The organism is Jiangella sp. DSM 45060 (genome assembly GCF_900105175.1).
GTDB lineage: Bacteria > Actinomycetota > Actinomycetes > Jiangellales > Jiangellaceae > Jiangella.
In genome coordinates, this window is sequence record NZ_LT629771.1 from 1,759,298 (window position 1) to 1,815,972 (window position 56,675).

The 56,675-nt window shown below is 72.3% G+C and carries 52 protein-coding genes and 2 pseudogenes (2 of these 54 running past the window's edge); 37 read left to right on the forward strand and 17 right to left on the reverse strand.

The window, feature by feature from the left end; translation table 11 throughout:
* The 8 genes from lepB to BLU82_RS07980 all read left to right on the forward strand — a co-directional run.
* Window positions 1-133: the 3' portion of a signal peptidase I gene (lepB, locus tag BLU82_RS07945; RefSeq protein ID WP_157740708.1), read on the forward strand. It extends 605 nt beyond the left edge of the window; the window shows 133 of its 738 coding nt (coding positions 606-738); its start codon lies off the left edge, out of view; it ends in the stop codon at window positions 131-133.
* Between the two features lie 6 nt (window positions 134-139).
* Window positions 140-829, forward strand: a complete 690-nt coding sequence (locus BLU82_RS07950; RefSeq protein WP_092618121.1) for a ribonuclease HII — start codon at window positions 140-142, stop codon at window positions 827-829.
* A complete protein-coding gene (locus BLU82_RS07955; protein WP_069113938.1) occupies window positions 826-1,134 on the forward strand; it encodes a DUF2469 domain-containing protein in 309 nt (102 codons plus the stop codon). Before BLU82_RS07950 ends, BLU82_RS07955 begins: the two co-directional genes overlap by 4 nt.
* Window positions 1,135-1,298: 164 nt before the next feature.
* Entirely contained in the window at window positions 1,299-1,655 is a 357-nt protein-coding gene (locus tag BLU82_RS07960; RefSeq protein ID WP_092618124.1) for a YraN family protein, read from the forward strand.
* The gene (locus tag BLU82_RS07965) at window positions 1,652-3,187 is read left to right on the forward strand and encodes a YifB family Mg chelatase-like AAA ATPase (RefSeq protein WP_092618127.1); all 1,536 of its coding nucleotides are present in this window, start codon (window positions 1,652-1,654) and stop codon (window positions 3,185-3,187) included. The genes BLU82_RS07960 and BLU82_RS07965 overlap by 4 nt, the downstream gene beginning before the upstream one ends.
* Window positions 3,184-4,359, forward strand: coding sequence for a DNA-processing protein DprA (gene dprA, locus BLU82_RS07970; protein WP_092618130.1), 1,176 nt, complete (start codon window positions 3,184-3,186; stop codon window positions 4,357-4,359). The genes BLU82_RS07965 and dprA overlap by 4 nt, the downstream gene beginning before the upstream one ends.
* A gap of 78 nt (window positions 4,360-4,437) precedes the next feature.
* Window positions 4,438-4,644 (forward strand): dodecin family protein, encoded by a 207-nt coding sequence (locus BLU82_RS07975; RefSeq protein WP_053206820.1) that lies wholly within the window; start codon window positions 4,438-4,440, stop codon window positions 4,642-4,644.
* Window positions 4,645-5,213: 569 nt separating this feature from the next.
* Window positions 5,214-6,143, forward strand: coding sequence for a tyrosine recombinase XerC (locus BLU82_RS07980; RefSeq protein ID WP_092618132.1), 930 nt, complete (start codon window positions 5,214-5,216; stop codon window positions 6,141-6,143).
* A 236-nt stretch (window positions 6,144-6,379) separates the two neighbouring features.
* On the opposite strand, the gene BLU82_RS07985 is transcribed toward BLU82_RS07980, so the two are convergent.
* From BLU82_RS07985 to BLU82_RS36280, 4 genes and pseudogenes are all read right to left on the reverse strand, one after another.
* Window positions 6,380-6,652 carry a hypothetical protein gene (locus BLU82_RS07985; RefSeq protein ID WP_092625585.1) on the reverse strand — a complete coding sequence of 91 codons (273 nt, stop codon included), beginning with the start codon at window positions 6,650-6,652 and terminating at the stop codon, window positions 6,380-6,382.
* A 5-nt stretch (window positions 6,653-6,657) separates the two neighbouring features.
* Window positions 6,658-6,828 carry a hypothetical protein gene (locus BLU82_RS34680; RefSeq protein WP_172885557.1) on the reverse strand — a complete coding sequence of 57 codons (171 nt, stop codon included), beginning with the start codon at window positions 6,826-6,828 and terminating at the stop codon, window positions 6,658-6,660.
* 53 nt (window positions 6,829-6,881) lie between these two features.
* The gene (locus BLU82_RS35560; protein ID WP_197682800.1) at window positions 6,882-7,412 is read right to left on the reverse strand and encodes a M23 family metallopeptidase; all 531 of its coding nucleotides are present in this window, start codon (window positions 7,410-7,412) and stop codon (window positions 6,882-6,884) included.
* A 36-nt stretch (window positions 7,413-7,448) separates the two neighbouring features.
* Window positions 7,449-7,706, reverse strand: a pseudogene (locus BLU82_RS36280) (peptidoglycan DD-metalloendopeptidase family protein); the annotation flags it as partial.
* An 820-nt stretch (window positions 7,707-8,526) separates the two neighbouring features.
* Here BLU82_RS36280 and BLU82_RS07995 point away from each other — a divergent pair.
* The 5 genes from BLU82_RS07995 to BLU82_RS08015 are packed head-to-tail and all read left to right on the forward strand — an operon-like array spanning window position 8,527 to window position 13,877.
* Window positions 8,527-10,113, forward strand: a complete 1,587-nt coding sequence (locus BLU82_RS07995; RefSeq protein ID WP_092618135.1) for an ABC transporter substrate-binding protein — start codon at window positions 8,527-8,529, stop codon at window positions 10,111-10,113.
* Complete coding sequence (locus tag BLU82_RS08000; RefSeq protein ID WP_092618138.1) at window positions 10,110-11,063, forward strand: ABC transporter permease; 954 nt, start codon at window positions 10,110-10,112, stop codon at window positions 11,061-11,063. The genes BLU82_RS07995 and BLU82_RS08000 overlap by 4 nt, the downstream gene beginning before the upstream one ends.
* Window positions 11,060-11,923 carry an ABC transporter permease gene (locus tag BLU82_RS08005; protein WP_069113929.1) on the forward strand — a complete coding sequence of 288 codons (864 nt, stop codon included), beginning with the start codon at window positions 11,060-11,062 and terminating at the stop codon, window positions 11,921-11,923. The genes BLU82_RS08000 and BLU82_RS08005 overlap by 4 nt, the downstream gene beginning before the upstream one ends.
* Complete coding sequence (locus BLU82_RS08010; protein ID WP_092618141.1) at window positions 11,920-12,924, forward strand: ABC transporter ATP-binding protein; 1,005 nt, start codon at window positions 11,920-11,922, stop codon at window positions 12,922-12,924. Before BLU82_RS08005 ends, BLU82_RS08010 begins: the two co-directional genes overlap by 4 nt.
* Window positions 12,921-13,877 (forward strand): ABC transporter ATP-binding protein, encoded by a 957-nt coding sequence (locus tag BLU82_RS08015; RefSeq protein ID WP_092618144.1) that lies wholly within the window; start codon window positions 12,921-12,923, stop codon window positions 13,875-13,877. The genes BLU82_RS08010 and BLU82_RS08015 overlap by 4 nt, the downstream gene beginning before the upstream one ends.
* Here the strand turns inward: BLU82_RS08015 and BLU82_RS08020 are convergent.
* Window positions 13,864-14,454 carry a hypothetical protein gene (locus BLU82_RS08020; RefSeq protein ID WP_092618148.1) on the reverse strand — a complete coding sequence of 197 codons (591 nt, stop codon included), beginning with the start codon at window positions 14,452-14,454 and terminating at the stop codon, window positions 13,864-13,866. The genes BLU82_RS08015 and BLU82_RS08020 overlap by 14 nt on opposite strands.
* A gap of 357 nt (window positions 14,455-14,811) precedes the next feature.
* Here BLU82_RS08020 and rpsB point away from each other — a divergent pair, with 357 nt between their 5' ends.
* From rpsB to BLU82_RS08045, 5 genes are all read left to right on the forward strand, one after another.
* Window positions 14,812-15,846: a 30S ribosomal protein S2 gene (gene rpsB, locus BLU82_RS08025; RefSeq protein ID WP_092618168.1), complete on the forward strand. Its 1,035-nt coding sequence runs from the start codon at window positions 14,812-14,814 to the stop codon at window positions 15,844-15,846.
* Between the two features lie 81 nt (window positions 15,847-15,927).
* Complete coding sequence (tsf, locus tag BLU82_RS08030; RefSeq protein ID WP_092618180.1) at window positions 15,928-16,752, forward strand: translation elongation factor Ts; 825 nt, start codon at window positions 15,928-15,930, stop codon at window positions 16,750-16,752.
* A gap of 52 nt (window positions 16,753-16,804) precedes the next feature.
* Window positions 16,805-17,584, forward strand: coding sequence for a UMP kinase (gene pyrH / locus BLU82_RS08035; protein ID WP_092618192.1), 780 nt, complete (start codon window positions 16,805-16,807; stop codon window positions 17,582-17,584).
* A gap of 64 nt (window positions 17,585-17,648) precedes the next feature.
* Window positions 17,649-18,206 carry a ribosome recycling factor gene (gene frr / locus BLU82_RS08040; protein WP_069114050.1) on the forward strand — a complete coding sequence of 186 codons (558 nt, stop codon included), beginning with the start codon at window positions 17,649-17,651 and terminating at the stop codon, window positions 18,204-18,206.
* Window positions 18,207-18,231: 25 nt separating this feature from the next.
* Complete coding sequence (locus BLU82_RS08045; RefSeq protein WP_092625589.1) at window positions 18,232-19,077, forward strand: phosphatidate cytidylyltransferase; 846 nt, start codon at window positions 18,232-18,234, stop codon at window positions 19,075-19,077.
* Here BLU82_RS08045 and BLU82_RS08050 read toward each other — a convergent pair.
* The gene (locus BLU82_RS08050; RefSeq protein WP_092625587.1) at window positions 19,067-19,621 is read right to left on the reverse strand and encodes a flavoprotein; all 555 of its coding nucleotides are present in this window, start codon (window positions 19,619-19,621) and stop codon (window positions 19,067-19,069) included. The genes BLU82_RS08045 and BLU82_RS08050 overlap by 11 nt on opposite strands.
* 215 nt (window positions 19,622-19,836) lie before the next feature.
* Here BLU82_RS08050 and rlmN point away from each other — a divergent pair, with 215 nt between their 5' ends.
* A complete protein-coding gene (rlmN, locus tag BLU82_RS08055; protein WP_092625591.1) occupies window positions 19,837-20,958 on the forward strand; it encodes a 23S rRNA (adenine(2503)-C(2))-methyltransferase RlmN in 1,122 nt (373 codons plus the stop codon).
* Between the two features lie 167 nt (window positions 20,959-21,125).
* Complete coding sequence (locus BLU82_RS08060) at window positions 21,126-22,211, forward strand: VOC family protein (RefSeq protein WP_092618203.1); 1,086 nt, start codon at window positions 21,126-21,128, stop codon at window positions 22,209-22,211.
* 44 nt (window positions 22,212-22,255) lie between these two features.
* Here BLU82_RS08060 and BLU82_RS08065 read toward each other — a convergent pair whose 3' ends face one another.
* Window positions 22,256-22,990 (reverse strand): SDR family NAD(P)-dependent oxidoreductase, encoded by a 735-nt coding sequence (locus BLU82_RS08065; protein WP_092618206.1) that lies wholly within the window; start codon window positions 22,988-22,990, stop codon window positions 22,256-22,258.
* Window positions 22,991-23,022: 32 nt separating this feature from the next.
* Here BLU82_RS08065 and BLU82_RS08070 point away from each other — a divergent pair, with 32 nt between their 5' ends.
* The 6 genes from BLU82_RS08070 to BLU82_RS08095 all read left to right on the forward strand — a co-directional run bounded on the left by BLU82_RS08070 (window position 23,023) and on the right by BLU82_RS08095 (window position 29,579).
* Window positions 23,023-23,571 (forward strand): MarR family winged helix-turn-helix transcriptional regulator, encoded by a 549-nt coding sequence (locus tag BLU82_RS08070; protein WP_092618219.1) that lies wholly within the window; start codon window positions 23,023-23,025, stop codon window positions 23,569-23,571.
* Window positions 23,572-23,577: 6 nt separating this feature from the next.
* On the forward strand, window positions 23,578-24,414 hold the full coding sequence (locus tag BLU82_RS08075) for a M55 family metallopeptidase (protein ID WP_092618222.1): 837 nt from the start codon (window positions 23,578-23,580) through the stop codon (window positions 24,412-24,414).
* Complete coding sequence (locus BLU82_RS08080) at window positions 24,407-25,693, forward strand: M20/M25/M40 family metallo-hydrolase (protein ID WP_092618234.1); 1,287 nt, start codon at window positions 24,407-24,409, stop codon at window positions 25,691-25,693. Before BLU82_RS08075 ends, BLU82_RS08080 begins: the two co-directional genes overlap by 8 nt.
* A gap of 24 nt (window positions 25,694-25,717) precedes the next feature.
* Window positions 25,718-27,646 (forward strand): LpqB family beta-propeller domain-containing protein, encoded by a 1,929-nt coding sequence (locus BLU82_RS08085; protein WP_197682802.1) that lies wholly within the window; start codon window positions 25,718-25,720, stop codon window positions 27,644-27,646.
* A gap of 14 nt (window positions 27,647-27,660) precedes the next feature.
* The gene (locus BLU82_RS08090; RefSeq protein WP_092625593.1) at window positions 27,661-28,578 is read left to right on the forward strand and encodes an LD-carboxypeptidase; all 918 of its coding nucleotides are present in this window, start codon (window positions 27,661-27,663) and stop codon (window positions 28,576-28,578) included.
* A 275-nt stretch (window positions 28,579-28,853) separates the two neighbouring features.
* Complete coding sequence (locus tag BLU82_RS08095; RefSeq protein WP_092618240.1) at window positions 28,854-29,579, forward strand: ZIP family metal transporter; 726 nt, start codon at window positions 28,854-28,856, stop codon at window positions 29,577-29,579.
* Here BLU82_RS08095 and BLU82_RS08100 read toward each other — a convergent pair.
* The 4 genes and pseudogenes from BLU82_RS08100 to BLU82_RS08115 all read right to left on the reverse strand — a co-directional run bounded on the left by BLU82_RS08100 (window position 29,563) and on the right by BLU82_RS08115 (window position 33,902).
* Window positions 29,563-30,344 (reverse strand): annotated as a pseudogene (locus BLU82_RS08100) (GNAT family N-acetyltransferase). The gene BLU82_RS08095 and the pseudogene BLU82_RS08100 overlap by 17 nt on opposite strands.
* A gap of 140 nt (window positions 30,345-30,484) precedes the next feature.
* Window positions 30,485-31,138: a hypothetical protein gene (locus tag BLU82_RS08105; RefSeq protein ID WP_092618243.1), complete on the reverse strand. Its 654-nt coding sequence runs from the start codon at window positions 31,136-31,138 to the stop codon at window positions 30,485-30,487.
* The gene (locus tag BLU82_RS08110) at window positions 31,138-32,226 is read right to left on the reverse strand and encodes a hypothetical protein (RefSeq protein ID WP_092618246.1); all 1,089 of its coding nucleotides are present in this window, start codon (window positions 32,224-32,226) and stop codon (window positions 31,138-31,140) included. Before BLU82_RS08110 ends, BLU82_RS08105 begins: the two co-directional genes overlap by 1 nt.
* 35 nt (window positions 32,227-32,261) lie before the next feature.
* A complete protein-coding gene (locus tag BLU82_RS08115) occupies window positions 32,262-33,902 on the reverse strand; it encodes a metallophosphoesterase (protein WP_197682805.1) in 1,641 nt (546 codons plus the stop codon).
* Between the two features lie 268 nt (window positions 33,903-34,170).
* Between BLU82_RS08115 and BLU82_RS08120 the strand changes: the two genes are divergently transcribed.
* Both BLU82_RS08120 and BLU82_RS08125 read left to right on the forward strand, forming a co-directional pair.
* On the forward strand, window positions 34,171-36,381 hold the full coding sequence (locus BLU82_RS08120; RefSeq protein WP_092618249.1) for an MMPL family transporter: 2,211 nt from the start codon (window positions 34,171-34,173) through the stop codon (window positions 36,379-36,381).
* 141 nt (window positions 36,382-36,522) lie between these two features.
* A complete protein-coding gene (locus tag BLU82_RS08125) occupies window positions 36,523-37,128 on the forward strand; it encodes a TetR/AcrR family transcriptional regulator (RefSeq protein WP_092618252.1) in 606 nt (201 codons plus the stop codon).
* Here the strand turns inward: BLU82_RS08125 and BLU82_RS08130 are convergent.
* From BLU82_RS08130 to BLU82_RS08155, 6 genes are all read right to left on the reverse strand, one after another.
* A complete protein-coding gene (locus BLU82_RS08130; protein WP_092625597.1) occupies window positions 37,097-38,098 on the reverse strand; it encodes an ABC transporter ATP-binding protein in 1,002 nt (333 codons plus the stop codon). The two genes, BLU82_RS08125 and BLU82_RS08130, sit on opposite strands and share 32 nt — an antisense overlap.
* 8 nt (window positions 38,099-38,106) lie before the next feature.
* A complete protein-coding gene (locus BLU82_RS08135) occupies window positions 38,107-39,120 on the reverse strand; it encodes an ABC transporter ATP-binding protein (protein ID WP_092618256.1) in 1,014 nt (337 codons plus the stop codon).
* Window positions 39,120-40,004, reverse strand: a complete 885-nt coding sequence (locus tag BLU82_RS08140; protein ID WP_092618259.1) for an ABC transporter permease — start codon at window positions 40,002-40,004, stop codon at window positions 39,120-39,122. Before BLU82_RS08140 ends, BLU82_RS08135 begins: the two co-directional genes overlap by 1 nt.
* A complete protein-coding gene (locus BLU82_RS08145) occupies window positions 40,001-41,035 on the reverse strand; it encodes an ABC transporter permease (protein ID WP_092618262.1) in 1,035 nt (344 codons plus the stop codon). Before BLU82_RS08145 ends, BLU82_RS08140 begins: the two co-directional genes overlap by 4 nt.
* A gap of 7 nt (window positions 41,036-41,042) precedes the next feature.
* Window positions 41,043-42,962 (reverse strand): ABC transporter substrate-binding protein, encoded by a 1,920-nt coding sequence (locus BLU82_RS08150; RefSeq protein ID WP_092618265.1) that lies wholly within the window; start codon window positions 42,960-42,962, stop codon window positions 41,043-41,045.
* A 532-nt stretch (window positions 42,963-43,494) separates the two neighbouring features.
* Window positions 43,495-44,724 carry an IS256 family transposase gene (locus BLU82_RS08155; protein ID WP_092614075.1) on the reverse strand — a complete coding sequence of 410 codons (1,230 nt, stop codon included), beginning with the start codon at window positions 44,722-44,724 and terminating at the stop codon, window positions 43,495-43,497.
* A 1,085-nt stretch (window positions 44,725-45,809) separates the two neighbouring features.
* On the opposite strand from BLU82_RS08155, the gene dxr reads away from it, so the two are divergent.
* The 9 genes from dxr to sthA all read left to right on the forward strand — a co-directional run.
* Window positions 45,810-47,015, forward strand: a complete 1,206-nt coding sequence (gene dxr / locus BLU82_RS08160) for a 1-deoxy-D-xylulose-5-phosphate reductoisomerase (protein ID WP_092618268.1) — start codon at window positions 45,810-45,812, stop codon at window positions 47,013-47,015.
* Complete coding sequence (locus tag BLU82_RS08165; protein WP_092618271.1) at window positions 47,015-48,331, forward strand: RIP metalloprotease; 1,317 nt, start codon at window positions 47,015-47,017, stop codon at window positions 48,329-48,331. The genes dxr and BLU82_RS08165 overlap by 1 nt, the downstream gene beginning before the upstream one ends.
* Window positions 48,332-48,346: 15 nt before the next feature.
* Entirely contained in the window at window positions 48,347-49,498 is a 1,152-nt protein-coding gene (gene ispG / locus BLU82_RS08170; RefSeq protein ID WP_092618274.1) for a flavodoxin-dependent (E)-4-hydroxy-3-methylbut-2-enyl-diphosphate synthase, read from the forward strand.
* Between the two features lie 30 nt (window positions 49,499-49,528).
* A complete protein-coding gene (locus BLU82_RS08175) occupies window positions 49,529-50,374 on the forward strand; it encodes a GNAT family N-acetyltransferase (RefSeq protein ID WP_092618277.1) in 846 nt (281 codons plus the stop codon).
* A 21-nt stretch (window positions 50,375-50,395) separates the two neighbouring features.
* Window positions 50,396-51,601 carry a CapA family protein gene (locus tag BLU82_RS08180; protein WP_092618280.1) on the forward strand — a complete coding sequence of 402 codons (1,206 nt, stop codon included), beginning with the start codon at window positions 50,396-50,398 and terminating at the stop codon, window positions 51,599-51,601.
* 58 nt (window positions 51,602-51,659) lie between these two features.
* Window positions 51,660-53,420 (forward strand): proline--tRNA ligase, encoded by a 1,761-nt coding sequence (locus tag BLU82_RS08185; RefSeq protein ID WP_092618283.1) that lies wholly within the window; start codon window positions 51,660-51,662, stop codon window positions 53,418-53,420.
* A 4-nt stretch (window positions 53,421-53,424) separates the two neighbouring features.
* Entirely contained in the window at window positions 53,425-54,249 is an 825-nt protein-coding gene (locus BLU82_RS08190; RefSeq protein ID WP_092618286.1) for an AraC family transcriptional regulator, read from the forward strand.
* Between the two features lie 686 nt (window positions 54,250-54,935).
* Window positions 54,936-55,847: a DMT family transporter gene (locus BLU82_RS08195; protein WP_197682807.1), complete on the forward strand. Its 912-nt coding sequence runs from the start codon at window positions 54,936-54,938 to the stop codon at window positions 55,845-55,847.
* 30 nt (window positions 55,848-55,877) lie between these two features.
* A protein-coding gene (sthA, locus tag BLU82_RS08200) for a Si-specific NAD(P)(+) transhydrogenase (RefSeq protein WP_092618292.1) crosses the window boundary here: on the forward strand, window positions 55,878-56,675 show its 5' portion. It continues 615 nt past the right edge of the window; 798 of the gene's 1,413 nt are visible here — the first part of the coding sequence; it begins with the start codon at window positions 55,878-55,880; the stop codon falls past the right edge of the window.

Consider the following 56,675-nt stretch of genomic DNA (forward strand, 5'->3'; position numbering starts at 1 on the left):
CGGCGACTCCCGCATCCACGGCACGTTCTCCGAGGACCTCGTCGTCGGGCGGGCGTTCGCCATCGCCTGGCCGTTCAGCCGCTGGGGCGGCCTCGGCAGCAACGGCGTGTTCGACGACGTCCCCGAACCCTGATCCGTCATGCCCACACTCGCCCGACGACGCATCCTGGTCCGGCGCGACGCCGGACTGTACGCCTACGAGCGGACGCTGGCCCGGTCCGGGTTCGCGCCGGTCGCGGGCGCCGACGAGGCCGGACGGGGCGCGTGCGCCGGCCCGCTCGTCGTCGGTGCCGCCGTCCTCGCGCCGGGCAAGCGGGGTGAGGTGCCCGGGCTGGCCGACTCCAAGCTGCTCACGCCGCTGGCGCGTGAGCGCGCCTACGAGCAGGTGATCGCCCGCGCGGTCGCCTGGTCCGTCATCATCGTCCCGCCCGACGAGGTCGACCGCGTCGGGCTGCACCGCAGCAACATCATCGCCATGCGCCGCGCCCTCGCCCGCCTCGACCCCGCGCCGTCGTACGTTCTCACCGACGGCTTCCCGGTCACCGGCCTCGGCGTACCCGGGCTCGCGATGTGGAAGGGTGACCAAGTGGCGGCCTGCATCGCGGCGGCGTCCGTCATCGCCAAGGTCACCCGCGACCGAATCATGTGTGACCTGCACGAACAGTGGCCCGCCTACGGGTTCGACGCACACAAGGGCTACGTGACCGACGATCATCAGCAGGCGTTGACCACGCACGGGCCCAGCCCGGTTCACCGTCGGTCCTACGCCAACGTCGCGCGCGTGGTATCCCTTGGAGACGAAGGCTGGAAAGGGGAACCCGACCTATGAGTGCTGAGGATCTCGAGAAGTACGAGACCGAGATGGAGCTCTCCCTCTACCGCGAGTACCGCGACGTGGTCGGCCTGTTCTCGTACGTCGTGGAGACCGAGCGCCGCTTCTACCTCACCAACAACGTCGACTTCCAGGTCCGCGGCGAAGGCGGCGACGTCTACTTCGAGGTCACCATGAGCGACGCCTGGGTCTGGGACATGTACCGCCCGGCCCGCTTCGTCAAGAACGTCAAGGTCGTCACGTTCAAGGACGTGAACGTGGAGGAACTCGCGAAGAGCGACCTCGAGATCCCCAAGTCCTGACGGCTGCGCCCACCTGACCGGCTGGGCCGCGCGACCTCCTGCGCCTGGCGAGATCGTGGCTCGTCCACAGGCACCAGCAGTTCCTCCAGTTGTCCACATTCCGCGGTTCCGCGGTCGAACCGTCCGCCCGATCCGACAAGGCTCGGTATCGGGAGGTGAGGCCGGTGCGAGTCAAGGACACCGTCGGCATCTACGGCGAACAGGTCGCCGCGGAGCATCTGGAGCAGGCCGGATTCGTCGTGCTCGAACGCAACTGGCGCTGCGACATCGGCGAGATCGACATCGTCGCGCTCGACGGCGCCACCGTCGTCGTCTGTGAGGTCAAGACGCGCAGTGGCCTGGGCTTCGGCTCGGGTCTCGACGCCGTCACGCCGGAGAAACTGGCCCGGCTGTACCGCCTCGCCCTGCGCTGGCGCGAGCAATCAGGCCGCGTGGGCGCGGCCCTCCGGGTCGACGTCATCGCCGTCCACCGGCTTCGACACGACCCGCCGCAGGTCGTCCATGTCCGAGGTGCGCAATGACCCGCCTGGCTCGCTGCCGCAGCGTGACGATCGTCGGCGTGCGGGGCACGGTGGTCGACATCGAGGTGCACATCGGCGGAATGCCGGGGTTCTCGCTGGTCGGGCTGCCCGACGCGTCGTTGTACGAGTCGCGCGACCGCGTCCGTGCGGCCATCATGTCCAGCCGCGAGACCTGGCCGCTGCAACGCATCACCGTCAGCCTGTCACCCGCGGCGTTGCCCAAACGTGGCAGCCACTTCGACCTCGGCGTCGCCGTGGCCATCCTCGCGGCTGACGAGCAGGTCCCGCTCGGCGCCGTCGACGGCGTGCTGTTCCTGGGCGAACTGGCGCTCGACGGGCGGTTGCACCCGGTCCGCGGCGTGCTCCCCGCCGTCCTGGCCGCCGATCGCGCCGGCCTGACGCATGCCGTCGTTCCCGAGCCCAACGCGGCCGAGGCGCGGCTGATCCCGGGTATGCGCGTGTTCGGCGCCCGGTCGCTGCGCCAGGTGCTCGCGTACCTTCGCGGCGCCGAGATTCCCGACGAAGTGCGCGACGAACTCGACCAGACGCCCGACGTGCTCCCGCCGGGCGCCGAGGGCGAGTCGCTCGACCTCGCCGACGTGGCCGGTCAGGACGCCGCGAAGAGCGCGGTCGAGATCGCCGCCGCCGGCCATCACCACCTGCTGTTGTCCGGAACACCCGGCTCGGGCAAGACCATGCTGGCGCAGCGGCTGCCGTCGCTGCTGCCCGACCTCTCCCTCGACGAGTCACTCGAGGTCACGTCCATCCATTCCCTCGCCGGCACGCTGCCGCCAGGCCGTCCGCTGATCATCCGGCCGCCGTTCGTCGACCCGCACCACACATCGTCGCTGGTCGCGATCGTCGGCGGCGGCTCACGCGTGCCGGCCCCAGGCGCAGCCAGCTTGGCGCACCGGGGCATCCTCTTCCTCGACGAGGTGCCGGAGTTCCCGGCGCGCATCCTCGACTCCCTGCGCCAGCCGCTCGAGAGCGGAACCCTCACGCTGGCCAGGTCCGAGGCCACGTCGGTCTTCCCGGCTCGGTTTCTGCTGGTCATGGCGCAGAACCCGTGCCCATGCGGCAACTTCGGCAGCACGGTCCGCGAGTGCACCTGCAAACCCGACTCCGTACGCCGGTACGGGCAGCGGCTGTCCGGCCCGGTCCGCGACCGCGTCGACCTCCGCGTCGACGTCGACGCTCCGACCGTGGCCGAGCTCGACACCGCCGCCGAGCCCAGCAAGGTGGTCGCCGACCGCGTCGCCGAGGCCCGGGCCAGGCAGGAGCGACGGCTGCGCGGCACGTCGTGGCGGTGCAACGGCGAACTGCCCGGCCCGTACCTGCGGCGCGAGCTGAAGCTGCCGGCCGACATCACCGCGCCGGCGTTCGCCCGGGTCCGCGACGGCAGCCTCACCCTGCGCGGGGTCGACCGCGTCCTGCGGGTCGCCTGGACCATCGCCGACCTCGCCGGCCGCGACCGTCCGACCGCTGACGACGTTCTCAGGGCACTCCGGCTCCGGCTGGGGGAACCCGTATGAGCGCCGAACAGATCAACGTGACCACGGCATCGGCCGATCGCGCGGCGCGCGCCGCACTGTCCGCCGTCACCGAACCGGGCGACGAACGGATCGCCCTGCGGATCCGCGACGTCGGCGCCGACGTCACCTGGCGCGCGGTCCTCGGGGGCGACGACGTCCTCGATCGGTCCCGGGTCCTGCAGCGTCGTGCCGAGCACGTCGAGGGCGCCGAGATACTGGAGCGGGCCGACCACGCCGGCATCCGCTACCTGTGTCCCGGCGAGCCCGGCTGGCCCGTGCCGCTCGACGACATGGCAGCCACGCTCGACTACGGCGAGCGGGTGCCGCCACCGCTCGGCCTCTGGCTGTACGGCGACGGCGATCTCGTGGCGTTGACCGAGTCCGCCGTCGCCATGGTCGGGTCGCGGGCCTGCACGCGCTACGGCGCGCGGGTCGCGTCCGATCTCGCGACCGACCTCGCGTTGGCCGGGCGCACGGTCATCTCCGGCGCCGCGTACGGCATCGACGCCGCCGCGCACCGCGGCGCCCTCGGCGTCGGCGGCCCGACCATCGCGGTGCTCGCCTGCGGCGTCGACGTGCCCTATCCACGTACGCACGCTCAGCTGCTCGAACGCATCGCCGCCGACGGCCTGATCGTCAGCGAGGTGCCGCCGGGCAGCCGGCCCATGCGGGCGTGGTTCCTCGCCCGCAACCGCATCATCGCGGCCATGAGCGCAGGCACCATCGTGGTCGAGGCCGCGCTTCGGTCGGGGGCGCTCAGCACGGCCACGTGGACGCAGAAGCTCAGCCGCGAGACCCTCGTGGTGCCCGGCCCCATCACGTCGGCGCTCTCCGCCGGCTGCCACACGCTCGTCCGCGATGGCGCCGGAACGCTGGTCACCAGCGTCGCCGACGTGCTCGAGGCCATCGGCCGGCTGGGCGAGCACATGCCGCCCGACCCCGAGCGCGAGTCCCGTCCCATCGACGACCTGCTGCCGGCGCACGCGATGGTCCGCGAGTTCATGCACGCCGACGCCGTCGACACCGTCGCGGGTCTCGCCGCCAGCACGGGCCTGCCTGCCCACACCGTGGCGATCGTGCTGCGAGAGCTGGCCGTCGCCGGCTGGGTGACCCGCGAGGACGGTGGCTGGCGGCTCGGTTCGACGATCAGTCCGCTGGAAACCCGCACATGACCAGGCTGGAAGGGGTATGCATGGACCCAATGGGCGCCACGCCATCCGGCGGCGCCGGCAGGGAGAGGGGAACCGCTCATGGGCTCTGTCGCACGTATCACCAACATCAGCGCTCGCTCCGAGACGAGCTTCGACGACGCGGTCCGCCTGGGCATCGCGCGCGCCAACCAGACGTTGCGCAACGTCTCGGGCGCCTGGGTCAAGGACCAGAAGGTCGAGATCCGCGACGGTGAGATCGTCGCGTACCAGGTGGCCCTCGAGGTCACCTTCGTCCTCGACGACTGACGCCGCTGCTCGTCCAGTGGTGCCGGCCGACACTGGTCGGCACCGCTGCCGGCAGTTGCCGGCTTCCGGTGCCGGGCGCACCTCCTTGGCGAGCAGGCCGGGCGCGGCTCGTTGGTGGGTGGGCCGGGCGCGGCTCCTTGGCGGGCAGGCCGGGTCGCCGTCCCGCGTGGCGGCGCCGTCCGCGCGGCTCTTCGCACGTTGATCGGCTCGCTTGCGCGTGGACCGGCCACCATCCCGCGTGGCGGCGCCGTCCGCGCGGCTCTCCGCCCGTTGATCGGCTTGCTTGCGCGTGGGCCGGCCGCTGTCCCGCGTGGCGGCAGCGTCCGCGCAGTTCTCCGCTCGTTGGTCGGCTTGCTTGTGCGTGGGCCGGCCGCTGTCCCGCGTGGCGGCAGCGTCCGCGCTGCCGTCAGCTCGTTGATCGGCTTGCTTGTGCGTGGGCCGGCCGCCGTCCCGCGTGGCGGCGCCGTCCGCGCTGCCGTCAGCTCGTTGATCGGCTTGCTTGTGCGTGGGCCGGCCGCCGTCCCGCGTGGCGGCGCCGTCCGCGCGCGTCGACGGGCGATCCTGGAGGCATGGACGCCGACGAGGAGCTGCCCGAGGCGCTGGCCGGCGCGGTCGTGGGGTTCGCGCGGCATCTGGCGGCGGAGCGCGACCGGTCCGAGCACACGATCCGCGCCTACACCGGCGACATCGCGGCGTTGATGGAGCACCTGGCGAAGCTGGGGCGCACCGAGGTCGGCCAACTCGACCTCGCCACACTGCGCAGTTGGCTCGCCCGGCAGAGCACGCTCGGCCGGTCGCGCGCGACGATCGCTCGGCGGGCCTCTGCGGCGCGGGTGTTCACGGCGTGGGCGCACCGCAACGGGCTGCTCGCCGAAGACGTCGGCGCCGTGCTCGCGACGCCGAAGGCGCGCCGGGCACTGCCCGAGGTGCTGCGGGCGGGCGAGGCCTCGACGCTGATGGACGCGGCCGCCGACGACGCGTCCGACGGCGATCCGGTGAACCTGCGCGATCACGCGCTGCTGGAACTGCTGTACGCCACCGGCATCCGGGTCGGCGAGCTGGTCGGCCTGGACGTCGACGATCTCGACGACGGCCGCCGGGTCGTGCGCGTTCTCGGCAAGGGTCGCAAGGAGCGCACGGTGCCGTACGGCGTGCCGGCGGCCGAGGCGCTCGACGTGTGGCTGCGTGCGGGCCGGCCGAAGCTGGCCACACCCGCCGCCGGCCCCGCCCTGTTCGTCGGCGTCCGCGGTGGCCGGCTCGACCAGCGCGCCGCCCGCACCGTCGTGCACCGGCGGCTCCGAGCGGTGCCCGGAGCGCCCGACCTTGGCCCGCACGGTCTCCGTCACACCGCCGCGACCCATCTCCTGGAGGGCGGCGCCGATCTGCGCAGCGTTCAGGAACTGCTCGGCCACGCCTCCCTCGGCACGACGCAGATCTACACCCACGTCTCGGTCGACCGGCTGCGCAAGGCGTACAAGCAGGCGCATCCGCGCGCCTGACGACGATGCTACCGACGGGGTGGCCCGCCGCACCTACGGCGTCGGGACGAGGTCAGGCCGCGGCCCGGCCCCCTCGCTGTGCCCGTCGGTACGCGAAGGCCGGACGCGAGAGTCGCGGATACCACGTGCGCCGCGAACAGCGTCCCTCTCCGGAGCGCCAGCCGTGCCCCGTCGCACCACCGACTCCGAGCGGCGCGCCCGAATGCGTCTGGCGCCGAAACGCCGGCGACACCTGTTCAGGCGGCGATGAGCTTGCTGTAGCGCTGGCGAGCGGCCTCACCGGACGTGCCGAGGTAGGAGCCGATCAGCCACCACGGAAGCCCGACGCGCCGTGCTTCGGTCACGGCCTCGACGATGTCGCGGTCGGCCTGGGCACGTGCTTGGACCGCTCGGTAGATGGCGCCCAATGACCGGGCGTCCTTGAAGCCGTCCGGATCGGGCTCGCGCTCCTCGATGCGGCGCGCGAGTTCGTCGGCGTGTTCCAGGGCCTCCTGGAGGGACATGGGCATGGGCATCACCGCAGGTGCTTCGGTCGGGCGGCCATCGCGTGAATGATCACTGGTCCACTGGTGGATTGGAGGACTGCTAGCTCCAGCAATCGGGCCGACCGGTCGGCCCCGATCAGCAGGAAGATCTGCTCGTCCTGCTCTTCGAAACTGATCGCGCAGCGGTAGGCGTGGAGCATGTCGTCGTCGGCGACCCCGTGTTTGCGGGCGCTGGGTGCGATGAATGGGGCTGTCAACGACGGTACTCCGGGCGGGCAGCCTTGGCAAGGTAACTTGTCGCGGCCGAGGCTGCGGGGAGCCAGGGCACAGGGTCGGTGACGCGGCCCGCGGCGTAGAGCATGAAGTGCAGGTGACAGCCGGTCGAGAGTCCGGTGGTGCCGGCGCGCCCGATCACCTGGCCCGCCCGGACCGGCTGGCCGGCGGTCACCGAGAACGCCGACAGGTGGCTGTAGGACGTGCTGAGCGGGGCGCCGCGGATGCGGCCGTGGTCGACGGTGAGCTGCAGCCCGTACGCCCCTCGCTCCCCGGCGTCGGTCACCCGCCCGGCGGCGGACGCGCGGATCGGTGCGCCGCATGCGGCGGCGACGTCGACGCCGTCGTGGAGTTTGCGCTCGCCGGTGATCGGATGCACCCGCATGCCGTACGGCGACGTGACGCGGGGCGCGGCGACCGGCCAGGCGAGCGCGCCCGACTGGGGTGGCTGCGACGGTGGTGGCGGCGGGTCGCCGGTGAGGGTGCGCGGGCCGAGCGGGAGCAGTCGCACCGGTCCGCTGCCGACCAGCGCGAGCGGATCGGTGTACTCCTCGCCCTCGCGCGCGCCCCAGTGCAGGCAGGCGGCGGGCGCACAGTGGCTGCCGGCCGACTCGAGGACGCCGATCGGCTGGCCCGCACCGACGTCATCGCCGACGCCGACGGTAGGAGTGACGGGCTCGTAGGTGGTGCGCAGTGTGCCGTGATCGATGACGACGACGCCGCGGCCGGCGATCGGGCCGGCGTACGTGACGGTGCCGGGGCCGGCGGCGCGGACCTCGGCGCCAGCGGTCGCCGCGAGGTCGACGCCGCGGTGGCCGGCGGACCAGGCGTGCTCCGGCGGATCGAACCCGTTGACGACCTAGGCCGGCCCACCCGGTGGGCCGACGGGATAGACCCAGTCGGCGTTCGTCGGCGGCATCGAGGGGAGACCGGTAGGCGGTGCAGGGCTGGACGGCGCTCTCGGAGCGATGCCGGTCGATGCGACGACGAAGGGGGTCGCGGGGTGCGGATTGGCGGCGGACGCGGGGGCGGTTCGAATTGGCGTGGCGGCGGCGGGCAACGCGGGGTGCGGCGGGGAGACGGATGGCGGTGGGCCGACGGCGGCCGGGGCGGCCGCGGGTGGCGGGCCGACGGCGGCGGGAGACGCAGTGGACGGAGGGCTGAGCGCGGCCGGTAGCGCGGCGTCGGGTGGCGGGCTGCTGATGGTCGGCGGGGTGGCGGGCGCGAGGGCGGTTCGGGCTGACGCGGCGTCGTGGGGGAACGCGGAGTGCTGGGGCGGTAGGCCGCTGGGGGCTGGGGCGAGGGCGGGGACGAGGGCGGCGAGGGCGAGGACGGAGGCGAGAAGAGGGGTCATGTCTGCGAGCCAACGCGGCGAGCCGGGGCGGCGCAGCGGGGCGGAGCGGATTTGGGGACAAGTCGGCGACTTGAAGAGGGCTGTGGACAACGCGGGCGCCAGCGACACGCCGGGCGATCCGCTCACAGGTACATCACGAAGTCGCAACGAAGGCGGGGCGGCGCGGGGCTCGACTGGACGACCCCACCCCCTGGGCCGGAAGGGTCGAGGGTGAGACCGGTGTGACGAAGCGCGACGTGAATGATGCGAGCAGACGGGTATGGGTGCTGATATGAATCGTGGCAAGGTCCTTGGTCATGCGGTCGCTCTTGCGGTGATCGCGCTGGTCAGCGCGGGTTGTGGCGGCGGTGACGACGTCGACGTGGACGATCCGGCGGGCGGCGGCGAGACCGGCGCGGGCGACAACGAGGGCAGCGACGGCGGCGACGGCGCCTCGGACGGCGGCACCCTCATCGCGGCGATCTCCGCGCAGCCGGACCAATTCGACCCGCACAAGACCCAGGCCTACGCCAGCTTCCAGATCCTCGAGAACGTCTACGACACCCTCGTCGTGCCGGACGCGGAGGGGGAGTTCCAGCCCAGCCTCGCGACCGAGTGGACGACCAGCGAGGACGGCCTGACGTGGACCTTCACCCTGCGTGAGGGGGTCACGTTCCACGACGGCAGCACCTTCGAGGCGGCCGACGTCGTCTACTCGTACAACCGCATCATCAACGAGCAGCTGGCCAACGCCTACCGGTTCGCCAGCGTCGCGAGCGTCGAGGCGACCGACCCGCAGACGGTCACCATCACGCTGACCGCGCCCACCCCGGCGCTCCTGGACAACATCGGCGGCTTCAAGGGCATGTCGATCATCCCCGAGGGCGCGGCGGAACAGACCGACCTCGCGACGACCGCCGTCGGCACCGGGCCGTTCACGCTCGTGGAGGCCGGCGCCAACGGCGTCACACTGGCCCGCTACGACGACTACTGGGGCGACCCCGCGCTCGTCGACGGCGTGGAGTTCCAGTACGTCAGCGAGCCGGCGGCGGCCCTGACGGCGCTGCGCTCCGGCGACGTGCACTGGACGGACAACGTGCCGCCGCAGGACATCGAGGGGCTGCAGGACGACGAGGACGTCGAGCTGGGCGTCACGCCGAGCGTCGACTACTGGTACCTCGCGATGAACCAGACGAAGCCGCCGTTCGACAACCGCGACTTCCGCCGCGGCGTCGCCTTCGGCATCGACCGCGACGAGGTGACGGAGGCGGCCAGGTTCGGCGCGGCGACGACGAACCAGACGGCGATCCCGGAGCAGAGCCGCTGGTACCACGAGTACGCCCCGTTCGAGCACGACCCCGACCAGGCAGCAGAACTCATCGAGGCCAACGCCGCGGCCAGCCCCCAGCCCATGGCGCTCATGGTCACCGACGAGTACCCCGAGACCGTCCAGGCCGCCCAGGTGATCCAGGCGCAGCTGGCCGAGGTCGGCGTCGAGATCGGCATCGAGCAGGAGGCGTTCGCCACCTGGCTGGACCGTCAGGCCGCCGGCGACTACGACGCGTTCCTGCTCGGCTGGCTGGGCAACCTGGACCCGTTCGGCTTCTACCACGCCCAGCACGTCTGCGAGGGCACCTCGAACTTCCAGGGCTACTGCAACCCCGAGGTCGACGACCTGCTGAACCAGGCGGCGGCCGAGACCGACCAGGACGCCCGCAAGACGCTCTACGACCAGGCGGCCGAGCTGATCGTCGACGACGTCAGTTACCTGTACCTGTACAACCCCGACGTCGTGCAGGCGTGGGCGCCGGGCCTGGAGGGTTACGAGATCCGTGCGGACAAGGCGATCAACTTCGAGACCGTGAGGCTGCCGGAGTGACGCGGTACGCGCTGCGGCGGCTGGCTCAGTCGGTCGCGGTGCTGCTCGGCGTCAGCGTGCTGGTCTTCGCGATCATGCAGCTGGTGCCGGGCGACCCGATCCGCGCCGCGCTCGGCCAGCAGGCCGACCCGGCGACGTACGAGGCGCTGCGCGAGCGCGCGGGCCTGGACGACCCCGTGCCCGTGCAGTTCTTCACCTGGATCGGCAACGCGGCGATCGGCGACTTCGGGGTCAGCTTCCGCACCGGCGAGACGGTGCTGTCGCTGATCCTGGAGCGCCTGCCGGCGACGCTGAGCCTCGCCGTCGCGGCGATCATCGTGGCGCTGCTGATCGCGATCCCGCTCGGCACGCTCTCGGCGCTCAACCCGCGCAAGCCGGTCGACTGGTTCGCCAGCCTGTCCAGCCAGGCCGGGCTGAGCGTGCCGGACTTCTGGCTCGGCATCCTGCTCATCCTGGTGTTCGCCGGGACGCTGGGCTGGCTGCCGTCGGCCGGCTACGTCCCGCTGACGGAGGACCCGGTCGAGTGGGCGCGGCACCTGATCCTGCCGGCCATCGCCGCGGGCGTGTCCAGCGGCGCCATCCTGACCCGGTTCGTCCGCTCGTCGGTCCTGGAGTCGCTCGGCCAGGACCACGTGCGGACCGCCCGGGCGAAGGGCATGCGGGCCCGGGACGTGCTGACGTGGCACGTGTTGCGCAATGCGCTGGTCCCGCTGGTGACGGTGGGCGGCGTCCAGCTCGCGTACCTGCTGTCTGGCGTCGTCGTGGTCGAGTACGTGTTCGCCTGGCCGGGGCTCGGGCAGCTGGCCTTCCAGGCGGTCGAGTCGCGCGACTACCCGGTGCTGCAGGGCACGGTCCTGCTGTTCGCCGTCATCTTCCTGCTGGTCAACCTGGTCGTGGACCTCGCATACGCACGGCTGGACCCGCGCATCACGTACAGGAGCGCGCGATGAGAGCCGCCGAGACGCTCAAACTGCTGTTCCGCGGCCCGACGGCGATCGTGGCGGCCGCGGTGCTGGTCGTCCTGATCGTGACGGCGTTCCTCGGCGAGCAGCTGGCGCCGTACTCCGCCACCGCGACCGACGTCAGCAACAGGCTGCAGGGCCCCAGCGGCGACCACTGGTTCGGCACCGACGAGCTCGGCCGCGACGTGCTGTCGCGGGTGATCCTGGGCGCGGAGGTGTCGCTGCGCGTCGGCGCCGTCGCCGTCGGGATCTCGCTGGTCGCGGGCGTGCTGATCGGCCTGCTGGCCGGCTACTACGGCCGCTGGGTCGACGACGTGCTGATGCGGCTGTCGGACGTGCTGTTCGCATTCCCGGCGATGCTGATGGCGATCGCGGTGCTGGCGATCCTCGGGCCCGGCTCGACGAACGCGATGATCGCGATCGGCATCGTCTACACCCCGATCTTCGCCCGCATCACCCGGGCCAGCGTGCTCAGCGTCCGCGAGGAGGTCTACGTGAAGGCGGCCCGCTCGGCCGGCGCCGGCGACCTGCGCATCATCGGCCGGCACGTGCTGCCGAACGTGACGGCGCCGATCATCGTCCAGACGTCGATCAGCCTGGCGTTCGCGATCCTCTCCGAGGCGGCGCTGAGCTTCGTCGGCCTCGGCACCCAGCCGCCGGACCCGTCGTGGGGCCGCATGCTGGCCGAGGGCCGCGGCTTCGTGGAACAGGCCTGGTGGATGGCGGTCTTCCCGGGCCTGGCGATCTTCGTGACGGTGCTCGCGTTCAACGTGCTGGGCGACGCGCTGCGCGACGTGCTCGATCCGCGTCAACGTCAGGCGATGGCCGGAACCGGGGTGAGCGCATGACGGCGCCGCTGCTCACCGTCGACGACCTGCACGTCGCGTTCCGCACCCGCCGCGGTCCCGCCCGCGTCGTCAACGGGCTCTCGTTCGAGCTGCACCCGGGCCGCACGCTCGCCGTCGTCGGGGAGTCGGGGTCGGGCAAGAGCGTCAGCTCGCTGGCGCTGCTCGGCCTGCTGCCCGGCACCGCCGACGTCAGCGGCAGCGCGATCTTCGACGGCGACGAGCTGATCGGCCGGTCCGAGGAGGAGCTGCGTAAGGTCCGCGGCGCCGGCATCGGCGTCGTCTTCCAGGACCCGATGACCTCGCTCAACCCCGTGCTGACGATCGAGCGGCAGATCGGCGAGGCGCTGCGGGCGCACGAGAAGGTGTCCGACGACGGCGTCCGCTCCCGCGCCGCGGAGCTGCTCACCGAGGTCGGCATCCCCGACGCGCCCGGCCGGCTGCGCGCGTTTCCGCACCAGCTGTCCGGCGGCATGCGCCAGCGGGTGATGATCGCGATCGCGCTGGCCGGCAACCCGAAGGTGCTGATCGCCGACGAGGCCACGACGGCGCTCGACGTCACCGTCCAGGCGCAGATCCTGGAGCTGATCGAGAAGCTGCAGGACGAGCACGGGATGGGCGTCGTCTGGATCACCCACGACCTCGGCGTCGTCGCGGGCATCGCCGACCACGTCGTCGTCATGTACGCCGGCCGCTGCGTCGAGGAGGGCGCCGTCGACGAGCTGTTCGGCCGGCCCGCGCACCCGTACACGCGCGGGCTGCTCGGCGCGCTGCCGGTGGTGGACGACCCGCGGCCGGCGCGCGAGCGGGACGAGCTGGTGACGATGCCGGGCCTGCCGCCCGACCCGGTCGCCCTGCCGCCCGGCTGCGCCTTCCACCCCCGCTGCCCAGTGCGCGCCGACGCCCGCTGCGCGACCGAGCCGCCGCCGTTGAGTCCCGTGCCCGGCAGCGCTGCCGAGCACCGGGCGGCGACGTTCTACGCGGGGGAGGTGGCCGGCCGATGAGCGACGTGCTGCTGCGCGCCTCGGACCTGCGCGTTCACTTCGGCCCGGTGCGCGCCGTCGACGGCGTCGACCTCGAGGTCCGCCGCGGCGAGACGCTGGGGTTGGTGGGCGAGTCCGGGTGCGGCAAGTCGACGCTGGGCAACGCCCTGCTGCGGCTGGTCGAGCCGACGGGCGGGACGGTGGAGTTCGACGGCCTGGACGTGACGGCGGCCGGACGGCGCGAGCTGCGGGCGCTGCGCCGGCGCACGGCGATGATCTTCCAGGACCCGTACGCGTCGCTGGACCCCCGGCGCACCGTCGCCGAGTCGATCGGCGAGCCGCTGGCGATCCACAAGCTGCACCGCGGACGGGCGGCGCGGCGGGCCCGCGTCGGCGAGCTGATGGAGGTCGTCGGGCTGAACCCGGACCACGGCAGCCGCTACCCGCACGAGTTCTCCGGCGGCCAGCGGCAGCGGGTCGGCATCGCGCGGGCGCTGGCCGGCGAGCCGGAGTTCGTCGTGTGCGACGAGCCGATCGCCTCGCTCGACGTGTCCGTGCAGGCGCAGGTGGTGAACCTGCTGGTGCGGCTGCAGCGCGAGTTCGGGCTGACCTACCTGTTCGTCTCGCACGACCTCGCGGCCGTGCGGCAGGTGGCCGACCGCGTCGCCGTCATGTACCTGGGCCGTGTGGTCGAGCTCGGCGCCGGGGCCTCGGTGTCGTCCGCGCCCGCGCACCCGTACACGGAGGCGCTGGTGTCGGCCGTCCCGGTGCCGGAGCCCGGTCGCGAGCGGACGCGGCAGCGGATCGTCCTGACCGGGGACGTGCCGAGCCCGGCCGACCCGCCGTCGGGCTGCCGGTTCCGGACCCGCTGCCCGAAGGCGTTCGAGCCGTGCCCGGACCACGACCCCGTCCTGCAGCCGGCCGGGCCGGAGCAGGCCGCGGCCTGCCACCTGCACGGCGTCACGGACCGGTGACGAGCTCCGCGACGGGACGGGGCGCCTTCGCGGCCGACCGCCGCCACCACAGCAGCCCGGCGACCACACCGACCAGCAGCAGCGCGCCGGCCGCGATCAGCAGCGGCAGCGCCGACGAGGTGCCGTCGCCGCCGGCGAAGTCCCACGGCTGGGTCGCGGTGCCGGCGGTGAACAGCGTCTGGGCGTCCGATCCCTCGGTGGAGACCACGGTCCGGTAGCTCTCGTTGAGGTCGGTCAACGCCGACACCGTCAGCTCCACCTCGGCGACCGGCGCGGCGCAGTCGTACACCAGCCGCGCGCCCTCTCCCAGCGGGTCGACGGTCTCGACGCGGCCCGCGCAGGCGGCGCCGTCCTGCGCGACGGTCAGGTGCTGGAGCAGGTAGTCGGCGACGCCGGGGGAGCGGGCGAGCAGCTCGGCCCCGGTCAGCGCGTCGGCGCCGGGCACGTCGAACGCGCCGACGTGCTCGCCCAGCGACACCCAGTCGTCGTCGGCGGCGACCCACTGCAGGGTGACCTGGTCGCCGTCGGCGCTGAGGGTGGCGACCAGCGGCGGGCCGAACGGGTGGGCGGGCAGCACGTCCGGCAGCCAACCGCACGCCCGTGAACCCGCGGTGAACGCCCGGGGTCCTGTTGAAAACCGATGATCATCAACCTTCTGTGTCGCCCCGGCAGCTCACAAGGTTGATGATCATGGGCGGGACGAGGTGGAGACCGGGTGCGTGCGTCCCGTACACTTGTGAACGGCCCAGTTTCCCTGGGTCAAATTCGCGTGCCCTGAGCACGGTCATCGTCGTCGGTCCTGACGTGCGCATTCGAGCGGACGGCGGGTGGCGGTGGGCCGGTGGGCACCAGGCGCGGCGGCCGACCACCGTCGCGATGAACCGGAACGACGCATCGGGCGCAAGCGACCGGTGCGAGAGGAGGGGACGAGGCCATGGCCGTCGTCACCATGCGTCAGCTGCTCGAGAGCGGCGTGCACTTCGGGCACCAGACCCGCCGCTGGAACCCGAAGATGAAGCGCTTCATCTTCACCGAGCGCAACGGCATCTACATCATCGACCTGCAGCAGTCGCTGTCCTACATCGACCGCGCCTACGAGTTCGTCAAGGAGACCGTCGCCCACGGCGGCACGGTGCTCTTCGTCGGCACGAAGAAGCAGGCCCAGGAGGCCGTGCGCGAGCAGGCCACCCGCGTCAACATGCCCTACGTCACCGAGCGGTGGCTGGGCGGCATGCTGACCAACTTCCAGACCGTCAACAAGCGGCTGCAGCGGCTGAAGGAGCTCGAGGAGCTCGACTTCGACGACGTCGCCGGCTCGGGTCTGACGAAGAAGGAGCTTCTCATGCGCAAGCGTGAGAAGGACAAGCTCGAGCGCACGCTCGGCGGCGTGCGCAACATGGCCAAGGTGCCCAGCGCGGTGTGGATCGTCGACACCAAGAAGGAGCACCTGGCCGTCGACGAGGCCCGCAAGCTCGGCATCCCGATCGTGGCCATCCTCGACACCAACTGCGACCCCGACGAGGTCGACTTCCCGATCCCGGGCAACGACGACGCCATCCGCGCGGTCAGCCTGCTGACCCGCGTCGTCGCCGACTCCGTCGCCGACGGCCTGCTGGGCCGCTCGGGTCAGCGGGGCGAGGCGGCCGAGGGCGCCGAGCTGGCGTCCGACGAGCCGCTGGCCGAGTGGGAGAAGGAGCTGCTCCAGTCGCAGCCCGTCGCCGAGGCGCCGGCCGCCGAGGCGCCGGCCGCCGAGGCGGTTCCGGCTCCCGAGGCCGACGCGCCCGCCGAGGCCCCTGCGGCCGAGGCTCCCGCTGCCGAGGCGCCGGCCGCTGAGGCCCCCGCTGCCGAGGCGCCGGCCGCCGACGAGCCGGCCACCGACGAGCCGGCCACCGACGAGCCGGCCGCCGAGCCGGTCGCGGACGCCGCTGCCGAGGCCCCGGCCGACGAGCCGGCCACGCAGCAGGCCTGACGATCACCACGGCCCGGGCGGACGTCCGCCCGGGCCGTCACCAGACCACACCAGCGAACTGATTCAGAGAGAAGTGTGAGGATGCCGAACGTCACTGCGGCCGACGTCAAGCGGCTGCGCGATGCCACCGGTGCGGGCATGATGGACGCCAAGAAGGCGCTCGAGGAGGCCGGCGGCGACTTCGACCAGGCCATCGAGGCGCTGCGCATCAAGGGCGCGGCCAAAGCGGCCAAGCGCGCCGCCGAGCGCACCACGGCCAACGGCCTGGTCGCCGCCGAGGGGCCGGCCATGATCGTGCTGGCCTGCGAGACCGACTTCGTCGCGAAGAACGCCGACTTCCAGCAGCTCGCGGCCGACATCGTCGCGGCCGCGGCGCAGGCCAAGCCGGCCGACGTCGACGCCCTGCTGGGCGCCCCGCTGGCCGACGGCCGCAAGGTCGGCGAGGCGGTCGACGCCGCCGCCGTCGTCATGGGCGAGAAGATCGAGATCGGCGCCGTCGCGGTCGTCGAGGGCGAGTTCGCCACCTACCTGCACCGTCGCGCCGCCGACCTGCCGTACCAGGTGGGCTCGTACGTCGTGTACACCTCCGACGGCTCCGACGCGGCCCAGCAGGCCGCCCGCGACGCCGCCATGCAGGTCGTCGCGCTGAAGGCCACCTACGCCACCCGCGACGAGGTCCCCGCCGACGTCGTCGAGAACGAGCGGCGCATCGCCGAGGCCACCGCCCGCGAGGAGGGCAAGCCCGAGCAGGCGCTGCCGAAGATCATCGAGGGCCGGGTCAACGGCTTCTTCAAGGAGACCGTGCTGGTCGACCAGCCGTCGGTGAAGGAGTCGAAGAAGTCGGTCGGCGCGGTGCTGGCCGAGGCCGGCGTCACCGTCCAGCGGATCGTCCGCCTCGAGGCCTGACCTCCAGGCGAGCCCAGGACCGACCCATCTCGACACCCAGGAGGCCGGCACCGTGACGGAGACAGACGGAACCGCACCGGTGCCGGCCTCAGCCGAGGCAGCCCCCACCCGGGTGCTGCTGAAGCTGTCCGGCGAGGTGTTCGGCGGCGGCGCCGTCGGCGTCGACCCCGAGGTGGTCAAGGGCATCGCCGGGCAGATCGCCGACGTCGTCGTCAAGGACGGCGTCCAGGTCGCCGTGGTCGTCGGCGGCGGCAACTTCTTCCGCGGCGCGGAGCTGCAGCACCACGGCATGGACCGCGCCCGCGGCGACTACATGGGCATGCTGGGCACGGTGATGAACTGCCTGGCGCTGCAGGACTTCCTCGAGCACCTCGACGTCGACACCCGGGTGCAGACCGCCATCACCATGGGGCAGGTCGCCGAGCCGTACATCCCGCGCCGCGCCGCCCGGCACCTCGAGAAGGGTCGGGTCGTCATCTTCGGCGCCGGCGCCGGCATGCCGTACTTCACCACCGACACCGTCGCCGCCCAGCGCGCGCTGGAGATCGGCTGCGACCGCCTGCTCATGGGCAAGAACGGCGTCGACGGCGTCTACGAGGCCGACCCCCGCAAGGACCCGTCGGCCCGCAAATACCGCAGCATCACCTACGCCGACGTCCTGCGCCAGCGGCTCAACGTCGCCGACCCGGCCGCCTTCAGCCTGTGCATGGACAACCAGCTGCCCATCGTCGTCTTCGGGCTCGGCGAGCCGAACGGCATCGCGCGTGCGATCCGGGGCGAGCGCATCGGTACCTTGGTCGCGTCGAACATCGAGACGGTCGTCGAGGCCTGAACGAGGCGGCAGCGCCCGGGCGGTCCTCTAGGATCGTCGCCACACAGCAAGCGAAGGAGTAGTGGTGATCGACGAGACCCTCCTCGAGGCCGAGGAGAAGATGGAGAAGGCCGTAGTCGTCGGCAAGGATGATTTCGCCACCATCCGCACCGGCCGGGCCCATCCGTCGCTGTTCAACAAGATCGTGGTCGACTACTACGGTGCGCCGACCCCGGTCAGCCAGCTCGCGTCGTTCCACGTGGCCGACGCCCGCATGATCACCGTGCAGCCCTACGACAAGGGCTCGCTCGGGGCCATCGAGCGGGCCATCCGCGACTCCGACCTCGGCGTCAACCCCACCAACGACGGCAACATCCTGCGCGTGGTGCTGCCCGCCCTCACCGAGGAGCGGCGCCGCGAGTACATCAAGCTGGCCCGCGAGAAGGCCGAGGGCGCCCGGGTGTCCATCCGCAGCGTGCGCCGCCACGCCAAGGAGACGCTCGACAAGCTGGCCCGCGACGGCGAGGCCGGCGAGGACGACGTCGCGCGCGCGGAGAAGCAGCTCGAGACGGTGACCAAGACCTACGTCGAGCAGATCGACGACCTGCTCAAGCACAAGGAAGCCGAGCTCCTCGAGGTCTGAGGTGCCGGCGAGTACACACGTGGTGATGACGGACGAAGCGCCGGGCAACAGGTCACGCCGGCACGGGCGGGCCGGGCGCGACCTGCGGGCCGCGACGCTGGTCGGGCTCGGCCTGGGCGCCGTCGTGCTCAGCACGCTGTTCCTGCTGGAGCAGGCGTTCGCGGGCTTCGTCGTCATCGTCATGGTGGTGGCGGTCTGGGAGCTGGCGACGGCGCTGGGCGGGCGGGCCATCCAGGTCCCGGTCGTCCCGGTGGTGCTGGGCACGGTGCTCATGCTGGTCGGCGCCTACCTCGGCGGCGGCTCGCCGCTGCTGGTGGGCCTCGGGCTGACGGTGGCCGCGGTCTGCGCGTGGCGGCTGGGCGATCCTCGTCCGGGCTACCTGCGCGACGTGTCGGCGGGCATCTTCACCAGCGTCTACGTGCCGTTCCTGGCCGGGTTCGCGATGCTCATGCTGCGTCCCGACGACGGCGCCTGGTGGGTGTTCGCGCTGCTGGTCGTCGTGGTGGCGTCCGACACCGGCGGCCTGCTGGCCGGCGTGCTGGCCGGACGGCACCCGATGGCGCCGAGCGTCAGCCCGAAGAAGTCCTGGGAGGGGTTCGGCGGCTCGCTGCTGCTCGGCATCGGCGTGGCCGTCCCGGTGGCGGTGTATGCGTTCGACGCCCCCTGGTGGACCGGCGTCGTGCTCGGCGTCACCGGCGTCGTCGGGGCCACGCTGGGCGATCTGGGGGAGTCGCTGATCAAGCGTGACCTCGGCATCAAGGACATGAGCCAGCTGCTGCCCGGCCACGGCGGCCTCATGGACCGCCTCGACTCCCTGCTGCCGACGGCGCCGCTGGTGTGGCTCGTGCTGGAGTACGTCGTCACGACCTGACGGCGTTCTCGATCGCCAGCCTGATGGCGCGCCAGGGGAGGCGGCGCCCGGGGGCGGAGCGGGGACGGTGCAGTGGCCACACGTCGTCGCCGTACACCAGGTGAGCGCCGGCGCGCCGCAACGTGGCGAGGTGCGCTTCCCACGCTGGATGCGCCGCATGCGCGGCGTTGACGCGCGGGAAGATCACCACGGGCGGATGACCGGTCCCGAGGGCTTCGCCGACCTGGGTCAGTCCCTGGTTGTCCGCGATGCCCAGGGCGAGCTTGGCGACGGTGTTCGCGGTCGCCGGAACGACGGCGTAGCAGTCGACGGGTGGATGTGGACTGACCTCCCACGGGAGTCGTGGCTCGGATCTGACGGGGAGAGCGGTCGCAGCCTCGATCCGGTCGATCTCACCCGACTCCCGAAGCCAGCTTGCGGCCGTCGGCGTGAGCGTGACCGCCACCGTCCAGCCGGCCGCGCGCAGCGGCTCGATGAGGTGGTGGCGGAGATCCTCGACGCCACCGGCGGCGCAGGCAACGAGACCGAGCCGTGGTCCGGTCATGACGCCGAGCACCGTTGCGCAGCTCCGTGGGAACGGCCGACATCGATGTGATGGCACACGTGTCTCTCCACTGGCGGCGAGACCTTCCTTTCCGTTGGCCGAATCGGCTCGATCCGTGAGCCGGACCGATCGGCCGGTGACGGGACCGGCCGATCGGCCCCCTCGACCTCGACATACGTCATCAGCGCACCGAACGTGGGACAATGGTCGCCATCATGCCCAGACCCGGTGAGCTCACGCTCGTTCCCGCCCGGCGTGGCAAGCCGCCCCGCCATCTCGCCGACCTCGACGTCGATGCCCGCCGCCAGGCCGTGGCCGAACTCGGGGAGCAGCCCTTCCGGGCCGACCAGCTCTCGCGGCACTATTTCGCCCGCCACGTCAACGACCCCGCGCAGATGACGGACGTCCCGGCGGCCGTGCGCGACACGCTGGCGGCGACCATGCTGCCGACGCTCACGACGGCGGTGAAACACCTCGAGACCGACGGTGGCACCACGCGCAAGACGCTGTGGCGGCTGTTCGACGGCGCCCTGGTCGAGAGCGTGCTCATGCGCTACACCGGTGACCGCCCGCGGGTCACGCTGTGCGTGTCGAGCCAGGCCGGCTGCGGCATGAACTGCCCGTTCTGCGCCACCGGACAGCAGGGGCTCACCCGGAACATGTCGGCGGCCGAGATCGTCGAACAGGTCGTGGCAGCCGAACGCATGCTGGCCGGCGGAGAGATCGCCGGGGGAACCGGACGGGTCACCAACGTCGTCTTCATGGGCATGGGCGAACCGCTGGCCAACTACAAGGCCGTCGTCACCGCCGTGCGCCGCATGACCGACCCCGCGCCGTCGGGGCTGGGCATCGGCCGGCGCGGGGTGACGGTGTCCACCGTCGGGCTGGTGCCGGCCATCGACAAGCTGGCCGCCGAGAACCTCGGCGTCCGGCTGGCACTGTCGCTGCACGCGCCCGACGACGAGCTGCGTGACGAGCTGGTGCCGGTGAACACGCGCTGGAAGGTCGGCGAGGCGCTCGACGCCGCGCGCGCCTACTTCGAGAAGACCGGGCGGCGGGTGTCCATCGAGTACGCGTTGATCCGCGAGATCAACGATCACGCGTGGCGCGGTGACCTACTCGGGAAGCTGCTGAACGAGCGCGGCCGCGGCTGGGTGCACGTCAACCCGATCCCGCTCAACCCGACACCGGGTTCGAAGTGGACCGCGTCGAAGCCGGAGGACGAGGCTGCGTTCGTCGCCGCGCTGGAGGAACGGGGTGTTCCGGTGACCATCAGGGACACCCGGGGGAGCGACATCGACGGGGCGTGTGGTCAGTTGGCTACCGTTGGTGATTAGTATGCATTGCGCTTTGCTCGGCCGGTCTCGGGGGATATCGGCTTCGCGAGTGGTGAGCTGGCTGGACTCACCGCCCGCGGAATCGCCCGAAGCCGGCCGTTCTGTGTTCGGGAGGAGAGTGACACCTGGTGGCCGTCAGTCGCGAGCCTGAGTTCCGTACCACTCGTATGCGTGAGGGCTATGACCTTGACGTCGTCGACGACTTCGTCGATCTGGTGATCGACGCGCTCGACGGCCGGCCCGCGGGGCGCAGCGTGACGCCGGAGCAGATCGAGGCCGAGGAGTTCAAGGTCGTCCGCATGCGCGAGGGCTACGTCATGGACGACGTCGACGACTGGCTCGACGCCGCCGCGTCCGAGCTGCGCACGCGTCGCAAGGCGGCCGCGCAGCAGTCGCAGCAGCACCAGCAGGTGCCGGCGAACGCGTACTCGCAGGGCGGGGGGCTCCCGCCGGGCACGCCGGGCCTGCCCGCGGGCGCGCCGACCATGGGCGCACCCGCCGCGCCGCCGGTGGCACAGCCGCCCGCCGCGCCGCCGGTCATGCCGCCGCCCGCCGCCGGCGGCTACGGCCAGCCGCCCGCGCCGGCCGGCCCGCCGTCGAACCCGTCCTACCCGGCCTACTACGACACCTCGCACGGCACCTCGCACGGTACGTCGCACGGCACCAGCCAGTACGACACCCAGGCGTACGACCCGCTGACCGACTCCGCGGTGAGCGAGCTCGACCCCGTGCTGCGCGCGCTCGACCCGTCCTACGGCCAGTCGCCCCCGCCGGCGGCCGCGCCGCAGCCGCAGGAGCAGTACCAGCGAGCACCCGAGCCGGCTCCCGAAGACTCCTCGCTGGCGCCGTCCAGCACGCCGTCCACCGGCCTGCACCACATCGAGATCTGGGTCCGCGACCTCGACGCCGCCACCCGCTCGTTCGGCTGGCTGTTCGAGCGGCTGGGCTGGACGCTGTTCCAGGCGTGGGAGAACGGCCGGTCCTGGCAGGCGCCGGGCGGCGGCCCGTACGTCGTCATCGAGTGCTCGCCCGACCTCAGCTGGGTCGCCTACGACCGCAAGGCCCCGGGCCTCAACCACCTGGCGCTGGCGGTGCCGGAGCAGTGGATGGTCGACCGCATCGTGTCCGAGGCGCCGGCCTACGGCTGGCACCTCATGTTCGCCGACCGCCACCCGCACGCCGGCGGCCCGCACCACTACGCGGCCTACATGGAGAACGACGACGGCTACGAGGTCGAGGTCGTCGCACCCTGACGGAAACGATGCCGGCGGCCGCATGGCCGCCGGCATCGCGCGTCCTAGCGGCCGAGGTAGGCGCCGCCGTTGACGTGCAGGATCTGGCCGGTGACGTGCCCGGCGGCGGGCGCGGCGAGGTACTGGACGGCGGCGGCGACGTCCTCGACGGTGCCCTCGCGCTTGGTCATGGTGTCGCCGACCAGGCGCTCGCGGCGGGCGTCGGTGAGCCGGTCGCGGAAGAACTCCGTCCCGACGGTCAGGCCGGGGGAGACGACGTTGGCGGTCAGGCCGCGCGGCCCGATCTCGGCCGCCAGTGACGCCGTCCACGCCTCGATGGCCGCCTTGGCCGCGCCGTAGTCGCCGCCGCCGCGCCGGGCCGCGATCGAGCCGATCGTGACGATGCGCCCGCCGGACGGCATCCGCGGCAGCAGCGCGGTCGTCATGAGCACGGCGGTCAGCACGTTGGCGTCGAAGTTGGCCCGCCAGGCCGCCGCCTCGGCGGCGAGGTCGCCGGGCTCGGGCGCCGGGTGGTCCATGCCGGTGTTGCCGCCGGCGGCGTTGACCAGGACGTCGATCGTGGCCGGCAGCCGGTGCAGGGCCTCGGTGACGGCGGCCGGGTCGGACGCGTCGAAGTCGACGGCGCTGACCTTCGCGCCGAGCTCGGCGACCGTCTCGTCCAGCTTCGACCGCCGCCGCCCGGTGACGACGACGGTGTCGCCGGCGGCCGCGAAGCCCGCGGCCACGGCTCGTCCGATGCCGGTGCCGCCGCCGGTGACGACGATGGTGCGTGCGTTCATCGAGAACTCCTTTAGTGCTAAAGTATCTGCCGATGACAGATTACCTCGACGGCGCCGACCGCATCCAAGCCGCGTGGCGGCGCGAGCTGCCGGGCGTCCCGGTCGACTCCATCGGCGTCATCACGCGGCTCTGGCGGGCGGGGCAGCTGCTCGCCGACGACCGCCGCCGCACGCTCGAGCGCCTGGGCATCGACAACCCGACGCTCGACCTGCTCAGCACGTTGCGCCGCAGCGGCGCGCCGTACCGGCTGACGCCGGGGCAGATCGCCGCGCGCAGCTTCGTCACCGCCGGCGCCGTGTCGCAGCGCATCGCCCGGGCCGAGGCGGCCGGGCTGGTGCGGCGCGAGCGGTCGGCGGCGGACGGGCGCTCGGCGGTCGTCGTCCTCACCGACGAGGGGCGAGCGCTGAACGAGCGGGTCGTCGCCGACCTGCTGCGGCACGAGGAGACTCTGCTCGACGGCCTCGACGACGCTCAGCGCGCGGCGCTGGCGGAACTGCTCAAGACGCTGCTGGACGATCTGACCCGCCGGTTCGGCGCGGAGGACCGTCCGCCGCGCGACGGAGGCGACCAGCTACCGTAGCCCCCTATGAAGGTGCTGATCTCGGCGGACATGGAGGGGGCCACCGGCGTCACCTGGCCCGCGGACGTCGAGCCGGGGACGGAGCAGTGGCAGCGCTGCCGGGCCATGTTCACGTCCGACGTCAACGGCGCCATCGCGGGCCTGTTCGACGGCGGCGCCGACGAGGTGCTGGTCAACGAGGCGCACGCGACCATGCGCAACCTGCTGCTCGAGCAGCTCGACGAGCGCGCCACCATGATCACCGGCCGGCACAAGGCGCTGACCATGGTCGAGGGCATCCAGGGCGGCGACGTCGACGGCGTCGTCTTCCTCGGCTACCACGCGGGCGCCGGCGCCGAGGGTGTCCTCGCGCACACCTACCTGCCCAACTCCATCACCGGGGTCTGGGTCGACGGCGACCCCGCCAGCGAGGGCCGGCTGAACGCGCTGGTCGCGGCCGAGTACGGCACACCGGTCATCCTGGTCACCGGTGACGACCGCGCCTGCGCCGACGCACTCACATACGCGCCGCGGGCCCGCACCGCCGCCGTCAAGGACTACGTGTCGCGCTACGCGGCCCGCTGCCGCCCGCCGGCGCGCACGTTCGAGGACATCCGCGCCGAGGCGAAGGCGGCCGCGGGGCTCGCCGTCCGGCACGAACCGGCCACGGACCGCGGGCCGTACACCGTCGAGATCGAGGTCGACGCCACGCAGCTGGCCGACTTCGCCGGTATGGTCCCGACGGTGGAACGCGTCGCCGAGCGCCGGGTGCGCTACACCGCCGCCACCGCGCACGACATGATCCGCTGCTTCAAGGCGGTCACGACGCTCATCTCCAACGGCATCGAGAAGAACTATGGCTGACCCCGACGTCCTGACCCTCGCCGCCGACCTCATCCGCATCGACACCACCAACCCGGGCGACGGCACCGGCCGTGAGCGGCCCGCCGCCGAGTACGTCGCCGAGAAGCTGGGCGAGGCGGGCATCGATGCCACGCTGATCGAGTCGGCGCCCAACCGCGCCAACGTCGTCGCCCGCATCGAGGGCAGCGACCCCGGCCGCGACCCGATCCTCGTCCACGGTCACCTCGACGTCGTGCCGGCCGAGGCCGCCGACTGGTCCGTGCACCCGTTCTCCGGCGAGGTCCGCGACGGCATGCTGTGGGGCCGCGGCGCCATCGACATGAAGGGCATGGACGCGATGATGCTCGCCGTCGCGCGGGCTTGGGCGCGCGAGGGCCGCCGGCCGGCCCGCGACGTCGTCCTCGCGTTCACCGCCGACGAGGAGGCCAGCGCCGCGCACGGCTCGACCTGGCTGGTCACCAAGCACGCCGACCTGTTCGAGGGCGTCACCGAGGGCATCAGCGAGTCCGGCGGCTACACCTTCCATGCCGGGGGCAAGCGCCTGTACCCCGTCGCGGCCGGCGAGCGGGGCACCGCCTGGCTGCGGCTGACGGCGCGCGGCCGGGCCGGGCACGGGTCGCGCGTCAACGAGGACAACGCGGTGGCCTCGCTGGCCGGAGCGGTGCACCGGCTGGCCGAGTACGAGTGGCCGGTGCGGCTGACGCCGACGGTGCGCGCGTCGCTGGAGTCGATCGGGGCCGCCCTCGGCGTGCCGGTCGACCTCTCCGACGTCGCCGGCACGATCGCGCGGTTCGGCGAGGCGCGCCAGCTGGTCGAGGCCGTCCTGCGCAACAGCACCAACCCGACGGTGCTGAGCGCCGGCTACAAGGTGAACGTCATCCCCGAGACCGCGACGGCGCTGGTCGACGGGCGCGTCGTGCCCGACGCCCGCGACGAGTTCGAGGCCACCGTCACGTCGCTGACCGGACCCGACGTGAGCTGGGAGTACGAGCACGCCGAGATCGCGCTCTCCGCCGACCCCGCGTCGCCGACGTTCGCCGCCATGGCCGCCGCGCTGCTGGCCGAGGACCCGGGCGCGCACGTCGTCCCCGTCTGCATGGCCGGCGGCACCGACGCGAAGCAGTTCTCCCGGCTCGGCATCACCGGCTACGGCTTCTCGCCGCTTCGGCTGCCGCCCGACCTCGACTACTCGGCCCTGTTCCACGGCGTCGACGAGCGCGTGCCCGTCGACGCGTTGGAGTTCGGCGTCCGGGTACTGGACCGGTTCCTGACCACCTGACCTCGTCTTTCGCTGGGAGAGTCCGTGCCCGAGACCGCACCGTACGGGAGCTGGCCGTCGCCGGTGACCGCCGAGATCGTCGCCGAGAACGACGGCCGGCCCGGCTGGGTGAGCCACGCCGGCGGCGCGCTGTGGTGGACGCGGCCGCAGCCGGCGGAGGGCGGGCGGGTCGCGCTGCTGCGGCTGCCGCAGGGCGGGGACGAGCCCGAGGTGGTGCTGCCGGTGCCGTGGAACGTGCGCACCCGCGTGCACGAGTACGGCGGGCTGGCGTACGTGGCGCTCGGCGACGGCTCCGTCGTGTTCGCCGAGTACTCCGACCAGCGGCTGTACCGGTTCGTCCCGGGTTCCGGCGACGACCCCGTGCCGCTGACGCCGGAGCCGTCCATCCCGTCCGGGCTGCGCTACGCCGAGCCGGTGCAGTCGCCGTCGGGGACCGAGGTGTGGTGCGTGCGCGAGGAGCACACCGGGCCGGAGCCGTCGGACCTGCGGCGGGCGCTGGTAGCGGTGCCGCTGGACGGGTCCGGCGACGTGCGGGTGCTGGTCGAGGACACCCGGTTCCTCGCCTGCCCGCGTCCGTCGCCCGACGGCGGGCGGCTGGCGTGGATCGGCTGGGACCACCCGAACATGCCGTGGGACGGCACCGTCGTGCGGGTCGCGCCGGTGGCTGCAGACGGGTCCGTGGGCGCGCCCGTGACCGTCGCCGGCGGCGAATCTGAGTCGATCCCGCAGATCGAGTGGGAGACCCCCGACGCGCTGATCGCCGCGACCGACCGGACCGGCTGGTGGAACCTGCACCGCGTCCGGGTCGACGTCGAGGGCGCCGAGCCCGAGCAGTTGTGCGATCGGGCCGAGGAGTTCGCCGGGCCGCTGTGGCAGCTGGGGCTGCGCTGGTTCGTGCCGCTCGGCGAGGGCGAGGTCGCGGTGATCCGCGGCCGGGCGTCGGCGCGGCTGAACCTGCTCGTCACCACGACCGGCCTGCTCTACGACCCGCTCGAGGACGCGCACAGCGAGTGGGCGCCGACGCTCGCGGTCTCCGGGCGCACCGTCTACGGCGTGGCGGCCTCGCCGGTGGCGCCGTACGAGGTGGTGCAGGCGTCCGTCGGCGCGGTGTCGGCGGTGGTGCCGTCGACGCTGTCCGTGCCGGTGACGTCGCTGCCACTGCCGCAGACGCGGACGTTCGCCGGGCCGGGCGGACGCGACGTCCACGCCATCGTGTACCCGCCGTCGGGGTTGCGGTTCGGCGGCGTCGGCGCGGAGAAGCCGCCGTACGTCGTGTTCGTGCACGGCGGGCCGACCGGCCGGGAGCCGATGGTGCACGACCTCGAGGTCGCCTACTTCACCAGCCGCGGCCTGGGCGTCGTCGACGTCAACTACGGCGGGTCGACCGGGTTCGGCCGCGACTACCGCGAGCGGCTGCGCCAGCAGTGGGGCATCGTCGACGTCGAGGACTGCGTGGCGGCGGCGAAGGCGCTGGTCGACGAGGGTTTCGCGGACGGCTCACGGCTGGCGATCAGGGGCGGGTCGGCCGGCGGCTGGACCGCGGCGGCCGCGCTGGCGTTCACCGACGTGTTCGCCTGCGCGACCATCATGTACCCGGTGCTGGATCTGGTGGCGTTCCGCACCGGCGAGACGCACGATTTCGAGTCGCAGTACCTGGAGGGCCTGGTCGGGCCGTGGCCGGAGACGGAGGAGCGGTACCGCGAGCGGTCGCCGATCAACGTCCCGGAGAAGTTCACCGTCCCGTTCCTGCTGCTCCAAGGGCTGGAGGACGAGGTCTGCCCGCCCGGTCCCACGGCGCGGTTCGCGGAGCGGGTGGCGGAGCTCGGGGTGGAGCACGAGTACATCACCTTCGAGGGGGAACAACACGGCTTCCGACGCAAGGAGACGATCGTGACCGCACTGGAGAAGGAACTCGCGCTGTACGCCAGGGTCTTCGGGTTCACGGCCTCGTGACCGGGCGGCCGTCGATGGTGCCGCTGCGCCGGCCCCGCCGCCTCGTCGAGGGTGACCGCGTCGCCGTCGTCGCACCGGCCGGACCCGTCCCCAAGGACCGCCTGGACGCCGGGTGCGCGATCCTGCGCTCCTGGGGCCTGGACGTCGTCGTCATGCCGCACGTGCTGTCCGTCCACCCCTCGTTCGAGTACCTCGCCGGCACCGACGCCGAGCGCGCCGCGGACCTGCAGGAGGCCTGGTGCTCGCCGGACTTCGCGGCCGTGCTGTGCGCGCGCGGCGGGTACGGGGTGCAGCGGGTGTCGTCGCTGCTGGACTGGGGCGCGATGGCCGCCGCCGCGCCCAAGGCGTTCGTCGGCTACAGCGACATCACGGCGCTGCACTCGGCGTTCGCCCGCCTCCTCGGCGTCGCGACCATCCACGGCCCGATGATCGGGGCCGAGGCGTTCGTCACGTCGTCCTCCACCGCCGAGGGGCTGCGGTCGATGCTGTTCGGCGGCGCGGCCGGGACGGTGCTGACGTCGCCGTCCGCCCGGGCCCTGGTACCCGGCGTCGCCTCCGGCGTCACCGTCGGCGGGTGCCTGGCGCTGCTGGCCGCCGAGCTCGGGACGCCGACCGGGCTGCCGTCGGCCGCCGGGGCGCTGGTGCTGCTGGAGGACGTGGGGGAGAAGGCGTATCGGCTGGACGGGTTCCTCACGCATCTGCTGCGGTCGGGCTGGCTGTCCGGCGCGGCCGGGATCGCCCTCGGATCCTGGTACGACTGCGAGCCGGTGGAGGCGCTGATGCTGGACCGGCTGGCGCCCTTGGGCGTGCCGATCGTGACCGACCTGGGCTTCGGCCACGGCCCGTCGTCGATCACCGTCCCCCTGGGGGTGCCGGCGACGCTGGACGCCGAGGCCGGGACGCTGACGCTGGATGCGGACGCGCTGACGTAGCACGTCTGTAGCGCCGATCGACGCCGAGCGGTGGGCGGCCGAGCGGTGGGCCGACGACGAGATCTTCGGCCCGGACGATCCGCTGACCGACGAGTGGGAGCGGGCCAAGCGGCGGTGACCTCCTGCGTCATGCTCGACACCTCGGTGGTGATCGACCTCGGCGCCAACACCCCCTGCTGACCCGCAACCCCGCCGACTTCGCCGACGTCGTCCGGCTGCTCGAGGTCGTCGAAATCTGAGGTCGTCGCGGGCTTCGGCCGCTATTGTCGCGTCCTGTGAGCGCGTTGCTCTGGGGCCTGCTGGCCAGCTCGTCGCTGATCATCGGTGCGCTGATCGTCATGGCGCGGCCGCTGCCGCAGCGGGTGGTGGCGCTGATCATGGCGTTCGGCGCCGGCGTCCTCATCAGCGCCGTCGCGTACGACCTCGTCCAGGACGCGTTCGAGCAGAGCAACGGCCGGGTGCTGCTCGCCGGCCTGGCCGCCGGCGCCGTCACGTTCTACGTCGGTGACCTGCTGATCGACCGTCTCGGCGGCGCGGACCGGAAGCGCTCGACCGGGGCGCAGGCCGGTGGCGCCGGCGCGGCGATCGCGTTCGGCACCGTCCTCGACGGCATCCCGGAATCCGTGGTGCTCGGTACGACGCTGGCCGGTGGCGGCGGCATCAGCGTGGCGATGCTGGCCGCGGTGTTCGTGTCGAACCTGCCCGAGGCGATGTCCGCGTCGGTCGGCCTGCTGAAGTCCGGCACGTCGCGGCGGTCCGTCCTGCTGCTGTGGGTGGGGACGACGGTCGTGGCGGGCGTCGCGTCGTGGGCCGGCTGGTACTTCGTCGGCTCGGCGGGCGGCGGCACGGTGGCGCTGGTGCAAGCGTTCGCGGCGGGTGCCCTGCTGACCATGCTGACCGACACGATGGTCCCCGAAGCCTACGAGTTCGGCGGCCCCTCGACGGGGTTGGTGACGGTGCTCGGGTTCAGTGTGGCGTTCGGGCTCAGCACCCTCGCCTGACCGGTCCGACGGCGTGTTCGGTGAACTGGCCACAGGAGCGGAACCCCACGCGGCGGTAGACGGGCTCGCCGTCGGCTGACGCCTGCAGGACCGCGACGCGGTGGTCGCGGTCGCGGGCCGCGCGTAGTGCGGCGAGCGTGATGGCGCCGCCATAGCCGCGCCGGCGGTGGGCGGCGAGGGTGGAGATGTTGTAGATGCCGACGACTCCCGCGTGCTGGAACACTTCTGCGGAACAGACCGGACGGTTCTCCACGTAGCCGACCAGATACCGGGCCGGGCACTGCGCGGCCAGTGCCTGCGGGGCGGCCTCGGCGAAGAAGCGGCGGACGGTGGCTGCGGGCGGGTCCCAGTTCGCGGCGAGCACCGTGGCGTAGTCGGTGAGCTGTTCGGGCGTGGCGGCCGTCCGGATGTCCAGTCCCTGGACGGCGGGTGGCGGCAGGGTGTCGTCGTCCAGGTCGGCCCACATCGCCGTCTCGCGGTCGGACGCCGGCAGACCGGCCGCCGTCAGGCGGGCGGCGAGGTCCGCTGGAGTCGAGGCGGGCCCCACCCACCAGGAGAAACGACGACCGGTGCGAGCCAGCGACCCAGCGGTCCCGACGATACGGGCCGACGCGTCGGTGGCGGTGAAGCGGGCCGCGCGACGATGTTGAACGTGTCGTCGTCCATGCCGCTGTCGGCGATCCAGAGGTCGCCGGCCTCGGTGACGGTCGCACCGGTCATGCTCCGGTGCAGGTGACAGGCATGCTCGGCCAGGTTCCGTTCCATCCTGTCCAACAGATCGGCCTCATCGAGGACGTGACCACCCATGGTGATCGATCCCAGCACGACCGGGCGACGATCGCATGCGATTTTGTCGTCCGTCGGGACGATGTCGCGCGCTGGCGACCAGCGCGCCCTCGCCCGAGCTACTCGTCCCGCGGTTCGCGGTCTGCCAGGATCTTGTCGACGGCGTCGGCCTGCTCGGTGTGCCCGGTATCGCGGTAACTCCGCTGCGCGTCCAGGAGGTCGGCGCGGGCTTCGTCGGCCCGCTCGCCCTCCGCCGGCCCGCTGCGCTTACCTGCGGCGGTGAGCTCGTCGAGTCGCTGGCGGAACCCGGCCGGCTCGGGCCGCGAATACTCGACGTCGGCCCCGGGCTCCCGGTAGGCGGCCAGGTCCTCGAAGGTGATGCCGCGCGCCGCCATCCACTCCAGCGTTTCCGGGCCGACTCGCTCGGGGTGCCGGTACGGGATGTCGCGGAGGTAGGTGGTCATCCGGTGCCGCCCCCACCGTTCGCGCGGGACGGGGTACGGGTCGCCCGGCGGCGGCTCCGCCCCAAACACGTCGAACCAGAGACCGCGCAGGTATTCGTCGGTGGACCACTGGGTCTCGGACGGGAACGGCCCGACCGACGAGTCACGGATGTGCGCCGCCAACTCGTCGCGGAATCCGCGCAGGTCGTTGAAGTTGCTCTCCAACCACGCGGGGACGTTCTCGCACGCCTCCACGTAGTACTCGATCAACTCGCCGCCGCCGTCGCTGAACCGCTGCCGCCACCATCGGAAGTTCTCACTGATCTGCATCACAACTCCGTGTAGCTCATCTCGTTGGCGCGATCATCCAGAAAGTACCCGGTGATCAGGCGCCAGGGTCGGGGAGGCTTCTTCGCGAAGATGATCACACTTCCAGGGTGCCGTCCTGATGACACGAGGTCATGGTCGCGGACCTGAGGTGGTCGCCCGTGCCCCGCCATGGAGCCATCGCGCGCATCGAGCCACAGCTCTTCGCCGGGGCCGGTGTCCGTGCCAGGCCCGCGTACGGCGAACACGTCTTCCGCGGTGATCCCGGTGTCGGCGGGGCGTAGGAAGATGCTGATGAAGGTGTCGCCGCGTGCCTTGCCATCGAGATAGGTGTCGAGCGCTGCCTGGGTCCGACCCGCGGCGAGGAGGAGGGCGATCAGCGGCTTGGCCGCCGCGGCCGGTGAGGTGTAGTTGCCCGCTGTCGTGCCCACACCGTGGGGCTTCCCGTTCGCTCGCCAGGATTCGGCGGAGCCGTCGGGGTTGAGTCGCCAGCCGTCCACGCCGGCGGGATCGAGGAGCCACTGGACTCGGGCGATCTGGTGTTCGCGGCGTAGGTGGTGGCCGTGGCGTTCGACGGCGTGGGAGGAGTGGCCGAGGAGCAGGGTGCGGGCGAGGTGCTGCAGTTTCGGCGGGAACTGGGCGACGACCTGGTTGATGGCGCGGCGTTGGGCGGCGGCGTCGGGGAGCTGTTGCTGCATCGCCGCGGCGTCCTCGGCGGTCGTCTGGACGCTCGGTGTCGGCGCGGGTGGCAGCGGGATCGAGGTCGCCGGTACTGCGCCGGGGCGGAGGAGGGCGTCGATCTCGTCGGCGTGCTGGGCGAGAACGTGAGCGACCTCGGCGAAGGTGTCCTCGCGAGTCGCGGTCATGTGGGTGCCGAGGAGGCGGATCTCGTGCGCGGTCCCGAGCAGGGAGCGGCGCAGCTCGGCGGAGGGTGAACCCGCAGCGGCGGCCTCGACGGCGCCGGTGGTGGCGTCGACGCGGGCGCGGACGGCGCCGTCGAGGTGTTCGGCGAGGCCGGGCAGGGAGTCGAGGGCGGCGCGCAGCGACTCCGCGGCGTGCCGCACGCCGTCATCGCCGCCCTCTCCCTGCATTGCTCCACGGTAGTGGAGGACGACCGGCCGGATCGTCAGCGCGGCCGGCCGTGCAGCAGCGGATTCCCGACCTCGAGGTGCCGCAGCACCTCGTTGACATCGGAGGAGCCGGCGAGGCCGAAGTCGCGCGCTTCGATGATCACGCGGTCGGCGTAGACGTCGATGGTGAGGCCGCGGTTGATGTCGCGGGTGACGACCTCGCTGATGCCGCTGGTGTTCTCGCCGCGGGCGTCCCACTCGACGTGCATGGCGCCGGTGTTGACGGCGAGGAACCCGTCCGGGTGGCCGCCGGGGACGCGGCGGCGGACGGCCCAGTCGCCGAGCTCGAACGGGTAGTGGGTGTGGCCGGTCAGGAAGATCACGTTCGGGTGGTCCCCGAAGAGTGCGGTCAGCTCGTCGTTGCGGTCGTACGACTCGTGGTACCAGGGGATCCACGACGCGGAGACGGTGTCGCCCAGCGGGAAGTGGGCCATGACGATCACCTGCTTCTTCCGCGCGGTCCAGTAGTCCAGCCGCTCGTCCAGCCACTCGACCTGCTCGTCGGACATCCCGACCTCGGGCGGACGGGGGAACTCCTGCCCGATCACCAGCACCGGCACCGAGCCACCGGCCCCGGAGAGGACGTACTCGCCGTAGACGCGGTCCCGCCCGGCGAAGTCGAGGAACCGGTCGCGCAGCGTCTCCCACGACTCCGCCGCGTAGCTCTCGTGGTTCCCGATCGCCGCCGCCAGTTGGTCCGGCATGATCCCGTCGGCGGTGGCGCCGGCCACTACGTCGGAGATCTGGCGCCATTCGGCGGTGGTCCCGGTCGGGACGATGTCGCCGGCGATCAGCAGCCCGGCGGCGTCGGGGCGGACGGCGTCGAGGTCGCGCAGGCCGTGGGCGAAGTCGCTCGGATGACCCTGGATGTCGCTGACCACCCAGAGCGACGTGGCCGCGTCCAGCGACGGCGTCGGCGTCGCGGTCGTGCGGACGGAGACGCTGTCGATCGCCCAGTACCAGGAGTTGCGCGGCGCGTCGAGACGCCAGCGGAACACGGCCTGCCGCGCGCCCGAGGGCACGCTGAAGCGCAGCGCCTCGGTGCTGTTCGCGAGGTCGCCGTCGTAGTCGTCGGCAGTGTTGGTGGCGTCGTAGCGCAGCAGCGTGGTCTCCTCGCCACTGCCGTCGAACTCGACGGTGACGGTGGCGGACTGGCCGGTCCACGGCCGCAGGTGCGAATCGAAGGCGAGCTCCAGCTCGGCGTGGCCGAACACCCGGACCGGCCGCGAGACCAGGGTGGTGTCGAACCGGTCGGCCGCGCCGGGGGCGTCGTCGTACTCGTCGGAGTCGGCGACGGCGATGACGTCGTCCGCGCGGCCGAACCGGAACCGCATCTGGTCCTCGGCCGCCGTCCAGTACTCCCGGGTGGTGAAGGTCCAGCCGCGCCAGTCGTCGACGCCGCCGGCCGCCATGTCGGGCGCGACCTCGACGGCCCAGCCGCGGGGCGGCTCGTGGGTGTAGCCGTCGCCGGCGACCGCGCCGGCCAGGCCGTTGAAGCTCTCGCGCCACAGGGTCTGCTGGCCGAGGCGGGACTCCTCGGCGACCGCCGTCGTCCCCATGACCGCCAGCGGGGCGGCCACCGCGGCGCTCATCAGGGCCGCCGTCACAGCTGCGCGTCTGCGCGCTCGGATCGTCATGGCCGGACGGTAGGCGGCCCAGGTGACCACCGGCCGGGGTGCGGGCGACGGGAAGGTGACCAGCGGCCGTCATGCCCGTTGTGAAAAATTGCCCGATGAGAAGATTTGCGTGATGTGCAAGAAGTCAGTTAGTGTCATCTTGCGGACGGGGCAGGCTGGTAGTTGCAGTCTCACATCGGAGTGGGTCGCGGCACACATCGCTCTCAGGCTGTTCACAGGTTTGCCGTGGTGTTCTGACGTCGCTCTTCTCACACCCTTGGAGTCTTTGGTGGCGACATTCCTCTACCGGCTCGGCCGGTTCTCCTATCGGCGCCGCGGGGTGGTGCTGGCCATCTGGCTCGGCCTCGTCGCGCTCTTCGGGGTGGGCGCCTCGACGCTGTCCGGGCCCACGTCCGACACGTTCTCCATCCCCGGCACCGAGTCCCAGGAGGCGTTCGACCTCCTCGAGGAGCGGTTCCCCGGCGGCAACACCGACGGCGCGCAGGCGCGCGTCGTGTTCGCCGCCCCCGAGGGCCAGACCCTGGCCGACCCGGCCAACCAGGCCGCGGTCCAGGACGTCCTGGCCGACCTCCAGGCGGCGCCGCAGGTCGCCGACGTGCCCGACCCGTTCGAGATCGGCACCGTGTCCGAGGACGGCGCCATCGCGTTCTCGCAGGTCACCTATTCCGTCCCGTTCTTCGACCTCACCGACGAGGCGCGCGAGGCGCTCACCGAGGCCGCCGAGGGCGGTCGCGACGCCGGCCTGACGGTCGAGCTCGGCGGTGAGGCGGCCATGAGCGACGAAGAGCCGGCCGGCACCGAGATCATCGGCATCGGCGTCGCCGCCGTGGTGCTGATCCTCACGTTCGGCTCGCTGATCGCCGCCGGCCTGCCGCTGATCACGGCCATCCTCGGCATCGTCATCGGCATGTCCGCCATCACCGCGGCGAGCGGGTTCATGGACATCGGGTCCAGCACACCCACGCTCGCGCTCATGCTCGGCCTGGCCGTCGGCATCGACTACGCGCTGTTCATCGTGTCGCGCTTCCGGCACGAGCTGGCCATGGGGCGCGACGGCGAGGAGGCCGCCGGTCGCGCCGTCGGCACGGCCGGGTCCGCGGTCGTGTTCGCCGGGCTCACGGTCATGATCGCGCTGGCCGGTCTGTTCGTCGTCAACATCCCGATGCTGACCGAGATGGGGCTCGCCGCGGCGCTCACCGTGGGCGTCGCCGTCATCATCGCGCTCAGCCTGCTGCCCGCCCTGCTCGGCTTCGCCAAGCACCGGGTGCTCGGCGGACGGATTCCCGGTCTGCGCCGCATCCGTGAGCGGGCCACCGACGACGAGAGCAAGCCCACCCTGGGCCGGCGCTGGGTGAACCTGGTGACGCGGCGCCCGGTCGCCGTGCTCACCGTCGCGGTCGTCGCCATGCTGGCTCTCGCCGCGCCGCTGCTCGACCTTCGCCTCGGCCTGCCCGACGAGGGCAGCTCGCCGCCCGACAGCACGCAGCGCCAGGCCTACGACCTCACCGTCGAGGGCTTCGGTCCCGGCTTCAACGGCCCGCTCACGGTGGTCGTCGACGGGTCCGGCAGCCCCGACGCGCAGGCCGCGGCCGACTCCGTCGCCGGCTCGCTGGAGAGCTTCGAGGGCATCGCCACGGTCACGCCGCCCGTGCTCAACGAGGCCGGCGACACCGCGATCATCAACGTCGTGCCCGAGTCCGGCCCGGGCAGCGCCGAGACCGAGGAGCTCGTCGGCGACATCCGCGACGAGATCGGCGCCGTCGGCGAGGAGGCCGGTGCGAGCGTGTCCGTCACCGGCGCCACGGCCGTCAACATCGACTTCTCCGAGCGCATGACCGAGGCGCTGCTGCCGTACCTGGCGCTCGTGGTCGGACTGTCGTTCGTGCTGCTGATGCTGGTGTTCCGGTCGCTGCTGGTGCCGCTGAAGGCCGCGCTGGGCTTCCTGCTCACCATGGGTGCGACGTTCGGCGCCATCGTCGCGGTGTTCCAGTGGGGCTGGTTCAACGGACTGCTGGGCATCGAGCAGACCGGGCCGATCATCAGCATGCTGCCGATCTTCCTCATCGGTGTCGTGTTCGGCCTGGCCATGGACTACCAGGTGTTCCTGGTGACGCGCATGCGCGAAGAGCACGTCCACGGCGCGGCGCCCACGGAGTCGGTGGTCATCGGCTTCCAGCACGGTGCACGGGTGGTCAGCGCCGCCGCACTCATCATGATGAGCGTGTTCGCCGCGTTCATCTTCGGCGGCGAGGACGTCATCATGCAGGTCGGCCTCGCGCTGGCGGCCGCGGTCGCATTCGACGCGTTCGTCGTCCGCATGACCATCGTGCCGGCGGTCATGACGCTGCTGGGCAGCCGGGCCTGGTTCCTGCCGCGCTGGCTGGACCGCCTGCTTCCCAACGTCGACGTCGAGGGCGAGAAGCTGGCCCGCCAGCTCCGGGAGGAGCCCGAGCCGCAGCTGGAAGCGGCGCAACGCTAGACCCCCCGGTGAAAAGAGGACGGGCGGCCGGACGGAGAGGTCCCGGCCGCCCGTCCGCCTGTCCGGCGGGGTGGAGCACCCCGCAAGTTTTCTCACTCAGAACTTTTGCGGTCTCTGCAATTTTTCGGTAAAGTAGTTGACATGACAGCAGAAGTGGGCCTGCGGGAGCGCAAGAAGGCGGCCACCCGCGCCGCCCTCGCCGGCGCCGCCAACCGGCTCGCCATCGAGCTGGGGGTCGAGCACGTCACCGTCGAGGCCATCGCGGCCGCCGCCGACGTGTCGCCGCGGACGTTCCACAACTACTTCTCCAGTCGCGAAGAGGCCATTGTGGCCTCGATCATCGACTGGGCCGAGCGACTCACCGACGAGATCGAGGCGCGGCCCGCCGACGAGCCGATCTGGGACAGCCTGCTGGCGGTGTTCCTGGGGTCGGTCGAGGACGGCGCCGCGGCGCACGCCCGCATGATGGCACAGATTGAGATGGTGCTGGCCCATCCGTCGGTCATCGCGAACCAGCTGGCCGCTCTCGACACCATGCGCCGCCGGTTCGCCGAGGCCATCGCCGTCCGTACCGGCACCGACACCTCCCGCGACCTCTACCCGCACCTCATCGCGGGCGCCGCCGGGCTGGCCTTCAAGACGGCCGTCGACATCTGGGCGTCGGGACCGCCCGAGCGCTCCCTGCACGAACTGGTCGCCGACGGGTTCGCGCAGATCAGGAACGGGTTGCCGCAGCCGGGTCGGTGACGGTCGAGGCGTAGTGGCAGGCCACCTGGGTGGCCGTCCCGCCGGCCAGGACGCCGGGATCGGTGCCGCGGCAGGCGTCGTCGACCGCGACGGCGGCAGCGGCGCCCGACGCGAGCACGGGGCAGCGCAGGTGGAACCGGCAGCCTGACGGGATCCGCGTCGGGTCGGGCGGCTCGCCCTGCAGCACGACGGGCGAGCCGGGCGCGTCCGGCAGCACCGACAGCAGCGCCTGTGTGTACGGGTGCTCCGGCGCGGTCAGGATCTTCTCCACCGGCCCGGTCTCGACGATCCGGCCCAGGTACATGACGGCGACACGGTCGGCGATGTTCCACGCCAGCCCGAGGTCGTGGGTGACGACGAGCGCGGCCAGCCCCAGTTCGTCGCGCAGCCGCAGCAGGAGCGCCAGGATCTCGCCGCGCACCGACGCGTCGAGGGAGGCGACCGGCTCGTCGGCGACGATCACGTTCGGGTCCAGCACCAGCGCGCCGGCGATGACGACCCGCTGCCGCTGCCCGCCGGACAGCTCGTGCGGGAAGCGCAGGAAGAACCGGTCCGGCGGCCGCAGCCCCGCACGCGACAGCGCGTCCGCCACCCGCTCCCGCTCGTTCGGCACGTCGCCGTGGATGCGCAGCCCCTCGGCGACGGCGTCGTACACGGTGTGCCGCGGGTTCAGCGAGCCGCTCGGGTCCTGCAGGACGAGCTGGACGTCGCGGCGGAACGCCTTGAGCGCCTTCGACGTGTAGGCCAGGGGGGTGCCGCGGTGCAGCACCCGGCCGGACGTCGGCTTCTCCAGCCCGAGCAGCGTCCGCGCCAGCGTCGTCTTCCCGCAGCCGGACTCGCCGACCAGCGCGACGATCTCGCCGGGCGCGATGTCGAGGTTGACGCCGTCGACGGCGCGGGCCCGGCCGCCGCGGCGGGCCTCGAACTCCACGTGGACGTCCTCGGCGGCCAGGATCGGTGCACTGCGCATCGGCTCGCTCACGCGGACTCCCGCCCTTCCGAGGTGGTCGCCAGCAGGGACAGCCCGTCGTCGGGGAGGACGCGGACGCAGGCCGCCCGCCGCTCGCCGTCGCCCACGGGCCACAGCGCCGGGTCGACGGCGTCGCAGTGCTCCAGCCGCACCGCGCAGCGCGGATGGAACGCGCACCCGGACGGCAGCTCGGCCGGGTCGGGCGGGTCGCCGGCCAGCCCTTGGGGCCGCCGCCGCGACGCGGGGTCGCCGATGCGCGGGAACGCCGCCGCCAGCGCCTCGCCGTACGGGTGACGTGCCGCGCCGAACACGGCGGCGGCCGGGCCATCTTCGACGATCCGCCCGGCATACATGACGGCCAGCCGGTCGCAGGTGTCGGCGAGGACGGACAGGTCGTGGCTGATCATCAGCAGGCTGATGCCCTGCTCGGCGACGAGCGACTCGATCAGCGTCAGGATCTGCGCCTGGATCATCACGTCCAGCGCCGTCGTCGGCTCGTCGGCGACGATCAGCCGCGGGTCGCAGGCCAGCGCCATCGCGATCATCACCCGCTGCCGCTGCCCGCCGGACAGTTCGTGCGGGTACGCGTCGGCGCGCCGGGCCGGCAGACCGACGTGCTCCAGCAGCTCGCGGGTCTTCCGCCGGATCTCGGCGTCGGTGGCCTTCGAGTGCAGCCGGATCGGCTCGGCGATCTGCGCGCCGATGCGCTGGACGGCGTTCAGCGAGTGCATGGCGCCCTGGAAGACGATCGACGCGCCGGCCCAGCGCACCGCACGCAGCCGCCCCCAGCCCATCGTCAGGATGTCCTCACCATCGAAACGGATTTCACCGGTATAACGGGCGGACTTCGGCAGTAGCCGCAGCAGCGCCAGCGCCATCGTCGACTTGCCGCAGCCGGACTCGCCGGCCAGCCCGAGCTTCTGGCCGGCCTCCAGCGCGAACGACACGCCCCGGACGGCCGGCACGTCGCCGCCGGCGGTCCGGTAGGTCACGGCCAGGTCCTCGACCTCCAGCAGGGCCATCAGCGGCGCTCCCTCAGCTTCGGGTTCAGTACGCCCTCGATGGCGCGGCCGACCAGCGTGAACGCGAGCACGACCAGCACGATCGCGATGCCCGGCGGCAGGATGTACCACCACATGCGGGAGCTGACGGCGCCGACGTCGCGAGCCGCCTGGATGGTCGCGCCCCACGACGCGGTCGTCGGGTCGCCCAGCCCCAGGAACGCGAACGTCGACTCCAGCAGGATCGCCTCGCCGACCATCAGCGTCGTCTGCGCCAGCACGATCGGCATCACGTTCGGCAGCACATGGTTCATCATGACGTGCGTGTGCCCGCCGCCGAGCCCTCGGGCGCGCTCGATGTACGGGCGCGCCTCGACGGCGAGCGCCTGCGCCCGCACCAGCCGCGCCGTCGTCGGCCAGGACGTCACCCCGATCGCGACGATGATCGTGGTCAGGCTGCGGCCCAGGACTGCGGCCAGTACCACGCCCAGGACCAGCGTCGGCATGACGAGGAACCAGTCGGTCACCCGCATCAGCAGGCTGGAGCCCCAGCCGCCGAAGTGGCCGGCCAGGATCCCGAACAGGGTGCCGAACGCGATCGAGATGAACGTCGCCCAGAACCCGACGGTCAGCGAGACCCGCGAGCCCCAGATGATCAGGTCGACCATCGACCGGCCGGATCGGTCCGTGCCCAGCGGAAAGTCGGCGCTGGGCCCCTCCAGCGGCGACCCGGGCGGACGGGTGACGCTGAGCGCGTTGTCCGGGGTCAGCACCGGCGCCAGCAGTGCCGTCAGCACGAACAGCGCCAGCACCACCAGGCCGAAGACGCCGGCCCGGTTCTGCCGGTACGACGCCCAGAACCGCGCGGCCGTCCGCCGCCGCCGCGCCCACACCAGCGCGTTCACGGCCGCACCCGCGGATCGAGGACGGGGTAGAGCAGGTCGGCGACCAGGTTCATGAGGATCACCGCCGCGGAGAAGACGATGAACAGCCCCTGCACGAGCGGCAGGTCCGGGACCGACAGCCCGGAGTAGAACAGCTGGCCCAGGCCCGGCCAGCTGAAGATCGTCTCGACCAGCACCGCGCCGAAGACGACGAAGCCGAGCTTCACGAAGATCAGCGTGACGGTCGGCAGCAGCGCGTTCGGGACGGCGTGCCGGCGGCGCACGATGACATCGCGCAGGCCCTTCGCGCGCGCCGTCACGATGTAGTCGCTGCCCATCTCGTCCAGCAGCGACGACCGCATGATCATCAGGTACTGCGCGTACACCACCGCCACCAGCGTGACCAGCGGCAGCACCATGTGGTGCGCGATGTCGGGGATGCGTTCCCAGCCCTCGACGCCGGTGCTCTCCATGCCGCTGGTCGGAAACCAGCCGAGGGTGGAGGCGAAGATCACGATGAGGATCAGGCCGAGCCAGAAGCTCGGCACCGACCACAGCGTCAGCGCGACGCCGGTGTTGACGCGGTCGCTGAGTCCGCCGTGGTTCCACGCGCCGCGGACACCGAGCCACAGCCCGAGCGCCGCCGAGATCACCACGCTGGTGCCGACCAGCAACACCGTCGGCCACAGCCGATCGGCGATGAGGTCGGTGACCGGCCGGTTGAACTGGAACGACTCGCCGAAGTCCAGCCGCAGCACACCCGTCAGGTAGGACCAGAACTGCTCGGCCACCGACTTGTCCAGGCCGAAGTCGCGGCGCAGCTGCTCCTGCTGCTCGATGCTGACCGGACGGCCGTGCGTCATCGTCCGCACCGGGTCGCCCGGGACGATGCGGAACAGGAAGAAGCTGGTCAGGATGACGGCGAAGAGCGAGATCAGCGACCCGCCGAGCTTCTGGCCGTAGTACCGGAGCTTGCGCCGGACACCGGACCGGTCCCGCACGCTCTGCGCGAGCTGCGGGACCGGCGCGGTCGGCAGTGCCGAATCAGCCATCGGGCTCCTATTCGCGGTCGTCGGCGGTCGAGCCGCGACGCCGGAGCAGGAGGACGATCAGGCCGAGGACCACCACGGCCGCGGCGACGATGCCGACGATCAGCCCGGTGTTCGAGCCGCCGTCGTCGCTGCCGCCGTCATCGGACCCGCCGGCGGCGGCGTCGTCCTCCTCACCGACGGGGACCGCGGACCACCAGCTCCAGTAGCCGTCCTGGCCGTAGTAGTTGCCACCCGGGTCCGGCTGCGGGGTCATCGAGGCGATGACGTCGCTGCGGTAGGCCTCGAGCGCGTCGGCGTAGCCCCACACGACGAAGATGTTGTCGTCATAGAGCGTCTGCTGCATCTCCTTGACGATCTCCGCCCGGGCTTCGACGTCGAGCTCGGACAGCTGCTCGGCGTAGAGCTGGTCGTAGGTGTCGTTGCAGTAGTACGCGTCGGACAGGTACGGCCCGCCGAGCTCCGTCGGCAGCCCACTGCACAGGTTGATCGACAGCACGTAGTTCGGGTCCGGGTTGACGTTCCAGCCGGTGGTCAGGATGTCGTAGGTGCCCTCGTCGAGCAGCGAGCCGACCTCGGAGACCGGCTCGACCCGCAGTTCCATGCCGGCCTCGCGGGCCCATTCGGCCATCATCTCGGCGGCCTGGATGTACTGCGGGTTGTCGCCGTGCACGTTGAAGCGGAACGACAGCGGCCGCCCGTCCGGGCCGACGCGGATGCCGTCGCCGCCGGGCGCGTAGCCGGCCTCGTCGAGCAGCCGGTTCGCCTCGTCGATGTCGAACGCGGTCGCCTCGTCCTCCGACGGTTCCCAGTGGAATGTGTCGTAGCGCGACGGGATGTAGCCGCCGTTGGCCTCGCCCAGGCCGCCGTACGCGACCTCGTAGATGGCGTCGCGGTCGATCGTGTGCACCAGCGCCTCGCGGACGACGGGGTCCTGCAGCGCCGGGTGGCCGTCGCCGAACGGGGTGCCGTCCTGCAGCCGGGCGCCGGGGTTCAGGGTGATGGCCTGGAACCGCTTGCCCTTGGCGGCATTGACGGTGATGTTCTCCTCGCTCTGCAACGCCTGGTACTGCGCCGGCGTCAGGTTGAAGACGAAGTCGACCTCGCCGCTTCGCAACGCCTCGACCTGCGCGTCGGGGTCGTCGATGTACCGCAGGATCAGCTGGTCGAACTTCGGCTCGCCGCGCCAGTAGTCGGGGTTCGCCTCGAGCGTGATCGACACGTTCGGCTCGTACGCGGTGAGGATGAACGGCCCGCTGCCGACGATCGGGAACTCGGTGTCGTTGTTGAACGCCCCGAAGTCGTCGACCTGCGACCAGATGTGCTCCGGCAGGATCGGCACGTCCAGCGCGAGCATCGTCACCTGCGGCTCGTTGAGGACGATCTCGACGGTCTGCTCGTCGGTGGCGGTGACTGACGCGAAGTTCTCGACGAAGTTGCCGTTCGCCTCGGCGGCGGCCGGGTCCGTCATCATCGTGTTGAACGTCCACGCGACGTCCTCGGCGGTGACGGGCTCGCCGTCGGTCCATGTGGCGTCCTCGCGGATGTGGTACGTCCAGGTGAGGCCGTCCTCGGAGGTGTCCCACGACTCCGCCAGCGCCGGGATCGTCTCACCGGTCTTCGGGTCATAGTTGGTGAGGAAGTCGTACATCCAGCGGCCGATGTTGGTCGTGAGCAGCCGCACCGCGATGAACGGGCTCAGCGAGTCGACCTCCTGCGCCACGGCGATCGTCAACGACGTCGCCTCCGCGTCGTCGGTCGCCTCCTCGGTGGCGGCGTTCGCGGGTAGCCCGGCCGCCGCCAGCCCGGACACGGCCAGCCCGGCCGCCGCGATGCCGGCGGCGAACCTCGCCACCCGCCCTCGACGGCCCGATGCTCGCTCGGAGTGCTGCGTCCGGTGCGTTCGGACGCGGGGAACGGATGTCGCCATGGGGGTACCTCGCATTCGACACGCAGAGAGTCGCGCCAGTAGACCTATTGGCCGGTTGGTCTACCACTGGCCCCGATGTGACGTCAATGGTCTGGACCTCTGGTGCGAGCGAATGTCCTGCGGTCTTTGCGGGATCGAGACCGAACGGCAGATCTTCCCGTGACGCTGGAAACATTCAGGACATTCGACTGCTTGACGCGGAAACAGCTGGAAACGGGCGCGTTTGTAGGGTTCCTGCCGCCTTGCCGTGCCCAGCCGGCCGCCGGCCGCATCCCGGCGGGCTTCGGCCGGGCACCGTGCCCGTGCCGCGCCGCTGAGGCGGGTGCGGCGGACAAGCAGACAGCGGCCAGCGCACCGGGACAAGCGGTGGGGCCGATGGCCAAACCTCCAGGCGGAGCCCGCGGAGTCGGCAGCCCGCGACGAGCGGCAAGCGGGCGGCACCTTCTGCGGCTCGAGGTTGTCGGTGCCCGCCCGGTGACGTCCCGCTGAGAGGTGGAGTTCTTCGACCACTGTGCGGGGTCAGTGGGTTAGATCATGCCGTCATGAGTTCGGGTTTGGCCACCTCCTTGGTGGTGGGTGTGGTGAGTAGCGCCATGGAGGCTTCGGAGAGGTAGCGGCGTTCGGCGGCGACCTGCCATTCATCGTGGGCCTCCACCAGGACAGCGCCGGCCAGGCGGAGCAGGGCGGCGGGGTTGGGGAACACTCCGACGACGTCGGTGCGGCGTTTGACCTCCTTGTTCAGCCGTTCCAGCGGGTTGGTGGACCAGATCTTCTTCCAGTGACTGATCGGGAACGCGGTGAACGCGAGGAGATCGTCGCTGGCGTCGCGCAGCATCTGTTCGACCTTGGGTAGTTGCCGGCCGAGCATGGTGGCGATGACGTCGAACTGCTCGTGCACGTGCTCGGCGTCGGGCTGGGCGAAGATCGTGCGGATCGCCGCGGCCACCATCTCGGCGTTGCCCTTGGGGACCTGGGCGAGCACGTTGCGTAGGAAGTGCACCCGGCAGCGCTGCCAGGCCGCCCCGAGCAGGACCGAGGCGATGGCGTGCTTGAGGCCGGTGTGGGCGTCGGAGATGACCAGCTGGACACCGCCCAGCCCGCGGGCCTTCAACGAGCGCAGGAACGCGGTCCAGAACGCGCCGTCCTCGCTGTCACCGACGTCGAATCCGAGCACCTCGCGGCGCCCGTCGGCGGTGACGCCGGTGGCGATGACCACCGCCTGGGACACCACGCGGCGGTTCACCCGAGCCTTGCAGTAGGTGGCGTCGAGGAACACGTACGGATAGGCCTGATCGGCCAGCGACCGGTCCCGGAAGCTGGAGACCTCGGCGTCGAGGTCGGCGCAGATCCGCGACACCTCCGACTTGGAGATCCCGCTGTCCGCGCCCAGCGCCTTGACCAGGTCGTCGACCTTGCGGGTCGACACCCCGTGCAGGTAGGCCTCCATGATCACGGCGAACAACGCCTGGTCGACTCGGCGGCGCCGCTCCAACAGGGAGGGGAAGAACGACCCGGTGCGCAACTTGGGAATGCGCAACTCCAGATCCCCGGCCGTGGTCGACAGGGTCCGCGGTCGCGAGCCGTTGCGGTGCGCGGTCCGATCCGCGCTGCGTTCCCACGGACCGGCGCCGATCACCGCCGTCGCCTCGGCCTCGATCAACGCCTGATACATCGCCTGCGCCGCGGTGCGAACCCGATCGTCCACGTCAGCGGCCCGCATCGCCTCGAGCACCTCAAGTAGGGCAGCATGGTCCAAGGCCATCGTGCGTTCGTGTCCTCTCGTGAGAATCCCTAGTCAGGTCTCACTGACCGTCGCACGATGGCCGCCCTACGCCACCGTCGACACGACGACGCTCAAGCGGGCCGGGAACTCCACCACGCCAAGGGACGTCACCGCCCGCCCGTAGGGTGGGCCCCACCCGGGCCGGGAGGGGTCTACCTACCACCGCGCGACGCGACGCTCGAGCAGCGCCGTCGTGAACTCGCGCCGCTTCCACCTTCGCTCGGCTTCGCGCCATGATCGTCCAGGTTTCGGGGCGCGATAGCACCACCACACCTGGATGATCATGGCACTGGGGGCGGCCAGCGGACGGCGACCCGGAGCGGAGCCGGTAGCCACACCCGAAGCAGCAGTGAGCGGCCAGCGGGCCTGGACCACCAGCGGAGCCGGTGCCGAACCCGACGCGGCCCGTGAGCGGCCAGCGGGCCTGGACCACCAGCGGAGTCGGTAGCCGGAACACCACCCACGGCCCGTGAGCGGCCAGCGGGCCAGGAGCCCAGCGGAGTCGGTAGCCGGACCACCACCCACGGCCAGTGAGCGGCCAGCGGGCCAGGAGCCCAGCGGAGTCGGTAGCCGGAACACCACCCACGGCCCGTGAGCGGCCAGCGGGCCAGGAGCCCAGCGGAGTCGGTAGCCGGAACACCACCCACGGCCCGTGAGCGGCCAGTGCGCCGGGACCAGCAGCGAAGTCGGTAGCCGGAACCCACCCAGCAAGGGCGAGCGGCCAGCGGATCAAGACCACAGCGAGCAGGGAAGCCGGGCCCATTGTCCGGCCGGCCCCCTGACGCTGCTTTCACGGGGGCGCGGGCGGCCGGGTCAAGCGGTCACGCGTCGCGCGAAGCGCCAAACGGTCCGCTTGAGGCGGCCACCCGCGCCCCCGACCATGGAGAGCAGCAGGGGGCTGGCCCCACGCGGCAGACCCAGCCAACGCGAGCCCGGCCAACCGAGAACCGGCGACCGATCGCAAGGGCGCCCGGCGGAGGGGCCAGTCGAGGCGGCCGGCGGAGAGCGACCGGCCGGAGCAGCACGATCACCGTCCTCTCAGGTTCGCCGTGGAGAATGGGTCCATGCCAAGCGTCCGCGACGTCGTCATCCTGGGCTCGACCGGGTCGGTGGGCACGCAGGCCATCGACGTCATCAGGCGGAACGCGGACAGGTTGCGGGTCACCGGGCTGGCGGCGGGCGGGTCCGATCCGGGGCAGCTGGCAAGGCAGGCGCTGGAGCTGGGCGCCGAGACCGTGGCCGTGGCGAAGGCGGGCGCCGCCGAGGACCTGCTGCTCGCTTTCTACCAAGAGGCGAGGAGCAGCGGCTTCGAGGCCGGCCAGTATCGCGTCCCCAAGGTCCTCGCCGGCCCCGACGCGGCGGCGGAGCTGGCGGCCACGCAAGAGGCCGACGTGGTGCTGAACGCGATCACGGGGTCGATCGGCCTCGCGCCGACCCTCGCCGCGCTGGACGCCGGGCGGACGCTGGCGCTGGCGAACAAGGAGTCGCTCATCGCGGGCGGGCCGCTGGTCAAGGCAAGGGCCGAGAAGGGCCAGATCGTCCCCGTCGACAGCGAGCACAGCGCGCTCGCCCAGTGCCTGCGCTCCGGCAGCCCCAGCGAGGTGCGCAAGCTCGTCCTGACGGCGAGCGGCGGCCCGTTCAGAGGACGGACCCGAGAAGAGCAGGAACACGTCACCCCCGAACAGGCGCTCGCGCACCCGACGTGGAGCATGGGCCCGGTCGTCACCATCAACTCCGCGAACCTGGTCAACAAGGGCCTGGAGCTGATCGAGGCGCACCTGCTCTTCGACGTCCCGTTCGACGCCATCGAGGTGGTGGTGCACCCGCAGTCGATCGTGCACTCGATGGTCGAGTTCATCGACGGGTCGACGATCGCGCAGGCGAGCCCGCCCGACATGCGCATCCCGATCGCCCTCGCCCTGTCCTGGCCCGGGCGCGTCACCGACGCCGCGCCGGCGTGCGACTGGACGAAGGCGTCGACGTGGGAGTTCGAGCCGCTCGACAACGAGGCGTTCCCGGCGGTCGAGCTGGCCAGATCGGCCGGTATGAGGGGCGGCCTGGCCCCGGCCGTCTACAACGCCGCGAACGAGGAATGCCTGGCCGCGTTCGTCGCCGGCCGGCTGCCGTTCGTGGGCATCGTCGACACCATCGACCGTATCCTTGACGAGTACGGTGGTGGTGACGCACGCAGCGTCGACGACGTGGCGGCCGCGGAGCACTGGGCCAGGGCCCGGGCGCGCGAGCTCGCCGGATCGGAAGAGGAACACTGATGGACCTGCTCGCCGTCGTCGGCATCCTGCTGTTCGCGGTCGGGCTCGTCGTCTCGATCGCACTGCACGAGATCGGGCATCTCGTGCCCGCCAAGCTGTTCGGCGTCAAGGTCAGCCAGTACATGATCGGCTTCGGCCGCACGGTGTGGTCGCGCAAGCGGGGCGAGACCGAGTACGGCGTCAAGGCCATCCCGCTGGGCGGCTTCGTCCGCATGATCGGCATGTTCCCGCCCGAGCCCGGCGGCGACGGCAACACGCTGCGCCAGTCCAGCACCGGCCTGTTCCAGACGATGGCCCGCGACGCCCGCACCGCGTCGCGCGAGGAGATCGGCCCCGGCGACGAGGACCGCGTCTTCTACCGCAAAGCCTGGTGGAAGAAGCTCATCATCATGCTCGGCGGCCCGGCCATGAACGTCGTGCTGGCCATCGTGCTGGCCGGCGGCGTGCTGATGACGTTCGGCAACCCCGACAAACCGGTGTTCGCCCCGGTGGTGAGCGTCGTCAACGAGTGCGTCATCCCGGCGTCTGAGAACCGCACCGAGTGCGCCGGCACCGACCCCGCGGCCCCTGCCGCCGCGGCCGGCCTGCTGCCCGGCGACCGCGTCCTCGAGATCGAGGGCACGCCCGTCACCACCTGGACCGAGGTCTCCGCCGCCATCCAGGACGCCGGCGCCGGCCCGATGCCCATGGTCATCGAGCGTGAGGGTCAGCGCATGGAGCTCGCGCCCGACCTCATCATGGCCGAGCGGCCCGACCCCGACGGCCCCGAGGGCGCCACCGTCGACACCAGCTTCCTCGGCATCGCCCCGACGCTCGACCACTTCCAGCAGGAGGACGTCGGCGGCACGCTCGCGTGGACCGGCGGCTTCATCAGCAACACCGCCGAGGCCATGTCGCGCATCCCGCAGCGCATGGTCGACGTCTGGGACGCGGCATTCGGGGGCGGCGAGCGCAACCCCGAGACTCCGGTCAGCATCGTCGGCGCTGGCCGCATCGGCGGCGAGATCGCGTCGGCCGACGGGCTCACCGCGGCGCAGCGGGTGGCCACCTTCATCATGATGCTGGCCTCGTTCAACATGGCCATCGCCATCTTCAACCTGGTGCCGCTGCTGCCGCTGGACGGCGGGCACGCGGCCGGCGCCATCTGGGAGGCCATCAAGCGGGCCTTCGCCAAGGTGTTCCGCCGGCCCGAGCCGCAGCCGGTCGACGTCGCCAAGGCGCTGCCGCTGGCCTACGGCGTCGCCGTCGTGCTCATCGGCATGAGCGCGCTGCTGATCTACGCCGACCTCGTCAACCCCGTCCGGCTACTGGGCTAGGAGAGAGTGAAACGCATGAACGTCGCCCTGGGGATGCCGCAGCTGCCGCCGCCGGTGCTCGCACCGCGCCGGCCGTCGCGCAAGATCCGCGTCGGCAAGGTCGAGGTCGGCGGCGACGCACCCGTCAGCGTCCAGTCCATGACGACGACGCCGACGGTCGACATCAACGCGACGCTGCAGCAGATCGCCGAGCTGACGGCGGCCGGCTGCGACATCGTCCGCGTCGCCGTGCCCAGCGCCGACGACGCCGACGCGCTGCCGGCCATCGCGAAGAAGTCGCAGATCCCGGTCATCGCCGACATCCACTTCCAGCCGAAGTACGTGTTCGCCGCCATCGACGCTGGCTGCGCGGCCGTCCGCGTCAACCCGGGCAACATCAAGAAGTTCGACGACAAGGTCGGCGAGATCGCGAAGGCGGCGAAGGACGCCGGCATCTCCCTGCGCATCGGCGTCAACGCCGGTTCGCTCGACCCCCGGCTGCTGCAGAAGTACGGCAAGGCCACCCCCGAGGCGCTGGTCGAGTCCGCCGTCTGGGAGGCGTCGCTGTTCGAGGAGCACGACTTCCACGACTTCAAGATCTCGGTGAAGCACAACGACCCGGTCGTCATGGTCCGGGCGTACGAGCTGCTGGCCGAGCGCGGCGACTGGCCGCTGCACCTCGGGGTGACGGAGGCCGGCCCGGCGTTCCAGGGCACCATCAAGTCCGCGACGGCGTTCGGCGCGTTGCTGAGCAAGGGCATCGGCGACACCATCCGGGTGTCGCTGTCCGCGCCGCCGGTCGAGGAGGTGAAGGTCGGCAACCAGATCCTGCAATCACTGAACCTGCGCCCGCGCAAGCTCGAGATCGTGTCCTGCCCGTCCTGCGGCCGCGCCCAGGTCGACGTCTACACGCTGGCCGACCGCGTCACCGCCGGGCTCGAGGGCATGGAGGTGCCGCTGCGCGTGGCCGTGATGGGCTGCGTCGTGAACGGGCCGGGGGAGGCGCGCGAGGCCGACCTCGGCGTAGCATCCGGCAACGGCAAGGGCCAGATCTTCGTGAAGGGTGAGGTCGTCAAGACGGTTCCGGAGGCGGAGATCGTCGAGACGCTGATCGAGGAGGCCCTGCGCATCGCCGAGACGATGGACGCCGGCGACGGCGACGGCGGGCCGGTGGTCACCGTCGCCTGACGAAGGCGGCGACCGGGGGAAGGGGGCGACGTGCTCGGTACGTCGGCAGCGGTGCGGCCGCTGAGCCAGGCCGACCTGGACGACACCGTCGCGCTGCTCGGCCGCGACCCCTGCGTGGACGTCTTCGTCGGCTCCCGCGTGCACGCGTCCGGCCTGGCGCCGTCGCGGCTGGCCGGCGAGCTGTGGGGCTACTACGAGGAGAACCGGCTCCGGTCGCTGTGCTATTCGGGCGCGAACCTCGTCCCGGTGGCCGCGTCGGCCCGGGCCGCCCGCACGTTCGCCGACCTCGCCGTCCGCCGCGGCCGCCGCTGCTCGTCCATCGTCGGGCCGGCCGACGCCGTGCTGTCGATGTGGGACCTCATCCGCCCCGAGTGGGGGCCGGCCCGCGAGGTGCGCTCCTGCCAGCCGGTCATGGCCATCGACACCGCGCCCGCGGTGCCGGCCGACCCGCTGGTGCGCGCCGTCCGGCCGGACGAGGTCGACGTGCTGCTGCCCGCGGCGGTCGCGATGTTCACCGAGGAGGTCGGCGTCTCGCCCACCGGCACCGACGGCGGCGCGTACTACAAGGCGCGGCTCGCCGAGCTGGTCCGGGCCGGCCGCGCGTTCGCCCGGTTCGAGGACGGCGAGATCGTGTTCAAGGCCGAGATCGGCGCCGTCACCCCGCACGCCTGCCAGGTGCAGGGCGTCTGGGTGCGTCCGGACCGGCGGGGCGAGCGGTTGTCGGTCGGCGGCATGGCGGCGGTCGTCGAGCACGCGCTGCGCGCGATCGCGCCGGCCGTCACGCTCTACGTCAACGACTTCAACGTCGCGGCCCGGGGCGCGTACCGCCGGGTCGGCTTCACCGAGGTCGGTCGTTTCGCCACCATCATGTTCTGACCGCGGGCACACTGGACCGCGATGAACCGCCGCCTCGCCGCCATCGCCGCTGCCGCCGGCCTGCTCGTCGTCGCCGGATGCGGGGGTGACGGCGATCCCGGCGCGGCCCCGCCCAGTACCCCGGCCGACACCACGACGTCGCCGTCGGAGCGGCCGAGCCCCACCCCGACGCCCGATCCGAGGACGTTCACGCTGGTCGCGACCGGTGACGTGCTGCTGCACGAGCGGCTGTGGACCCAGGCGCGCAACGACGCCGGGCCGGGCGAGGAGATGGACTTCGCGCCGCAGCTGGCGAACATCGCGCCGATCGTCCAGGGCGCCGGCCTCGCCGTCTGCCACCTGGAGACGCCGCTGGCGCCGGCCGGCGGTCCGTACGAGGGCTACCCGACCTTCTCCGGCCCGCCGCAGATCGTCACGGCGCTGGCCGAGACCGGCTACGACGCCTGCACCACCGCGTCGAACCACACCTACGACCAGGGCGCGGGCGGGGTCGACCGCACCCTCGACGCGCTCGACGCTGCCGGGCTGGCGCACGCCGGGTCGGCCCGCACGCCGGAGGAGTCGCAGACCATCACGCACGTCGAGGTCGCCACCGCCGGCGACCCCGTCGACGTCGCGCTGCTCTCGTACACGTTCGGCTTCAACGGCATCCCGGCGCCGGACGGCGAGACGTGGCGCGGCAACGAGATCGAGCCCGGCCGCATCCTCGCCGACGCCGCCACCGCGCGGGCCGAGGGCGCCGACGTCGTCGTCACCGCGCTGCACTGGGGCGACGAGTACGTCCACGAGCCGAACGCCCTGCAGAGCGAGCTGGCGCCGCAGCTGATCGCGTCGCCCGACATCGACCTCCTGCTCGGCCACCACGCGCACGTCGTGCAGCCGATCGAGAACGTCGGCGGCGAGTGGGTCGTCTACGGCATGGGCAACCTGATGGCCAACCACGCCGAGCCCGAGGGGCCGAAGGCGGAGGGGTTGCTGACCCGGTTCACGTTCACCGAGTCCGCGGGCGGCGCGGGGACGTTCACCGTCACGGGGGCCGAATACCTGCCCCTCTACCAGACCTACCAGCCGCCGGTCGAGGTGCTCGACGTGCCCGCGGCGCTGGCCAGCGGCGACACCGGCACCGCGTCGGCGGCCCGGCTGCGGCAGGCGCGCGACCGGACCACCGAGATCGTGCTGAGCAAGGGCGGAGCGGCCGCCGGGCTCACCCTGCTGAATCCGTCGTGACCGGCCGGTATCCTCGTCCTTCGTTGCCCGACCCGTCAGTGGAAGCCTGGAGAGTCCCGTGATCCTGCGCATGTCGACGTTGTTCCTGCGAACCCTGCGCGACGATCCGGCCGACGCCGAGGTGCCGAGCCACAAGCTGCTGGTCCGCGCGGGCTACGTCCGCCGCGCCGCGCCGGGCATCTACTCGTGGCTGCCGCTGGGGTACATGGTGCTGCGCAACATCGAGGGCATCGTGCGCGAGGAGATGAACGCCATCGGCGCGCAGGAGGTGCACTTCCCCGCGCTGCTGCCGCGCGAGCCGTACGAGGCGACGAACCGGTGGGAGGAGTACGGCGACAACCTCTTCCGGGTGAAGGACCGCAAGGGCGGCGACTACCTGCTCGGTCCCACGCACGAAGAGATGTTCACGCTGCTGGTGAAGGACCTGTACTCGTCGTACAAGGACCTCCCGCTGGCGCTGTACCAGATCCAGACCAAGTACCGCGACGAGGCGCGGCCGCGCGCGGGCATCCTGCGCGGCCGTGAGTTCGTCATGAAGGACTCCTACACGTTCGACGTCTCCGACGAGGCGTTCATGACGTCCTACCTGGCGCACCGGGCCGCCTACATCAAGATCTTCGACCGCCTCGGCCTCGACTACGTCATCGTCAAGGCGACGTCCGGCGCCATGGGCGGCTCGGCCAGCGAGGAGTTCCTGGCCACGGCCGAGAACGGCGAGGACACCTACGTCCGCTCGGCCGGCGGCTACGCGGCCAACGTCGAGGCCGTCACCACGCCCGTGCCCGACCCGCTGCCCTACGACGACGTGCCCGCGGCACACGCCGAGGACACCCCCGACACCCCCACCATCGAGACGCTGGTCGCACACCTGAACGAGCGGTTCCCGCGCGCCGACCGGCCCTGGCAGGCGTCCGACACGCTGAAGAACGTGCTGGTCGTGGTGCACCACCCCGACGGCACCCGCGAGCCGCTCGCCGTCGGTGTCCCCGGCGACCGCGAGGTCGACGAGAAGCGGCTGCAGGCGCAGCTCGAGCCGGCCGAGCTCGAGCCGTTCACCGAGGCCGACTTCGCCGCGCACCCGGCGCTGGCGCGCGGGTACATCGGGCCGGGCGTGCTGGGGGAGAAGAACGCCTCCGGCATCCGCTACCTCGTCGACCCCCGCGTCGTCGAGGGCACCCGCTGGGTCACCGGCGCCGACACGCCGGGCCAGCACGTCATCGACCTCGTCGCCGGGCGCGACTTCACCCCCGACGGCACCATCGAGGCGGCCGAGGTGCGCGCCGGCGACCCCGCGCCCGACGGCTCCGGCCCGCTCGAGACCGCCCGCGGCATCGAGATGGGGCACATCTTCCAGCTCGGCCGCAAGTACTCCGAGGCGCTCGGCCTGCAGGTGCTCGACGAGAACGGCAAGCTCGTCACGGTCACCATGGGCTCCTACGGCGTGGGCGTGTCGCGTGCGGTCGCCGCCATCGTCGAGAACTCGCACGACGACGCCGGCATCATCTGGCCGCGCGAGGTGGCGCCGGCCGACGTCCACCTGATCGCGACGGGCAAGGACGACGCGGTCTTCTCGGCGGCGTCGTCGCTGGCCGCTGACCTGGACGCGGCGGGCGTGCGGGTGCTCTACGACGACCGGCGCGGGGTGAGCCCGGGCGTGAAGTTCAAGGACTCCGAGCTGATCGGCGTGCCGACGATCGTCGTGGTGGGCCGCGGCCTGGCCGACGGCGTCGTCGAGGTCAAGGACCGCGCCACCGGCGAGCGCCAGGACGTCCCCCTCGCCGCGGCCGTCGACCGGCTGCGGGAGATCGTCGCAGAATAGGGGCATGGACCTCTACCCGGCCGGCGCGGCGCACGCGGCGCTGGCCGGGGACGTCCTCGGGTACCGCGGGTACGTCGAGCACTCGGCCACGGTCGTGCGGCGGCGCGAGCTGCCCGGCCCGCGGGTCCCGGTCATCATCAGCTTCGGCGACCTGCTGTCGGTGCGGTCGCCGGGCGTCAGCGGCGACCTGACCTCGTTCGTCGCCGGCTTCCACGACACCTACGCCGTCACCGAGTTCGTCGGCGCCCAGTGCGGGCTGCAGATCGACCTCACGCCGCTGGGCGCGCACCGCCTGCTCGGCCTGGCCGGCTCCGACCTGCGTGACGGCGCGGTGCGCCTCGGCGACGTGTTCGGCCGCCCCGGCGACGCGTTCGTCGAGCGGCTGGCGGCGGCGCCTGACTGGCCCGCCCGGTTCGCGCTGGCCGATGCGTTCCTGCTGCGCCGGTCGGCGGTCGCGCGCGAGGTGGATGCCGAGGTGGGGTGGGTGTGGGAGCGGCTCGCGGACGCGGACGGGCGGGTGCGCATCGCCACGCTGGCCGCGGAGGTCGGGTGGAGCCGGCGGCACCTGGCCGCGCGGTTCCGGCGGCAGGCCGGGCTCGGCCCCAAGGAGGCGGCGCGGGTGCTGCGGTTCTCGCGTGCGGTGCGACGGCTGGACGCGGCGGGCGCTGCTGCGGCGGGTGCTGCTGCGGCGCTCTCGCTCAGTGATCTCGCCGCCGACACCGGGTACGCCGACCACAGTCACCTCGTCCGCGAGTTCCACGCGCTGGCCGGCTGCACCCCGTCGCAGCTGGCGGCCGAGCGGCGTGGCGCGGCGGTCCCGGTCCCGTAGGGGGTTGCGGCGAGGAAGGCCGATCGAGGGCGGCCGGGTGGGTCTTGTCGGCTGCCGCACATGGGCCGGCGCTGTGCGGGGTCGGCGGCGGCGCGGCGAACGTTGTCGGTGCCCGCCCGTAGGGTGGGCCCCACCCGGGCCGGGCGGGGTCTGCCTACCACGACGCGCGCCGCGGCAATCCGGCGCCGGCCTCTGGGGTCCGGCGCACGCGCAACCGGCCCGGAGGGGGCTCGGTGCCGGGCTGTGCGGGGTCGGCGGCGGCGCGGCGAACGTTGTCGGTGCCCGCCCGTAGGGTGGGCCCCACCCGGGCCGGGAGGGGTCGACCTACCACGACGCGCGCCGCGGCAAACCGGCGCCGGCCCCGAGGCCCGGCGCACGCGCATCCGCCCCGCAGTGGGCAGCCGGCGCCGGCCCCGAGGCCCGGCGCACGCCCATCCGCCCCGCAGTGGGCAGCCGGCGCATGCGGCGGGCTGTCCACGCCGGGCCGGCGCGTATCGCCGCACGCCTGGACGTCCCGTATGATCCCGGTCATGCATCGGACGCACCCGATCACCCCGCCCCCCGCTCTCTAGCGGGGCGCGTTCCAGCGCGCCGGCTGCCCCTCTGACGGGCGGCCGGCTTCTTCGCGCATTCCTGCGTGTCCCGCTCCCGCGCGCCGTCTTCCCTCTCGTCGCAGGAGCTGATTCGTGGAACACACCCGTACTCTCAACCCGACCTCAGCGCGCGCCGACCTGCTCTCGGTCATGGGCGCCGGGGTCCTCTGGGGCACCGGCGGCCTGACCGGCGCGCTGCTCATCGACCGCACCGGCCTCGGCGTGCTCGCCGTCGCCGCGTTCCGGTTGCTGGTGGGCGGCGGGCTGGTCGTGCTGTGGCTGCTGGCCAGCGGCCGCCTGCACCGGCTGCGGACGTCCGCCCGGGGCGTGCGCCGGCTGGTGCTGCTCGGCGCGCTGGCCGCGCTGTACCAGAGCTGCTACTTCGCGGCCGTCCAGCTGACCTCCGTCAGCCTGGCCACCCTGGTGACCTTGGGCGCGTCGCCCATCCTCGTCGTCGCGGCCGAGAGCGTGGTCGGGCGGCGGCGGCCGGACGGCCGCATCGCGGCGGCCATCGCGACGGCGCTCGCCGGGCTGGCGCTGCTGGTCGGCACCCCGGCGGCCGGCGACCCGGCGGCGGTGCTGGCCGGGACGGCGTGCGCGCTGGCTTCGGCGTCCGGGTTCGCCGCCATCACGATGCTCGGCGCCCGCCCGGTCGACGACCTCGGGGCGCTGCCGACGGCGGGGCTGTCGTTCTCCGCGGGCGGGCTGCTGCTGCTCCCGCTGGCGGCGGCGGGCGGCGGCCTGACGATGGACCTGGACGTCGCGACGCTCGGCCTGCTGGTGTACCTGGGGCTGGCCCCGACGGCGCTGGCCTACGGGCTGTACTTCACCGGCCTGCGCACCGTCGCGACCGGCTCGGCGGCGCTGTTCTCGCTGCTCGAGCCGCTGACGGCGGCCGCGCTGGGCGCCGTCGTGCTGGACGAGCGGCTCGGGGCGGCCGGGCTGACCGGCGCCGTGCTGATCGGGACGGCGGTGTTGATGACGGCGACGGGCCGCCGCCGCTAGCGTGGAGGCAGCCGACCCGGGAGCAGAGGCATGGACGACACCGGATACGACTACGACCTCCTCGTCATCGGCTCCGGCCCGGGCGGACAGAAGGCCGCCATCGGCGCCGCCAAGCTCGGCAGACGGGCCTGCGTCGTCGAGCGCCGGAACATGATCGGCGGCGTGTGCGTCAACACCGGGACCATCCCGTCCAAGACGCTGCGCGAGGCCGTGCTCTACCTCACCGGCCTGTCCATGCGTGAGCTGTACGGCCAGTCCTACCGGGTGAAGCACGAGATCACCGTGCAGGACCTGCTGGCCCGCACCCAGCACGTCGTCGGCCGCGAGATCGAGGTGGTGCGGGCGCAGCTGTTCCGTAACCACGTCGATCTCGTGGTCGGCACGGCCCGCTTCGTCGACCCGCACACCGTCGCCGTCGACGGGCCGGGGGAGCACCGGCAGATCACCGCCGCGAACGTCGTCGTCGCCACTGGGACGACGCCGGCCCGCCCGGCCCACGTCGAGTTCGACGAGGGCCGGGTGGTCGACTCCGACGGCATCCTGACGCTCGAGCGCATCCCCGACTCCATGGTCGTGGTCGGCGCGGGCGTCATCGGCATCGAGTACGCGTCGATGTTCGCCGCGCTCGGCACCCGCGTCACCGTCGTCGAGAAGCGGGCGCAGATGCTGGAGTTCTGCGACCCCGAGGTGGTCGAGTCGCTCAAGTTCCATCTGCGCGACCTCTCGGTGACGTTCCGGTTCGGCGAAGAGGTCGAGAAGGTCGAGATCGGCACGCACGGCACGGTCACGACGCTGGCCAGCGGCAAGCGCGTCCCCGCCGAGACCGTC

Bases quoted from the DNA above. Each gene is read 5' to 3' on its own strand.
- BLU82_RS08080 (WP_092618234.1), top strand. From the start codon at position 24,407: ATGGCTGACCCCGACGTCCTGACCCTCGCCGCCGACCTCATCCGCATC.
- BLU82_RS08135 (WP_092618256.1), bottom strand. From the start codon at position 39,120: ATGGCCCTGCTGGAGGTCGAGGACCTGGCCGTGACCTACCGGACCGCC.
- BLU82_RS08005 (WP_069113929.1), top strand. From the start codon at position 11,060: ATGAGAGCCGCCGAGACGCTCAAACTGCTGTTCCGCGGCCCGACGGCG.
- BLU82_RS08155 (WP_092614075.1), bottom strand. From the start codon at position 44,724: ATGGCCTTGGACCATGCTGCCCTACTTGAGGTGCTCGAGGCGATGCGG.
- rlmN (WP_092625591.1), top strand. From the start codon at position 19,837: ATGCCCAGACCCGGTGAGCTCACGCTCGTTCCCGCCCGGCGTGGCAAG.
- BLU82_RS07985 (WP_092625585.1), bottom strand. From the start codon at position 6,652: ATGCCCATGTCCCTCCAGGAGGCCCTGGAACACGCCGACGAACTCGCG.
- BLU82_RS08015 (WP_092618144.1), top strand. From the start codon at position 12,921: ATGAGCGACGTGCTGCTGCGCGCCTCGGACCTGCGCGTTCACTTCGGC.
- BLU82_RS08180 (WP_092618280.1), top strand. From the start codon at position 50,396: ATGAACCGCCGCCTCGCCGCCATCGCCGCTGCCGCCGGCCTGCTCGTC.
- tsf (WP_092618180.1), top strand. From the start codon at position 15,928: ATGCCGAACGTCACTGCGGCCGACGTCAAGCGGCTGCGCGATGCCACC.
- BLU82_RS34680 (WP_172885557.1), bottom strand. From the start codon at position 6,828: ATGCTCCACGCCTACCGCTGCGCGATCAGTTTCGAAGAGCAGGACGAG.
- BLU82_RS08045 (WP_092625589.1), top strand. From the start codon at position 18,232: ATGACGGACGAAGCGCCGGGCAACAGGTCACGCCGGCACGGGCGGGCC.
- BLU82_RS08130 (WP_092625597.1), bottom strand. From the start codon at position 38,098: ATGCGCAGTGCACCGATCCTGGCCGCCGAGGACGTCCACGTGGAGTTC.
- BLU82_RS07975 (WP_053206820.1), top strand. From the start codon at position 4,438: ATGGGCTCTGTCGCACGTATCACCAACATCAGCGCTCGCTCCGAGACG.
- BLU82_RS08125 (WP_092618252.1), top strand. From the start codon at position 36,523: ATGACAGCAGAAGTGGGCCTGCGGGAGCGCAAGAAGGCGGCCACCCGC.
- BLU82_RS08105 (WP_092618243.1), bottom strand. From the start codon at position 31,138: ATGCAGATCAGTGAGAACTTCCGATGGTGGCGGCAGCGGTTCAGCGAC.
- BLU82_RS07995 (WP_092618135.1), top strand. From the start codon at position 8,527: ATGAATCGTGGCAAGGTCCTTGGTCATGCGGTCGCTCTTGCGGTGATC.
- BLU82_RS08110 (WP_092618246.1), bottom strand. From the start codon at position 32,226: ATGCAGGGAGAGGGCGGCGATGACGGCGTGCGGCACGCCGCGGAGTCG.
- BLU82_RS08075 (WP_092618222.1), top strand. From the start codon at position 23,578: ATGAAGGTGCTGATCTCGGCGGACATGGAGGGGGCCACCGGCGTCACC.
- BLU82_RS08065 (WP_092618206.1), bottom strand. From the start codon at position 22,990: ATGAACGCACGCACCATCGTCGTCACCGGCGGCGGCACCGGCATCGGA.
- rpsB (WP_092618168.1), top strand. From the start codon at position 14,812: ATGGCCGTCGTCACCATGCGTCAGCTGCTCGAGAGCGGCGTGCACTTC.
- dprA (WP_092618130.1), top strand. From the start codon at position 3,184: ATGAGCGCCGAACAGATCAACGTGACCACGGCATCGGCCGATCGCGCG.
- dxr (WP_092618268.1), top strand. From the start codon at position 45,810: ATGCCAAGCGTCCGCGACGTCGTCATCCTGGGCTCGACCGGGTCGGTG.
- BLU82_RS08115 (WP_197682805.1), bottom strand. From the start codon at position 33,902: ATGACGATCCGAGCGCGCAGACGCGCAGCTGTGACGGCGGCCCTGATG.
- BLU82_RS08165 (WP_092618271.1), top strand. From the start codon at position 47,015: ATGGACCTGCTCGCCGTCGTCGGCATCCTGCTGTTCGCGGTCGGGCTC.
- BLU82_RS08150 (WP_092618265.1), bottom strand. From the start codon at position 42,962: ATGGCGACATCCGTTCCCCGCGTCCGAACGCACCGGACGCAGCACTCC.
- BLU82_RS08050 (WP_092625587.1), bottom strand. From the start codon at position 19,621: ATGACCGGACCACGGCTCGGTCTCGTTGCCTGCGCCGCCGGTGGCGTC.
- BLU82_RS07955 (WP_069113938.1), top strand. From the start codon at position 826: ATGAGTGCTGAGGATCTCGAGAAGTACGAGACCGAGATGGAGCTCTCC.
- BLU82_RS08190 (WP_092618286.1), top strand. From the start codon at position 53,425: ATGGACCTCTACCCGGCCGGCGCGGCGCACGCGGCGCTGGCCGGGGAC.
- BLU82_RS07950 (WP_092618121.1), top strand. From the start codon at position 140: ATGCCCACACTCGCCCGACGACGCATCCTGGTCCGGCGCGACGCCGGA.
- BLU82_RS08060 (WP_092618203.1), top strand. From the start codon at position 21,126: ATGCGTGAGGGCTATGACCTTGACGTCGTCGACGACTTCGTCGATCTG.
- BLU82_RS08010 (WP_092618141.1), top strand. From the start codon at position 11,920: ATGACGGCGCCGCTGCTCACCGTCGACGACCTGCACGTCGCGTTCCGC.
- BLU82_RS07965 (WP_092618127.1), top strand. From the start codon at position 1,652: ATGACCCGCCTGGCTCGCTGCCGCAGCGTGACGATCGTCGGCGTGCGG.
- BLU82_RS08070 (WP_092618219.1), top strand. From the start codon at position 23,023: ATGACAGATTACCTCGACGGCGCCGACCGCATCCAAGCCGCGTGGCGG.
- BLU82_RS07980 (WP_092618132.1), top strand. From the start codon at position 5,214: ATGGACGCCGACGAGGAGCTGCCCGAGGCGCTGGCCGGCGCGGTCGTG.
- ispG (WP_092618274.1), top strand. From the start codon at position 48,347: ATGAACGTCGCCCTGGGGATGCCGCAGCTGCCGCCGCCGGTGCTCGCA.
- BLU82_RS08145 (WP_092618262.1), bottom strand. From the start codon at position 41,035: ATGGCTGATTCGGCACTGCCGACCGCGCCGGTCCCGCAGCTCGCGCAG.
- BLU82_RS08090 (WP_092625593.1), top strand. From the start codon at position 27,661: ATGGTGCCGCTGCGCCGGCCCCGCCGCCTCGTCGAGGGTGACCGCGTC.